Raw genomic sequence first — 57671 nt, 5'->3', positions numbered from 1 at the left:
CGATTAATTCTAATCGTCTTTTTTCTATTCTATGAATCCTATCTGCAATATCTGTGGGCATTCCACCATCGACATGACATGCTGAATAATCTGTGGCTCGTAATCCGTCTATTTGTGATTTCATTTGTTGCAGTTGTTTATAAACATAGTCGATGTCTCTGTTTAAATTTTTAATCTTTGTCATCATTTCCTGTATGGTCAACATATCCCCTCGCCCTCTTATTTACTCTCTAATGAAATTACCTTCCGCATCATATGTAGCTCCATGTAATCAATCCCATATAATTGCTTGGTCATAATAATCATAGAGTTCCCAATATTCGTATTCACTTATGAATGGTCTTAGCTTCACTAATAACTCCCATGCCTTATCCATAACCTCTTTGAATTTTTCATCATGTTCACCTTGCCAGTATGCCATGGTCACGGTTAAATCTAAGACTTCTTCTTTTAATTCGTGTATTTCATACTCTGTCATTTTTATACTCCAGTGTTGCCAAACCTGCTATTATCACTGTCAGTGTACAATAACTCTTCTACTTCTTCGAACTCTACTTCAGGAATTTTTACGATCATACCTTTTGCTATCCCTTTACCTTCCCCGATGTAATCAATTTGTGAATGGATATTCTCGCAAAGTATATATATCGTTCCTGTATAATCACTGTCAATTACATCAACGCCATTAACCATTCGGAATCCTGTGTGCTTCCCAAGTTCAGGCCCAGGAAATAGCAGCAAAACATGCCCTTTTGGTATTTCCATTTTAACCCCTAATTTGACGGCTTTTTGCTCATTATAATCAAACCTCACCGATTCTGCACTGTAAAGAACGAATGTCGTATATTTTGGAATCTTCCCATTTGGATGTGTCTTTTTAATTTTTACTTTCATTCATATCACCACCCTTTAATTTCTACTTCATATGCAGAAGAATTTAGCCAAATAGTTAGCCGGTGTGAATATCTTATTGCATCTTTGGCATTTTCTTTGCATTGTTATGCTCCTTTATTTTTTGTAAGATTTCTTCACTACTTTCATTTAGTATATTATCTACTATCCTTGCCTCATCTTCTGTCATGTCTACATCTTTCATTATTTCTTTGCAATTCTTGCCCCATATCAATCGGAACATCGCTATATTCATTGCTATTCCTATCTACGGTTCCATGCTTTAACCATTTGTAAGTATTGTGGACTATCTTGGAATGATACCGTTACTCCACACAAGTCACATACCACCATGTTATGCTTCGTTCCCGTGCCTACTCCTACCACTGTGCGAACTCCCTTATTGTTGCAGAATGGGCAAGGTTTCAATCCGACCTTATTTTTATCATTCATTGTGCCACCTACTGTACATCTTCAAATAACTGTTCTTGTGCCCTACGGCCTTTAATAAATAAAGCCGTTTCCTTTATCATTATTTCTACCAGTATAACTTCTGTTTCATTCAGCGCAATCCATCCCGTTTCAAATTTCAATGTTGTTTGTTTCGTTCCTACCAATCCATTAGCTTTAATGTAGGAAGGAATACGCATGATTTTACCCTGTACATTCGTTTCTAAATATTTGATACCAATTTGTTTTAAAATTACTGTTGTGCCATTAAATACTGGAATGTCTTTTGCATTTGTAGTATGACCATCAATGATTTTTTGAAGGTCGTTCCAGGCATTATAAAATGACTCACGTCCATCTTCCCGTACTGTCATCGAATATCCACATTTTCCGCCCGTATCAATTTCTTTCACGTATTCGAATTTCTGTACTCCATCAAATACTGAGATTTTACGAATAATCATCTCATTTCTCCTTCCGTTTTTGGTAACTTTTGCACGTGTCGCATTTATTGGCCAACACAACATGCATTCTGCCCACCATTACATTGTGAATGTGGTATGGGCATTCCATTGTAGTGCGTACGATTCCTTTTTCATTCATTCCATGGCTGTGGATGCACGTCTTGGCTTTCTTATGTTCCTTTTTTCGTCCCATACTTCCCCCTTAGAATGGTATTTCATCTCTACGTTCATCTGCGAATGAATCAAAGTTTCCGCTTCCATTTCCTTTATTATTGACAAATGGCGCCACCATGACATTCGATGCTTGCACATGCCAGGTATAAATGGTCCGTCCATTCTTTTCGTATGATCCTGTGCGCAACTCTCCAGTTACTAGCACCGCATCACCTTTTACTAATGCCCCTAACTCTTCTGCCTGATTCCATGCGTTTACTGGAATATATGATACGATTTGTTTTTCTTCTGAAATTCTTTTATTGGTGGCCACCACAAATGCCGCTACTGGTTTCCCCGTTGTTGTATATCGCAATTCAGCACTTTTTACCAAATGCCCCGCAATCGTTACTTGGTTTACGTTTTCCATCTGTTCCTCCTTGGGTCAAGTTTAATTAATCGATAGAACCTGTACGGGTATCCTTCTAGGTTTACCCCTTCCACTAGGCTATCCTTATCTAAGTAATATCCATCTGGTACGTGAATATCATCACTCCACCGATTCGATGCCAAAGTTCTTGTACTTTCTTTTGGTTTCTCTAAATTCGTACTTGCGTACCACCTTCTTTTAAATACTTCCAGCTTTTCAGGATTCTCTGTTTTCGTTTCCTTTAACAAATACGATGCTAAAGCTGTGGCATCTTCTGCCTTGCCATGGTACACTCTCATGTCTACATATCCATGTGACCATATGTTTTCTATCATCTCCGTTGTCATAGGAAATGCGTTGTTTATGAGCATGTGAAAGTGTACCCTGTTCACACCTTCCACTACGTAGATATATTTTAGATTGGCACCATTCTTCTTATACAACCTCTGCATGCGCTTTATCATATTCTGCATATAGTGCTTTGCATCTTCAAATGTCACCTTTTCTTTAAATGTAAATGTCAAATACCAGTCCATTGGTACGAAATTTGTATCTATCAAAGCGCATAATTTTACCTCTGCCCGTTTGGCATTATATTTTTTTATTGCCTCTGGGCTTACATTTTCTTTTTTTCTTCTACCCTTTCCCTTAACGTAGGATCTACCCGTAAGATAATCCCATGTGAACTGCATATTTCTTGTTTTGATTATCTTTCTTTTACGCATAGTATTCCTTCATGTCTGACTTAATAATATATACTATCAAGTTATAAATAACGGCTTAAGACCGCTATCTATAGCAATTTTTGCAAACATATTGTATACTATATGTGAGTTATTTTGTATGACCATATGTCTGCAAAACGATAGAGCACATTCGTGTGCTCTATTTTTTTATTTTAATTATCGCTTGCAAGATTTTTTGTATTTTTTTTGCATCGCTCCCATGTGCCCTGGTGTGATGACATTCCCAACATAGGCAGCATAAATTGTCTAAATCGTTTGTTCCACCAGCTGACCTTGGCACAATATGGTGAATCTCGTGGTATGGTTTCATGCATAATATACACCTATCATCATCTCTTTCACGCACTTGTTTTCGCATGCGATTTAATTCTTTTTCATACTCCGCCCCTTTCTTTCCTCGTTTGGCTAATGGTGTGTACCGCTTCAATGGTGTTCTCAGTTGTAAACCCTTACGTTGTCGCATTCCATTCCCTTCCTAGCTGTGCTTCTACTATACGTAGTTCCAATTTTCTTACATTGATTGCCTCTTGTGCGTTTATATACAGTACTTTGGCAATATCCCGTTCTTTCCGTAATGTACTAATAACAGGATCCCCCAGCACGATATCATTGATTACCGATACTGGCGTTTTATTTTCTCGTTCACATAATACTAATTTCCCTTTGGCCACCTTGTAGGTGGCTTCTTTTTCTGCCAAGTCCATTCCTCGTTCTTTGGCAATTCGTAGGGCTTGATTCATCCCTCTACGTAATTCATGTAATTCAATGAGTAAGTCGTTCATTGCTTTGGCATCCGAATTTTAATTACCTGCCCTGCATTAAGGGTGTCTTGGATTTTATTATCTTGTTTGATTTGATAGATTACCTGTTGTACATTCACAGATTCACCCATTAAATCTTTCACAATAGACCACAGTGTGTCGCCCTCTTCCACCTGGTACATAACGGTGATTGTTTTCTTTGTTGTAACTTCTTCCGTGTCTGCACTAAATACTTGTACAGCACCCATAATCAATGCCAATACGATAATAATGGCGCCGATGATTCTTCCCCATCGTGGCTTAAAATTATTGGTTTTCATGTGTATTGCCTCCTTCTTTATATGTGCAGTGTGTACTGCCCCTTGATGTGTATCTGTATCTGCAATGTTCACAGTGCTCCATGCAGATTGTTCCTTGATGCATAGCACATCGTACATATGCCCTTGTTCTTTTATTCTTTTCATCACAAATCTTACATGTCTTCTTCATTATTTCCACTCGATTTCCATCGGATATTACAGATATTGAAGACTTTGGTCGAGTTTTTTAACTTTTTCATCTACTCCCCACCATTCCTTGAACTTATGCCAGTAGATGTAATATGTGTACGTTTTGCCATGCATCTGCACGGCATCACCCCATTCCCATTTATTAGCACGTAAACCGCACCGAACAAATTGAGCTGAGACATTCATAATCTCAGCAATATGCGCTGGTGTTACCTTCATAAAATTCCCTCCCTAAACTATTTGTGCTATAATCACCGTGAAAGGTGGTGATTATATGATTCCTTACAATCAACTAACTACTATTGATGTGAATATTCTGAAATACTTACTAGCCAATCGACATCGTAAAATTCATTTTCACGAAGTATTAGAAGAGTTCAACTCTTTTAAATCTATTGAATATAGAATTACTTTATTTTCTACTCCTGAGCGTAAATCATTTCCGTATGAAGCTATTCCTAATACTTCTTATATTCGTTTTCACTATGAAACTATTCGAAGTGACGAAGGTATTTCCAAAACTCACCGAACTTCTTTTATTTCTATTACGGAGCTAGGAATCAAAGCTATTGAAGATTATGATTTTGATTATGCTAAACGCCGTAAAGTACGTATAGAAGATAGAATACTTAGAATTGTCCCTATTGTTATTTCTATAGTAGCTTTGTTCTTTTCTGCCTATGCTTTATTTCGTTGATAACATTACTAGAATGATTAAGCTGATAACTAAGCAGATAATACTTGCCCCAAAGGATATTCCTAATAAGATGTTATCTATCTTATCTGTAATATCTTGTATCAATGACTTTCTAAAATTTTTGTCATTTAAATACATCTAACCACCTCCTGATTACTGTGCCTCCATTCTAGTGGCTTTTTCTAGATTTATAGAATAAAGGCAAGGCTAATACTAAGTGCGAAAAAACAGCTAGTGATAATAATCCATAAAACACTATGTCACTATTGGGGGTATTAAAAAATGCTAAAGCATATCCCAATATTGTGACCACAATTTGGTTTGCTATCATGTATAAATCTTTTTTTGTAACGAGCCTCTCTTGTAGGGGCTCTTTTTCTGTAGCCATATTCCCACCTCCTTTTCCATTCTGTGCTATAATCACCATGAAAGGGGGTGATTATATGGGTACTATAAAAGATTATTTACAGCCATCGCCTATTGAAAAATATTTCGCACATCGCGACATGTGGGAAAAATATTTTTCAATAAATAACCGTTTTGTAAACCAAAATGTTATGACTGCTCTAGAACCTCTTCAAATTGCTATGCAACCATACTTGAATATGATGTCTATCGCACAATCTGCAAATAATGCGATGATTGCCAATATGTCTTCACTTGATCGTATAGCTACTGGGTTTGAGCAGTTACAACAGATACATAAAATTATGCAACCCATGGTTGAATACCAAGCAATTCTAAACAATATTAAACTTACACTTGCAGATACTTCTATTACTGATTTCATCGTTTTAAATAATGATGTCAAAGTCTTTGAGGACCTTTCAAGCTTTGAAAGTAACATCCAGCTTTCACCAGCTGAAGAAGAAGTTATTGATACAATTATTAAAGACGAAGCATATCTAAATTGGTTTAATAAATATGTGAAAATATGTGCCAACAAAATTCAAAATGTGAAAAAAGAAGATGTTGCTAAGTGGATTTTTCTTTGTTTATTGAATCGTATTTGCTCAAGGCTATTCGATTTTATGTTAGATAAAATAATTTAAATATAGTTATTTATTGAGTCTCTTACCAAGGGGCTCAATTTTTTTACACCGATTCAATACCTTTTATAAAGGATGTATAAAGTAATCAAGATATGTGCTATCCACAATTTCCAATACTCGGGCGATTCATACGGGACTATTACTAGTGACAATGTAAAAAGTATCATTTCTATCCCTTGTAATAATTTCCAATATCTAACGATTATAATCTGATGTGTTTGGTATCCATCTTTTTCTTTTATAATGATTGATTCCTCTTTTTCTTTGCTCATCTCATCACCTCACTTCCGTTGTTTTTAACTTGCACTAATACGTTTTAATTCGTATTTTTTACCTAAAAAAATATCATCCATTTTTACTTTATAAAAATCAGACAATTTTTTCAGTAAATCTAATGGAATCCTAGTGCTATCATTTTCATATTTTAATAATGTTTGATAGTGTATTCCTACCGCATTAGAAACGTCATGAGCGCTTAAGTTATAATTAACTCTAATTGCTCTTAGCGTAAACTTTGACATTACGCATTCCTCCTTTCCATATCTCCTGCACCAATTATAGTACGAATTAATTCGCATGTCAACGATTAGTTCTAAATATTTCGTATTTTTTACGCAATTTTTATTTACAAATACGATTTAATACGTTATTATATAACTATAAGATGCGTAAGGAGGAAATACAATGGCAAGAGGTCGAGGGGAACTAACCCCACATGAATTAGCTCAGATGAAAGTAATATCTGAAAATATAAATAATCTGCTACGCATTAACAAATGTAAGCAAGTAGATTTATCAAAAGCAACTGGTATCCCACCTAGTACTTTAACAGGATATATCAAAGGAAGATCATTGCCGATTCCTGGGAATATAGAAAAAATTGCTAATTTCTTTAATGTAAATAAGTCTGAAATCGACCCTCGATTTTCTGATTACTCTATAGAATCCAGCACTTCTACAGAGTATTATATCGACCCCGCAGTAAACGCCAAAGCAGAATATGCAAGAACGCAAGAGGGTATTTTGCTAGATGCTGCGAAGGATTTAAGCGATGAAGACTTAGATTATGTGGTTGATTTGGTGAAACGATTAAGGGGGAAATAATCATTTATAACATAACGATCATCTACCACGACTTGCCAAGCTCAATCAACGCTACACTATGCACGAGTGAGGATACAGATTGTTACACCATATTAGTTAATAAGAACAAGCCTATTGATGTATTAAGAGAGAGCATCGCCCACGAGGTGTGCCACATCATGGAAGGACATTTTACGCAAGACATGCATGCAGGGCTAATAGAATCCCTATTGCATGGAAATGAAACTGGATTCAACGAAGATGAAATAAACTTCTTCTATCAGTTTGTAGATTAAAAAACTCCCTTACTCCACGGTGATGAAGTAAGAGAGATCCCTATATAATGGGTATCCGCACGAATTTGTTGAGGTCAACAAAATGTACACCAATCAAGTAGCACAACTTATACTACTTTTAAATCATATTTTTTATTATTGACATTTTATGCCTTGTTCCATATAATAGAGACAAAGATAAGTGCAGATGTTTTCCCTCAGGGGGCCTGTATGGAAAATAACCTTCTCTATTATATTAAGTAATAGAGGGGGTTATTTTTTTTGAAACCATTCAAATCAATTGATGAGCAAGTAAATATATTGACTAGTCGTGGACTAATTGTTGATGATGAACAACGAGCCAAAGATTATCTGTTAACACAAAATTATTATAATATTATCAATGGATATGGTTGTTTTTTCCCACGTACTAATAATACTTTTTCTAATAATACTCATTTAAGCGAAATAACCGACTTATACACTATTGAGTTTGATCTAAAAAGAGCATTATTCCAAGCTATTATCCATGCAGAAACTCATTTAAAAGCTATCGTTTCTCATCGTTTTTCTGAGGCATACTCTAACATGCAGTATGCATATCTAGATATTAACTGTTATGCTCCTAATAGAAAAATAGAAGCTGTTTCAACAATTTCAAAGCTATCTCAAATTATTTTGAAACACTCGAAAAGAAAAGGGACCTCCATTTTTCATTATATCAATCAACATCAAGACGTCCCTTTATGGGTACTTATTAACTATCTTGACTTTGGAGATTTACGATATTTTATTTTAAACTTAGGTAAATCTCTTCAAAGTACAATTGCGAAAGATTTATATACTTTCATACATTGCTATGTAAACCCTATCACTGATCCCTTAACGCCAGAAGCATTAATTTCATTTATAGCTACTATTAACGATATACGTAATGTTTGCGCTCACACCAATCGCTTAATTGATTTTAAATGTAAAAATGCTTGTAAATTCTGGTCTCATTTACACCCTAGATATAATATTACTCCTTCTGACCGTCAAGATACGGTGTATTCTGTGTTTTTAATTTTACAATGCTTTATTAGTGAACGAGAGTATGCAGCTTTACATAATAAGGTTCTTAAATTATTTAGACGTTTAAACAATAAGTTAATTTCAATTTCTATAAATGATATTTATAAAAAACTAGGATTTCCTATAGATTGGCATATTAACACTCATAAAATTAAAACAAGGTAATAGTTTGTAAGGCGTGTAATTCTGTAAACATCTAAAATAAAAAAATACCTCCCCAGCGCCAACTGGAGAGGTAAATTCTGAACATACCTAAAGGGTGGTACATCCACATATATTCAACACATATATTGTACCACTTTTTAGGTGTATTTGCTACACATGAAAGGTGGTTATTTTTTATGGCATTAAAACGCTCAAACGGATCAGGCTCCGTTTACAAGATGAAACATAAAAAGCTGCGCAAGCCATTCCGTGCAGTCATCACGACTGGATGGACTGATGATGGCAAGCCAATCCGTAAAACCCTAGGCACCTATGCTAGCCAAAAGGAAGCCTACGAGGCATTGGCTCTATTCTCCAATGATCCTACCGCATTGGAGAAAAAACGAGTGATTACCGTTGAGCAGTGCTTTCAATGGTACTTTGAAGAAGCCGAGCGCGAGGGACTTTCAGCAGGGCGAATAGAGGTAATTCATGCTGTTAAAAAGATGATGAAGCCCATTCTACCAATGGATATCACAGTTCTAAGGACAGCTCATGTACAACCATTTTTTGATAAGTTTACATACAGCAAATCATATCAAGAGGTTATAAAATCAACATTGATTAAAACTTGCAATATAGCCATTAAAAATGAAGTGCTCGTTAAAAATTACATGAAAGATATTATTATCAGCAAGAATGCTACATCTATTAAGAAGGCAACTCCATTTCGTGAGGAAGATATTCACCAATTATGGTTACACCAGGATGAGCAAATTGTCCGTATCATTCTTATCTATATTTACACTGGAGTTCGATTAAACGAACTCTTACATATGAAGGTGGATGATATTCACTTGAAGGAACGGTACATGGTAGGCGGTTCAAAGACCGATGCAGGGCGTGACCGCATCATCCCTATTGCTGAATGCATCGCTCCATTCATCCAGGAGTTATACGCCACAGCAAAATTTAAGCGTTCAATATGCTTAATGGATGGCATTATTGGACAAGATGGATATAGAAGAAAATTGACCGAAATATGCGAGCGATTGGAGATGGATAGACGCAAGCCACATGATACTCGCCATACATTCATCACGTTATGTAGCGATTACAGTATCCCCGAAATTATCATCAAAAACATCGTAGGGCATTCTACACAGAATAATATCACTCAGGGAGTTTATACTCATAAAACAATTGATCAGTATATCGATGCCGTGAATAAACTTCCGTTCGGTGATAGTCTCCAAAAGGTTGAGCAACGGTTGAGCAACCGTCTAGAAAATGCGTAAAATTAGAGCAAATCAAAAATTAGAAACCCCCGTAGATACGCATAGCTACGGGGGTCTTAAATTTATGTAATTATAACCACTGTATAGCTTGAGAAGGGGTGTGTTACGGTCTTCCCTTTACATAATTCAAGTAAGAAAGCCACAGGCTACATAGCCGAAACAAGTTCGCTTTTCTTTTGGTTTGACAATAATATTTCTCTAACAAATTTATCATCTAATGTAAATAACAAATAGGTATGTTCTAGCACCGGATGACGATAGCCGTAGACTACGCCTTTAGTGCTATCATGATGATTAGCAGGTTCTTCAAAATCTGGCACTCCGTAGAGATAGAGCAGTAAGTATTTAGAATCTCCCAGTGAAATGCCGCGTTTCGTCGTACCAAGCGATGAGTTGATCATGACACGAGTGATTTCGTGTTCCTTGTTATATGCGATAACTACATCCTTATAACCTAAAAATTCCTGACCATACAGTTTTCCCCGCTCTTCCCAAGATCGGTTAGGATCATTGGTAAATGTGTCGCCTAATCGGTAACCCATCAACGAGAAATCTGATTCCGTCATTGTATTTGGCTTAAACGTTTCTAATGTAGTGGCTGGTATAGCAAAACGAGGCCAGTCTTGACCCGTAATCATTCCCAAATGTGTCACTTTCCCATCTTTCAATGAAAGCCACACATAACCCACAGAACTGTTAGAACCTGCTAAAGAGTCACTAGTATAAGTATTCTTCACTGAATGTGAAAACTCCTCTTTTTGCATAGAACTTTTTTTATTTTTCGTTATAGTTTTTTCTTCACCAAACATACCTCGATATAGCCACAGCAATGAACCATCTTTGTTATCCCGCCACATAGCCTGCGGTGCCCCCCAAGCAAAGAGCACTTCGCTACGTGTGGCTCCCACATGAACATCTTCATGCAAAAAAATGTTAGCCTTATCCGTCCATAATAGTTCAATAGGATACTTAGGAGCTTTCGATTGTTTTGCATCCTTACTATCCTTCTTATCTTCGATAGGTTTTTTAACCTTATCAGAAACCTTATGGTCTACTGTACTGTCAGCTTTACTATGGTTAGATTCCTTAGCTGTTTCGGAACTATCTTTTTCTGCTGTATTCTCCACTTCAGATGGCGCCTCTAGTGAATCATGCCCTACCAATGTGGAATCTTTCTTCCTTGTTGTGCCTACATCAGTAACATCATCTGCATCATCGGCACCATCCGCATCCAACATTTCACTAGCATGCGTATCAACTGGTTTCTTTTTACCAATAGCCTCTAGTTTTTCTTTCAACACATCCACATCTGGGAATGTCCATGGTTCACGTTGTTTCGCTTCCACTCGGGCTTTAGCTTCTTCTTTGAGAGCGTTCACAAATGTGTCCGTAATGACAAGTTCCGGTATGCGCTTCGCTGTGAAAGTAGTTCCTACCAATTCTAAATTTTCTTCATCATCTTCCACAAAGGAAGCTTTTTTCTCTTGCAAAAATTTTCGCACCGCCATATCTTCTGCCACATGGTTTGGCGTCAAATCAAGGGTCACTGTTCCTACTGTTACCTTCCGCTGCATAGCAGTACCCGCAGCTTTCATCTCTAATACAGTTTTTCCTTGCTCTGCTGTTTCTACGTTTTTTTCAACAGCGGAATTCCCAGCGGTATCTTGCTCAGAAACAACAGATTCTGCCTGTTTATGTATAGTACTGCTACTAGCATCTTCACCTAGTGCAAGCTGTGGTTGTAACCCCACCAAGCCTACGACTGCCATAGCCGCTATGGTAGCTTTCCAATTAGCTTTCATTGTTACGTCGCTCCTCTAATTTTTCTTTCACCCAAGTAATCCACGGTGAAAGCCCTTCTGCCTGCGTACAGCTCACTTGGAAAATAGGCACACCTGGTTGTAAGGATTGAATATCTCGAATGGCCTCGTCCATTTTGAATGGCACGTAGGGCAATAAGTCGACTTTATTTAATAGAACTGCAGAAGATTCTTTGAATATCAATGGATATTTCAACGGTTTATCTTCTCCTTCAGTGATAGAGAGGACCGTTACTTTCATATCTTCACCGATAAAAAATTCTGCTGGGCATACTAAGTTACCTACATTTTCAATGATGATGAGGTCCAAGGCGTCCAAATCTAGTTCGGCAATAGCCTCGCGAATCATATTCGCATCTAGATGGCAACCACCGACAGTATTAATTTGAATCACTGATACGCCTGTGGCATGAATACGCTCCGCATCTTTATCAGTGAACAAATCACCTTCAATAACAGCAATACGATAGTCCTTGGACAAGGTTTGCAACGTTGCCTCTAATAGGGAGGTTTTCCCCGCTCCTGGAGAGCCCAATAAATTCATTACCAAAATATGTTTATCTTTAAATTGTTCTTGTAGTGTTTCTGCAATGGCATCATTTTTAGCCAATACATTTGTCATTACTTGTACTTCCATAGTACTCCTTTAATCCATATCAATCGATGCCACACGCAATTCTCGACCTTGCAATTCTTCTACAGCAAAACTGTTACAGTGTGGGCATACATGGCGATACTGTTCCATTGAAAATTCTCGGTGACAATCTAAACAACGTCCTTTCATAGGGATCGTTTCTATCTCTAGCTTCGCTCCCTCTGCCGCTGTTCCTTGTGTGACCGCATCAAAACAAAAATGTAATGCCTCTGGCTCTACCCCAGACAAGGCACCGATCTGCACTTGTATGGCATGAATGATGGTGCCTTCATTGGCTTTCAATGTATCTAGCGCCACATCTACAATTCCCTCAGCAATGTCCATTTCGTGCATAATACGCCTCGTATAATCCTTCTAACATCATAGTGGTCGTCACAGAACCAACACCACCTGGTACTGGAGTGATAGCAGATGCTACTTCACGAGCAGAGGCAAAGTCCACATCACCTACGGTTTGTCCTTCTAACTCATTGATTCCCACATCGATCACAACACAGCCCTCTTTCAGCATGGTTCCGTGCACCATGTGCGCTTTACCAACCGCAGCAATGACCACGTCAGCTTGTGCTAATTCCGCTTCTAAGTTTTGGGTTCTAGAATGACAGATGGTCACTGTTGCATTTCGTTCTAACGCCAATAGTGCCACGGGTTTACCTACCACTTGGCTACGTCCTAAGACAACAACTTTTTTGCCAGATAGTTCAATGCCATAATGGTCTACGATAGCCATACACGCCTTCGGTGTACACGGCACATATCCACCTTTACCGGAACTAACTAGCCCAATGTTATAGGTGGTTAATCCATCAATATCCTTCGCTGGATCTAAGGCGCCAATCACCGCTTCACTGTCAATATGTTTTGGCATCGGCATTAACGGCAACACACCATAGATGCGTTCATCTGCGTTAAATTTGTGAATCACCGCTTCTACCTCTTCTTGCGTAGCTGTTTCCGGCAATTCTACCAATTCAGTATCGAAATTTGCACCTTTTGCTACCTTTTCCATGAAAGTAGCATACATCTTAGCAGCACTATCGTCACCAACTAACAAAATACCTAGGGTGATAGTCACGCCTTGATCGACTAACACTTGCATGTTCTCTTGTAGCACAGCCTTACGAGCTTGTGCCACTGGTTTTCCTAATAATTCTATCATGGTATCCTCGCATTCAGAATTTCTATTACATCAGTATCTCACACCTATCATAGTATGTATAAGCATTCTATCTACATTAACGACTAAAATGAACCGTTATGGATCCTCCTTGTTCTACCGTACTACCTACGGCTTCCTCTTGCGAAATCGCATAGCCTGTACCATTCGGCTTGAATGTTAATCCCGCTTCATGCACCCAATCGCGCACTTCCCCATAGGCATGTCCCGTAAAGTTTGGTACGATGACCGAACCATCTTGATTCCGATGAACCGTCAATACTTTTGCGTTCCCTTTGGCCTTATCTTTGTCGCTATGTTTACTACGTGTCGGTGAAAGCTTATAGTACCGCACTAATTGCGACATCACGTCTTGGAACACAGGTGCTGCAATTTGGCCGCCATAGAAAGTTCCTGCTGGATCATCAATCACAACTAATGCTACAAATTGGGCATCTTCTACCGGTCCATACCCAATAAAGGACGCAATATAACGGCCGTTCAAATAGCCACCGTGTTCAGCATCTAATTTTTCCGCCGTACCAGTTTTACCAGCAAATTGATAGCCTTCTACATACGCCTTATGTCCGCCCCCTTCAGAGACTTCTTTCTCTAAAATATCTGTAATCTGTTTCGCAATACTTTCAGGGATAGGTTGGCCTTGCTCTACATCTTGTGCCTCTTTATACGTCGTTCCATCTGGGTTGACAATGGATTTAATAATATGAGGTTTCATCATTTTACCGCCATTGGCCAGCGCTCCAAAGGCTTGCACCATTTGCAATGGGGTCACCGCAATCCCTTGTCCAATGGACATAGTCGCAGTATCTAGCTTACTCATTGTCTTCGGATCAAAGAGGATGCCATCCCCTTCGGCCGGAAGTTCAATACCCGTAGCTTTACCAAAGCCAAATCGTTTCACATAGTCTGTTAAAATATCTCCACCTGTGGTAGTACCCAAATAGGCCATACCTGTATTGATGGAATATTTCAAAATATCTAGCAATCGTACTTTACCACTGCCCTTGCCATCCCAGTTTTTCATAGGATGTCCATCAATCACAATGGTACCCGTATCATTGTACACCGTATCTAGCTGCCATTTTCCAGCTGCCAGTGCGGAGGCTGCAATAATCGGTTTGAAAGTAGATCCTGGTTCATAAATACTTACCACCGCATTATTGCGATAATCTTCAAACTTTAATTTATTCACATCCGATGCCATGCCTCGATTTTTATTGGCCATCGCAAGGATTTCCCCTGTTTTCGGGTCCATAATGATCATCGCTGCACTGCGTGCTTTCGTTTCCACCATCGCTTTATCTAAAGCCCGTTCAGCAATGAACTGCACAGTTGTATCAATGGTAAGATTCACAGACTTTTCTTGATCTGGTAAAAACTGAGATTGTACAGACTCAAAAACAGGACGACCTGCCGTATCATTATAAATACTAACTTTCACTTCATTACTGCGAATCACATCATCTAAGGCCGCCTCAAGTCCTGCTTTACCTTCTGCATCAGCCTGCCCATCTTCATTGAATCCTACAAATCCAAGGACCGGTGCTAACAAGGTATCATTAGGATAATACCGTCGGCTTTCTTTGTGCAAGGTAATAAAGTTGAACTTGGCTTCCTTAATGGCCGCTTCTATACCATTTGAATTCGGCACATCTAAGAGTCGATCAATCCACACAAAGGCTGTATCCTCATTCAGTCGTTTGATGATTTCCTCTCTGGAAATACGCACATAGGGAGCTAATACATCTGCTACTTCTTCTGGTGTTTTCTTAGCCACCACACGCATCATCGTTGGGTCCGCACTGACAGAGTTAACTGTGACGCTCAATGCCAAGGGATTGCCGTTACGATCGAAAATAGTGCCTCGTGGAGATTGCAATACTCGATCTGTAATAAATTGATTAGAAAAGCGTTTTGAATAGGTATCATTAGCCACAATTTGAATATATCCATAACGCAATACAATGAGCGACGCAATCACAAATATAATGGCAAACCCTCTTAACGCATATTCATCTAATTGTTTTCGTGCTTTTTGCACTGTCATGGTTACTACTCCTTTTCTTTCAGTCGACGATACTTCGCAAGTCCTGCTTCCTGTAACGCCTCTGGGGTGTTTAAAATGTCTCCACTTTGTACACGTTGCAATAACGTTTGCATCACTTCTTTTACATAGGGGCCTACCAAAGCTGGCAGTCCTTTATCATAGTGTAAATCTTTCGTATGCACTGGCATGGTCTGTGCCAATGACACCATACGACTGCCATACGTATCTGATGGTTGTGGATCCTTCGTGCCACCGCCGATCACATCTGCCACGCCCAATACTCTTAAATATTCCATAGCCATGACTAGATCCTTGGTTTCTCGAAATACCCCAACTCTTGCTTCTTTTTGCATCCATTTCCTCAAATCCGCAGAAGCATTAGCCACATAAAAGTGAAAGCGCATGTGTCGTTCCACAAGCCATACCACGAGATTGACAAATTCTTTCGCATAGCCTAAACGCGTCAGTATATCACGTGTCATTTGAGCACCCACTCGATCATGATTACGATCCGTAATACGCCCATTATGAAAGCCTCGAACACCTTCTACACCTTTTCCCACATCGTGGAGCAAGGCAGCCCAACGTAATACGAGGTTCTGTGGTACTCCTTTTACTACTGCTAACGTATGACGCCACCCATCATGTACATGATGTTCTGGCGCTTGTGGTAAATCTACTAAATGGGTTAACTCCGGCAATATAGGAATACGACGAGGCTTCGCCTCTATGGTTTGTTGGCAATATTGGTCACTCAAACGACTGCGCACCAACGCATCTAACGCCAGGTCCACGTGGTCACTGAGTAACATTTTTTCAATTTCTATACGCACTCGTTCTAGAGACAATCCTTCCACACGATACAAATTAGGCTCTATGCCTGCCCACGTACTAGGGTCAATAGAAAATCCTAATTGCCCTGCAAATCGGCATAATCGGAACATGCGCAATGCATCTTCTTGAAAGCGCTCTTTGCTAGAGCCAATCGTACACAAACGGCGATGTTCTATATCTTGTAACCCACCGACTTCATCTCGGATTTGCCCACTTTCAGTAAGAGCGAGACCATTTATTGTAAAATCTCGTCGCCGCACATCCTCTAAAAAGGTAGATGGATATTGTACAGCTACAGGTCGATGGCTGTCATCGCCATATTGTTCACTGCGATAGGTAGCCACCTCATAGGAATGTTCTTCATAAGATACGACCACCACGCCAAAAGAGGCGCCTACTACATTGGTCGTAGTAAAACCAGCCGTTCGCAATACATCGATGACCACCTCTGGCATAGCGGAGGTGACAATGTCGTAATCATGGGGCATGCGTCCCATCTGGATATCTCGTACCGCACCACCTACAATATACGCTTCCTGTTGTGCTTCTTGTAAAGTTTGCAAAATACGCAGAGCCCCTTGATACGCACTTGTTTCTCTATATGCTAAACGTCCCATACTAACCCTCTCTATTTCTGATGAGCCAAGCGATTGGTTATGTCCATTCCCGTTTTTGTTCGCGCCAAACCGCCTTCACTGGTTTCGCGAAGTGCTTCTGGTAACGCTCGTCCTATGGAATCCATAGCACCGATGACCTCGTCTGCTGGGATACGGCTACGTAAGCCTGCCATCGCCATTTCTGCAGCTGCTAAGGCGTGAACCGCATAGATGCCATTCCGCTTCACGCAAGGCACTTCTACTAAGCCTGCCACTGGGTCGCAGACCAAGCCAAGCACATTTTTCATGCACAATGTCATAGCCGTTACTACTTCTTCCGTAGTGCCACCCATCATAGCCACAGCACAAGCCGCTGCCATCGCCGCTGCTGTACCAACTTCGGCTTGACAGCCACCCACAGCACCTGCTACACAAGCTTGATTCGTCACTACATTACCGACCCCAGCCGCCGCTAAGAAGCCATTGATATACGCTTGGTCATCACAGTTGTACACTTCTCCCACTGCTTGCATGACTCCCGGCAAAATTCCGCAAGCCCCTGCCGTAGGACATGCGACAATACGGAACATCTTCGCATTCGCTTCATTCACAGAAATAGCATACCGTAATGCACGGTATGTAAGGTCGCTCAAAAAGACTGGCTTCCGTTCATCTAATTGTTTGGCTTGCCCACCAGACATGCCGCTCTTACTTTTTCTTGTATCTTCAATACCGTCACGAACAGATTCTTTGAAAATCTGAATACGACGCCGTATCTCATCTAGCACGTCCTCTTTCGTAGAACCTGTACTCTCTATTTCCGCCCGCAATACTACTTCGGAAAAGGAAATACTTTCACGGTCTGCAAGACGCACAATATCTTCAATTGTATCGTATAAATAACTCATAGTTTCCTCTATTCCAATGGCTCAAAATACATCACCGAAGAAATGCCCGCCACTTCCTTAATCTGTTGCAATGCCACTGCATCTACATCAGAGTCTGTGGAAATGAGCATGACCGCTTCCGATCCTTTTCGTTTGCGGAACACGCGCATACTGGAAATATTGATATCTTCCAAGCCTAAAATGTGGGTAACCCCTGCAATGACACCAGGTTGATCCGTATGGAACACAATAATTTGATGCTCTTCTCCGGTAATCTCCACATCGATGCCGTCAATATTGGTCACCGCCACTCGACCACCGCCTAGAGAGGAGCCTGTAACGGACATATGCTTGCCGTCTTTGCCGTACATATTGAACCGCACCGTATTAGGATGACCTGCATCCACTTCAGACTCGATAAAGGTATACTGAAAGTTCTCTTGCTCTGCAATTTCCAAAGAGTCACGAATGCGTGCATCATCTGCATCCATGCCAAGTAAACCTGCCACCAACGCACGATTAGTACCATGTCCTCGATAGGTTTTCGCAAATGATCCATATAATGTCATAGTCACACTTTCAGGGCGTTCATGAAACATCGACAACGCCATTTTTCCTAGTCGTGCCGCCCCTGCTGTATGTGAACTAGATGGACCAATCATAACCGGTCCAATGATATCAAAAATACTACTCAACGTAGGTCCCTCCTATTATCTATGTAGGAATATCTTATGTATTATCTGTATCTTATATCATACCATATTTGGGGCCTTCTCGTAAAAAAAGTGAAGTCAATAATAACCCTTTTCAAAAAAAACAAGCGCCCATCCCCCAGAGGAACGCCGTTATGCGTAGCAGCCTTTGTGGCAGGTCTTACTGACTAAATCAAACAAATGCAAGAAGCCCATGGCGTGCTCCTGAACAAACATTATGAAATACCGTTTGAGAAGGAGTATGCCATGGGCTTCCCTTTATCATATTCAGTTAACACCGCCACAAGGCTGCATAGCGTCACAAGAGACGAACTACATATCAAACAAATCACTATGTGTCCCTGTTCTGGATGCCACAAGAATAAGTTTATCATCATCTATCGCATAAATTAAAAGCCAATCCGGTTGAATATGGCATTCTCTAAACCCCTTATATGAACCAGTAAGTGCGTGATCTCTGTATTTAGGTGCAAGTGGCTCCTCAGCACATAGTTTGTCTAAAATATCTTGTAATAACGAAAGATTATACCCCCGTCTTTTAATTCTTTTAACATCCTTCCGAAACTTCGTCGATACCTGGATCTTTAACATAAAAGTTAGTCCTCCACCTCTAACTCATCAAAGAGTTCTTTCGTAGAACTATATGTTTTTGTTTGAATGTTACCAGAGATAATATCGCGTGCTTCATGTATAGCCGCTTCCGTTTCAGCGTTATATCTTGGTTGTTTAATAATGAAAGGAAAACCTCCCTCCATAATAGATTTGTGTAAAAAAATATTAATAGCATCAGTAACAGAAATTCCAAAACTATTGAATAGATTTTCTGCTCTCCGTTTAACCTCTGGTTCAATACGAACATTAATATTTGCAGTTTTAGCCACGATAAAACACCTCCTTATAGTTCATATTGTATTACAAATATAAAACAAATGCAACCAATCATGTCCTAGAGGAACGCCGTTACGAGTAGCAGCCTTTGTGGCGCCCCTTTACTACCTAATCCACGCAAACACAAAAAGAGCACGGTGTGCCCCCGAACAAACATTATGAAATACCGTTTGTGAGAGGAATACCGTGCTCTTCCCTTATGCTATTCTCGAACGCCACAAGGCTGCATAGCGAAACAAGAGACGTCTTAGCCTAGGATCGCTTTCATATCTTCTTCTGGTGTTGTAATTGGATGTAAGTTGAATTTTTCAACTAAGATGCCAAGTACTGTGTTGGACAAGAATTTTGGCAAGGATGGTCCGATGTAGATGTTGCGGATGCCTAAGGACAATAATGTTAATAGGATACATACCGCTTTTTGTTCGTACCAGGACAATACCAATGTCAATGGTAATTCGTTTACGTCACATTCGAAAGCGTCTGCTAATGCTACAGCCACTTGGATTGCGGAGTACGCATCGTTACATTGACCCATATCTAGGATACGAGGCAAGCCACCGATTTCACCGATGTTAAGGTCGTTGAAACGATATTTACCACATGCTAAAGTCAATACCATTGTATCTTCTGGAGTTTGTTTTACGAATTCAGTGTAGTAGTTACGGCCTACTTTAGCACCGTCGCAACCGCCTACCAAGAAGAAATGTTTAATCGCGCCAGCTTTCACTGCTTCGATTACTTTGTCAGCTACGCCAAGTACTGTACCATGACCGAAACCAGTTGTCACTTCTGTACCACCGTTGATACCTGTGAAGTGTTGTGGCTCTTTGTAACCGCCTAATTCAATAGCGCGTTCGATGACTGCTGAGAAATCTTTTGTGCCATCTTCGTTGTGTTCCACGTGACCGCAGCCATCGAAACCAACCATGTCAGTTGTGAAGATGTTTTTGATGTATGTTTGTTTTGGTGGCATAATGCAGTTTGTTGTGAACAAGAATGCACCTGGAACGCCATCAAACTCTTTTTGTTGGTTTTGCCATGCAGTACCGAAGTTTCCTTTCAATTGAGGATGTTTTTTCAATTCAGGGTACGCATGACATGGAAGCATTTCACCATGTGTATAGATGTTAACACCTTTGCCATCAGTTTGTTCCAATAACATTTTAAGGTCGTGTAAGTCATGACCTGTTACCACGATGAAAGGACCTGGTTCTACTGTCAAAGGTACAGTTGTTGGCACTGGAGTACCGTATGTAGTTGTGTTGGCTTTGTCTAACAACGCCATGCAAGCAAGGTTGATGCCACCGAATTCCATCAATAGGCCTAACCATTCTTCTGCACTGTGGTCTTTTGCCATTTCAACAAGGCCTTTTACGAACCAAGCGTCAACTTCTGGGTCATTGTAGCCCAATACTGCTGCATGCCATGCGTACGCAGCCATACCGCGCATACCTAATAACAATGTGGAACGTAAGGATACGATGTCTTCATGACCTTTCCACAATTCTTCCCAATCAAAGTTAGGAATGTTCGCATCTAATTTATTGTGTGCATTGTTAATCACATCGATGAACTCTTGTACACGATCTTCAGAGAAGTTTACGTTTGTTACGCACATGAATAAACCACGTTTTAACAATTGTACGTTTTCTAACGTTACTTCTGTGGCTTGCATTGCACGCGCTAAACCGATCAACGCTGCTGTTAATTCGTCTTGTAAATTGGCAACCGGTGCTGTTTTACCACATACACCTTGTACTGTACAACCATTTGGTTGCGCTGTTTGTTCACATTGGAAACAGAACATACTCATAATAACCTCCTTGGGAACTTTGCCCTTAACATGTATACTACAACATACTTTTTGTATTTCCTTAGATATCTCACTAGACAATCACTTTCATAGTGAAAGCCCCCGCAAGGGCCATCTAGCAGTGTCTTGTTATCTATACATGTAGTATAGTATACTGAAAGCAGAAAAAACGTATCCTTGGCTACACTTTAAAAACATTTTGAGAAATGAAGAAATTGGTCGTACCCATGGATTGATATAGTAACGTAAGTAAATACGTCCCTCCCCTTCCGGGGCGAAAGACTCGGAAACGATAGCGTCTTTTGTGTTGAAGATATAAGAAAGAGCAATATTATATATCTAAAATATATGGTATAATTTGGATAAGAGCCGGAGGTGATTCTATGCATATCAAACCCTTTGAAGAACTGACCATACAAGATAACTTTATGTTCCAAAAGGTAATGCGTAATAAGCGTATTTGTAAAGCAACAATAGAACGTCTGCTAGATATCCAGATTAAAGATATCACCTATCTCGAAGAAGAAAAGTCACTGCATATGAACCCAGACAGTAAGGGTATTCGACTTGATGTTTACGTCAATGATGAGAACGGCACTGTCTTTAATGTGGAAATGCAAACTAGTAAGAATATGGAAGAATTAGTAAAACGAGTTAGGTACTACCAAAGTATTATCGATTTACACAACATTGAAAAAGGTCAAGATTACACCGAGCTCAATGATACCTATATCATTTTTATATGTACGTTTCCACTATTTAGTAGTAATCTTCATAAGTATACTTTCAAAAATGTTTGTTTAGAAAATTATAATATCGAATTAAACGATGGAACCACAAAACTATTCTTGAGTACTAAAGGTACGGAAAACGATATTTCAAAACCGTTACAATGTCTTTTAGATTATGTAGATGGCAAAACATCTTCAGATGATTTAGTAACAGAAATGGACTCCGTCGTTGATAAAGTACGACATTCTAAAGAATGGAGGTTAGAATATATGACACTCGAAATGGAATTAAGACGTCAACGGAAAGAAGGTAAAGCTGAAGGTAGAGCTGAAGGTAAAGCCGAAGTAGTTCTTGGTATGTTAGAAGATAAATTATCCTTAGACATCATTTCAAAGTATACTAAGCTCACTATTGAGCAAATCAAGGAAATCGGTAAAGCACACTCTTTAATTTAATGTTTGCAATATAGCGATTTGTATGACAGTATATACTGTCTTGGTACGATACTAAAAGGGTCCCTTTGGACCCTTTTGCTATACATCATATATACATCCATATTATAATTTTCTATTCACGGAGGTTCCATGTCGACATTACATCCAACGTTAGAAACATACATGCATACGATTCAACAATCCCCATTATGTGCACATATTGCGCCAGAAAATTTGTCACTTTTCTTATCTCAAGCGAATGTGAAAGTACAAAGTTTCAAAAAAAATTCGTTCATTGCCATTGCTGGGGACCCTATGGAAGGCATTGGTATCTTGCTAGAAGGACGTGCCTTATTAACGCGAGAGAACATGTTGGGACAACGAACCATTGTAACAGAGTTACAGCCGTCCTCTATGTTCGGGGAAGCCTTACTCTTTAGTAACCATCCTCTATGGCCGGCTACCATTGAAGCCACAAAAGATGCGATTGTTTTATTTTTACCAATCGAGACTTTCACCAAAGCATTCCCGGACTGCCAATCCTGTCAAATCCAATTGCTCACAAACCTCATGCACGACCTGTCTGAAAAGGCAATGCAGCTGACCCGCAAAGTGCATTACCTATCCCTCAAAGGAATGCGCGAGAAAATCTTTGCCTACTTCATGGACATTCGACGGGTACAAAAAAAGAACATCCTCACCTTGCCACATAATCGGCAAGAAATGGCAGATGTCCTCAACGTAAGTCGCACCGCCCTCAGCCGTGAACTAGGCCGTTTACAAGACGAACGGATCATTCAATTCCACGGAAAAGAAGTTGAGTTGGTGGATATCGAAACCATCGAAGATTTTTCATTTTAATTAGTAAAAGGGACGCAGTACAACCTGTGTCCCTTTTACTATATCCCAAACATTACCACCGACTAGACATACTATACGGATCATACAACACAAAAGCCCCTACCGCTTCCGAGTCTTTCGACCCGGAAGGGTAGGGGCTTTTTGCATCTTCTAGGAAGTTACATCTTCAGGACTTATTTCATTCCCATAGCCTGCATCAACATTTTGATTTGTGCTTTCATTTCTTCATTGTCTTGAGCCATTTTGTTGTAAGATTCCTTCATTTCTTGGTTTTCTGCTCTCATATTTGCATTATCTACCAATACTTGTTCGTACGCTACTTTCGTGCGTTCGTTCTCTTGTTTCAATGCAGAGACTTCATCTTGCATTACATATACAGAGGAAATCGGGCCCGCTTTATAACGTTCAGGAATTGCTTTTTCTTCTGGGCTCCAGCCAAATTTATGAGTCACGCCAGCATTCACCATATTTTGATGTTGACCCAATGTAACACCTACGTGGAACATAGTCGCTTCTTGCGTGTAATGAGCAATGCCTACAGCTGCTGCAGTTTCACTACGATAATTACCCACACCAGCCATAATTTGTGTTGGTTCTAATGGGTCATATTGTAATGGTTTCAACGCTGCTAAAGCGGCTGCTCTCGCACCAGCTTTATGGGCTTCACCCGTAGCTTGGTTCAGAACGTTATTCGCTGTAGCTTTCAACTGATCTACGTTGACACCGTCAGTGCCATTGATACCAGGCGCCACATTAATAATGCGGTTACCGCCGTTATCTAAGCCATTCGCGGTCAACGTCACAGCAGGGTTCGCTTTGCCATTGGAATTGTTAGATTCAATCACCACACCCAATGGTGTCACATTCGTCGTAATCGCTGGTTCAGGTTTACCATCTTTGCCAGGACGATATACAGTGTATTCACTGGCTGCTCCGTCATGTTTTACCGTTGTAGGTAATTCCACAGGCTTACCTGTTTTCTCATCAGTCACAGGTTTTACCTTGCCATCTTTATCGATGAAAGTAGGTTTAAATACGCCTGTATAATCAGTAGAACCATCACCCATGTGAATATTTTTCGCCAACTTAACTGTCATGGACGCAGGTGTTTTAACCGTTCCATCTGCATTTTTAACAGCTTCCTTCGCAATAACGCCGATATTATTGTCAGTCAATTTAGTCGCATCTGCGCCACCATTGATATTTAATACATCGCCAAGACCAACCACAGCTGTCACATCTTTGTTATCGCCTGTGAACTTACGAGCCTCTGCTAGACGGTCGCTAACCACTTTCAATTGATCTTCCGTCGCTGCACGACCAGATACAACCGTTGGTTTTGCTACATTCCAGTCTTTGTTTTGCAAGCCTGTCACAAATCCTTGTTTTCCGTCAATGGACACAGCTTTGTCGTCAGCTTTGCCACCGCTGAAAGTAGTCACTCCCTTATCTTTGAACTCAACTTTGCCGTTGTTTTCTTTATTCGTAATGGAGTTGATGCTTGTTAAGTCGCTAGCTAATTGTACTTTTAACTTGCCATCCACATTGTTCACACCAATGTTGTTGTCCGTTAATTTTTCCTTAGCTGCACCACCAATAATATCTACCGTTTGGTTCAACTTCTTAGCGATAACTTTGGATTTGTCAGTACCTTGTGCGTCGTCACCAGCGTATTTCACGCCGTCGTCCATCGTAGCTACTTCATGTTTCACCACAATGTCTTTACCAGCATTATTAGGATCTGGATGCTTCGTTTCATATACGATACGAGTCATACCATCCTTACCATTAGCGCCATCTGTGCCGTCTACACCAACAACACCTTTGTCACCTTTGATAGAAAGACCGTTTTTGCCATCTTTACCGTTCAAGCCGATAGAGCCGTCCTTACCATTGATTACAACTGCAGAACCGTCTTTACCGTTCACGCCGATAACGCCGTCAGAGCCTGGTTTACCATCTTTGCCATTAGCACCTGGTTCACCTTTTTCACCAACACTTACAATTGCATCTGTACCCGGTTTACCGTCTTTACCTGATTCACCTTTTACAGTGATGGTATTTGTTGTTACAGATTTAGATGTTAAGTCTTTGTTTAACTTCACGGTTACTGTTGTGTTGCCTTGGTCATCTTGTTCGATGGAGGTCAATACGTTTTTACCGTCATAGTTTTTATCTGCATCCGTAGCGTTTGCTGGAATTTCCGCAGTACCTTGGATTTTCACAGTAGAGCCAAGTTTATTTGTTTTAGCTCCACCAGTGTTTGCATCAAAGACTAAGCCTTTATCAACTAAACCAGTCGTAGCAGATTTCAATTGATCTTCTGTAGCTGCTCTGCCAGATACAAAGCTTGGATTTGTTACATCCCAAGTTTTGTTATCCAAGCCAGTGATGAAGTTACCTTCTGTAGCCTTGTCTGTTGCTGCTGGAGTTTTGCCATCTGCACTTGGTGTTACAGATTGTTTACCTACAGTCACGCCAGAAGCTACCACTTGACCTTTAGAACCATCTACTTTCACAATGTTGTCACCAGTGCCTGCTGTCACAGTACCTGCTGTACCATCCATTGTCACTTGTTTAGCCGCATCAGTACCTAATGTTACTTTGTCAGCCAAACGAATATCGTAGTTAGTGTGTCCATCATCTGCCGTGGAAACAGTTAAGGAAAGATTTTTGTTTGCATCTTTATCTTCACCGTTTACAGTAACAGTTGTTTTCGCTTTACCAACTTCGTCATTCAATTGTGCTACGTTAACAGCGTCTGTATCGTTTTCACCTCTAGCCACGTTGATAATTTTATTGCCACCATTATCTAGGCCAGTATTTGTTAAGGATACAGTTTTGTCGCCATTTTCGATGGTGATGCCAGATGTATTAACAGTAGTTGCTTTGTCTCCATCACGATATACAGTTTCGCCTGCTGTCGTAGAAGTCGTCACGTCACCATCTTTTACAACGGTACCAGTTTTCGTCACAAATGTACCAGTCGTTTGGTCACCTACAGATAATCCAGTTGTGCTAAGAACTGTATCGCCAGTTGTCACTTTACCAGCTTCTACTTTTGTTGTTGTGCCATCAGCATTCGTAAATTCAGCGCTTGTTAAGCCTTTCAATTCTTTTGCCAATTTCACTTCCACAGTAGAACCATTTGCATTTACGCCGATATTGTTATCAGATAATTTATCTTTATCTGCGCCACCAGTGATATTGAAAGCGATACCACCTTGTTTGTTCAAGGCTTGTGTATCTGTTTTAGACGCATTGTCCGCACCGAATTGGATTGTGTTATTCGCTACTGCTTTCGCTGCATCGGATACAGTTTTCAACTGATCTTCTGTCGCTGCACGGCCAGATACAAATTTCGGATCTGTTACGTTCCAATCTTTGTTTTCAAGACCTGTGATGAAGTTGCCTTCTACCGCAGTATCTGTAGCTGTTGGAGTTTTGCCATCTGCACTTGGTGTAGCCGATTGTTTGCCAATTACAACACCACCTGTCACAGCGCCATTTGCATCTTTCACGCCATTCACATGAGCTACTGTCGGTGCCACTTCAGTCGTGTTTGTACCATCTGTGAAAGTCGCTCCTGTACTACCTACTTTAGATTCGTTAGCACCGTCTTTCACTGTCAAGCCCGCATTGTTCACCACGGAATTACCTACCGTCATGGAGCCAGTATTCGTCAAGTTCAGATGTTTGTTCAAGCGAAGTGTCAACGCATCTTTACCATCTGCATCTACTAAGATATTACCCTCAGCAGACTCAAATGTTTTAGCTGCTTCCTTAGAAACACCTTCACCAACGATGTTCACCAATGTGTTCAAGCGATGTTTGTTCACAGTGTCAGAGTTATTACCCGTGAATTGTAAGCCGTCGTCCATAGTAGCCACTTGACGTTCTACTACTTTTTCAACTTTCGTTACTGGGTCAACTTCTTTCGTAGTGTATACGATACGAGTGATGCCGTCTTTACCGTCAACACCTTTTTCACCACGAACGCCTGGAACTCCATCAGCACCATCTTGACCATTATAGCCATCTTTCATGCCGATATCTAAGGATTTACCTGGTGCACCATCTGCACCTTTCGGACCCGTTAAGCCGATTGTGCCGTCTTTACCGTTGATGACAACAGATTTACCATCTTCACCTTTGGCGCCGATTTTACCATCTTTACCATTGATGACAACGCTATTACCATTTTCACCTTTCGGTCCAGTCAAACCGATAGATCCGTCTTTGCCGTTGATCACAACTGCAGAGCCGTCTTTACCGTTTATGCCGATAGTACCGTTAGAGCCATCTTTACCTGGTTCACCTTTTTCACCTACAGTCACTACAGCATCTTTGCCATCTTGACCATTAGCACCTGGTTCACCTTTTACAGTTACTGTATTCGTGGTTACAGATTTAGATGTTAAATCTTTATTCAACTTCACAGTTACCGTTGTATTACCATCAGTACCTTTTTCAACAGTTGTCACTACGTTGTTGCCATCGTAGTTATCATCTGCCGTTACGTTAGCTGTACCCACAATATTTACAGTAGAACCTAACGCATTTTCAACAACATTTTTGCCACCAGTTTTCGCAGGAAGGTTAGCGCCGAAGGATAATTTACCAGTACCCAATTGACCTTGGATTAGTTTCAATTGCTCTTCTGTCGCCGCACGGCCTTTTGTACCGAAGTCAGCTGCATCTAACGTTTTGTTCGTTAAACCAGTGATATCTCCGATAGAACCATCAACAACTACAGGGTTTCCACCAGTTCCGACAGTCACTTTACCAGCTTTGCCGTCGATGCTTACTGTTTTATCGCCAGTTTCCGCACCGCTACTGAACGTAGTTGTTCCATTTTCTCCGAAGGCTACTTTACCGTTTCCTTCTTTGTTTGTAATGGAGTTGATGCTTGTTAAGTCGCTAGCTAATTGTACTTTCAACTTACCATCTTTAGCATTAACGCCGATATTGTTGTCAGTCAATTTGTCTTTCGCTGCACCACCAACGATTTCTAAACGTTCGTTTAGTTTTTTGTTGATCACATTCGCTTCTGCTTTAGTTGCAGTCGCTGCTTCGTAGTTGTCGCCGCTGTATTTTTGACCGTCGTCCATCGTAGCTACTTCATGTTTCACTGTGATTTCTTTACCAGCATTATTAGGATCTGTATGTTTCGTTTCATATACGATACGAGTCATGCCGTCTTTACCATTAGCGCCATCTGTGCCGTCTAAACCAACTGCACCTTTGTCGCCTTTCATAGTAAGACCATTAGCACCATCTTTACCGTTCATGCCGATAGATCCGTCTTTGCCGTTGATTACAACTGCAGAGCCGTCTTTACCATTCACGCCGATAGTACCGTTAGAACCATCTTTGCCAGCTACGCCTGGTTCACCTTTTTCACCGACAGTCACAACTGCATCTCTGCCGTCTTGACCGTTAGCGCCTGGTTCACCTTTCACAGTCACTGTATTAGTTGTTAAGGATTTAGATGTTAAATCTTTGTTCAGCTTCACAGTTACTGTTGTGTGGCCATCAGCATCTTGCTCGATAGATGTTAATACGTTTTTACCATCGTATTGTTTATCTGCTTCGCTAGCATTCGTTACATCGGCACTACCTACGATATTCACAGTGGATCCAAGTTTGTTAGTTACAACTTTATCTCCACCAGCTTTCGCAGGAAGGTTAGCACCGTATTTCATACCTTTATCTGTCGCATCAGTCACTGCTTTAGCAATACTTGCGTCAGACGCATTTTTAAGGTCAGATACGTTAACTGCAGATTTACCTGTTACAGGATCTTTCGCTGCGGCTTCTAATTTTTCAAGATACGTTGCATCTTGTTTTGGTTGATTTGCCGCATCTTTTACCACAGCAGTATCGATAGCAGAACCTACATTATCTACACGTTTTGCATCCGGTGTATTCACTTTCGTATGAACATCACCGTTATACGCATTTCCATCGGCATCTTTGAAAGTACCATCTGGTTGTTTGAATACTTGCTTACCAGTGTTATCTACGTAAATCAAGGCTTGGTCTTGAGCCACTTGTTTCGTGTTCAAGGATACCGTTACATTATCGCCATTAGCAGCTGTACTGATGTATTTGCCATCACCTTTGATATTGAACTTCACATTGCCATCTTTCAATGATTTAGCCGTTGTTGTACCAGAAGCCGTATCATCACCAAGAGCTATAGTGTTACCCACTTGGCCTTTCACAGTATCTAGTTCAGATTTTTTAGCCACATCTGTGATAGTTACCGTTTTCGTATTCGTTGCATCTGTAGGGTCTTCTACTGTTAAGTTAATATCACCATCAGCAGTCGGTTTATATTTACCTTCAGATCCAGCTTCCTTATTAGCTACCAAACGGTAGTCGCTGCCAGATTTAGCGGAAATCGCTTCGGAGATTTTTTTCAATTGATCTTCCGTTGCTGCTCTGCCAGAAACATAGCTAGGACTTGCCACATTCCAGTCTTTGTTATCTAAACCAGTAATGAAGTTGCCTTCTGTCAATGTTCCACCAGTTGCAGGCGCTACACCATTCTCACCTGGTGTTACAGATTGTTTACCAACTGTAATATCGTTAGCTTTCACAGTTCCTGCTTTACCGTCAAAGCCTACAGTTCCTGTTGTAACTTTACCATCTTTACCATTGATAACAACAGGTGTATCTGTACCATTAGCATCGTTGTTGCCGCTACTGAAAGTAGCCACGCCATTGTCTTTGAACTCAACTTTACCATTACCTGCTGCATTAGTAATGCTACTGATATTAGCAAGGTTTTTATTCATTTTTACAGTCAATGTTGTTTTACCATCAGCTGCGACTAAGATGTTGCCACTTGCAGATTTGAATCCATCTACTTGTTCTTTCGCAACGCCTTCGCCAACGATATTCACTAATGTATTCAAACGATGTTTGTTTTCTGTGTCAGAATTGTTACCAGTGAAACGTAAACCATCATCCATTGTAGCCACTTGATGCTCTTTACCGCCTTCTGTGTATACGATACGAGCGATGCCGTCTTGACCGTCAACACCTTTTTCGCCACGAACGCCTGGAACACCATCAGTTCCATCTTGACCATTGTAGCCATCTTTCATTCTGATATTGATGGATTTGCCTGGTTGTCCATCAGCACCTTTTGGACCATTCAATCCGATAGAGCCATCTTTGCCGTTGATCACAACTGCAGAACCGTCTTTACCGTTCACTCCGATTTTACCATCAGAACCATCTTTGCCTGGTTCACCTTTTTCACCTACAGTCACTACCGCATCTTTGCCGTCTTGACCATTGGCTCCTGGGTCACCTTTTACAGTGATAGTGTTTGTTGTTAAGGATTTAGATGTTAAATCTTTGTTCAACTTCACAGTTACTGTTGTGTTGCCATCAGCATCTTGCTCGATAGATGTTAATACGTTTTTACCATCGTATTGTTTATCTGCTTCTGTTGCATTTGTTACATCGGCGCTACCTACGATGTTTACTGTAGAACCAAGTTTGTTAGTGACAACCTTATCTCCACCAGTTTTCGCAGAAAGATTAGCACCGTATTTCATACCTTTATCTGTCGCATCAGTCACTGCTTTAGCAATGCTTGCGTCAGACGCATTTTTAAGGTCAGATACGTTAACCGCCGCATTTGGATGGTTACCCTCTTTCGCTGCTTCTGCTAAACGTTCTAAGAATGTTGGATTTTGTTTATTTCCTGCACCTTCTGGAACATTTGTATTGGCAATGGCAGAGCCTACGTTATTAAGGATAGTATCTCCTTTTGTAGTATCTTTCGCAGCCGATTGAACTCGTGTTTCTACATTTTCTGGTGCTACTTCTGCGCCATCCGCTGTATGGAATTTGCCATCTTTATCGATGGTTACTTTTTTACCATCTTTTGTTGTATATACAACCGGTAATTGAGCACCGTCGACAACAGCTTGTTTATTTACTTTCACATCGTAAGCATGTGCATCTGCTGTAGATGGAGTCACTGTAACAGTACCATCTGCATTGGACACAGTAGTAATCGTATCATTATCAGTACCTTTTTCAGCTCCGATTGTGATGACACCATTTTCTTGAGTTACTTTTACAGCACCGCTACCTTTAAGGGTGATTCGTTTATTTTCGCCTTCTGTACCAGTTGCTTGTGGATCTACTTTATCTGTAGATGTACCATTGTTAACCGCCAAGTCCCACAATGCAGTTTTATCTGCTTTGTTATTCACTTCATCGTTAACAGCTTTCAACTGATCTTCTGTGGCTGCACGACCAGATACAGCTGTTGGATTTTTTACATTCCATTCCGTATTTTGTAAACCAGTTACATAGCCTTGTTTGCCGTCGATGGATACTGCTTTATCTCCATCTACTTTTACAATGCCATTGTTATCGAACGTCACTTTACCAGATCCAGCTTCATTTGCAATGGATGTAATTTTGCTTAACGCACCTTCTACATTCACTTTATATGGTTCAGCTTCTGTGCCTTTACCTTCTACAGTTGTATTTGTACCAGTTGCTAATTTAGTTTTAGCTACAGATACTTTGTAGATTGTTTTACCTTCTGTATTTGTATCTTTATCTACAGTGACATTATCTGCATTATCTCCAGCTTTTACTTCTACTGCATCTTTAGCGATATTAGCCACAGCTTTTTTAGATACGCCTACACCATAACGAGCATTAGCTGTTTTATCTACAGTATTATCCATCATGGTCACAGTAGCAATGTTTTCATCATCTGCTAACGTTGCTGTTGTAACGGATTCTACTTGTTTATTGGCTGCAATTGTAAAGGATTGTTTGCCTGTATTAGCATCTAGTGTTCCAGGTGTAACTGTAATACCATCTCCTGCATTAATCGTTGGCCCTAAATCAGTGATTACTTTTTTGCCTGCATTTGTGATGTTAGACAAGTCATTTTTCGCTACCCCAGAGATGACTGCTTTTGTATCAGCTACAGTTGTTCCATCTCCATTGACGTAGGTTAATGTTACATTACCATCTGTATCTACAGTGTATTTTTCTGTATCTGTTGTTGGTTTGATGTGCAGTTCTTTATTTGCTACTGCATTCAATTGAGATACATTAACTGCATCCTTATCGCCTGTGCCATTGGCTACATCCGTGATTTTTGCATCACCAACAGAGATTGTGCTAGGTTTATCTCCTTCTGGTGCATTGATAGTCAATGTTGTGCCACCATTGGAAATTGTTAATGGTGTAGTACCACCTTTACCAGCAATGGAATTGATGCCTGTTAAGGATTCTGCTAAACCAATTTCTAATACTCCACCGTTATTTTTAGTACGAATATTATTGGCTGCTGTATTACCAGTAAGAGTTCCTTCACCTTTAACTTCTAAGGTTTGACCTAACTCTTTGCTAATCGCATCCCCTGTATTGCCTTGGAATTTCATACCTTTCGTGGTAGCTTCATTCACGGCTTTTTCAATACTTGCATCAGATGTTTTCTTAAGATCAGAAACATTAACTGCTGCTTTTCCTGTGACAGGATCTTTTGCTGCAACTTCTAATTTTTCTAAATACGTTGCATTTGGTTTTTCTAGACCAGCATCAGTAGTTACTTTTGCTCCGTCGATTGCAGAACCAACGTTGTCTACACGTTGTGATCCTGTTGTATTCACTTTCGTATGAACAGTACCGTTATACGGTTTTCCATCGCTATCTTTGAAAGTACCATCTGGTTGTTTGAATACTTGTTTACCTTTATCATCTACGAAGATTAACGCTTGTGCTTCTCCAAGTTTTTTCGCATCCACTTTCACATCGTATGCGTGAGCATTCGTTGTAGATGGAGTTACTGTAACTGTACCATCTTCATTCGATACCGTTGTGATTGTATCGTTGTCTATACCTTGTTCAGCGCCGATTGTGATGACACCACCGTCTTGTTTAACAGTAACGCCAGATTCACCTTTTAATACGATACGTTTATTGTCTTCTCCTGTTACTGTTTTTGGAGTTACTTTCGTACCATCAGTATCTGTACCAGATGCAACTGCCAAATCCCATTGGTTTGCTTTTACTGTATCTAGTGCTTGTTTAGATGCCACATCGCTTATGGTAATCGTATCAGGTGTACTATCAGGTTGTTTAGTATCTTTAACTTTTAAAGAAATAGTTCCATTATCTACTTTATAGGCACCATTACTACCGTCTACTGGATTTGCAATTAATCGATAATCTGTTGTAGACGCTGCATCAGCAATGTCTTTTACCGCTTTTAATTGTTCTTCCGTAGCTGCACGATTAGCCTTAGCAAAATCTGTAGCAGTTAGGGTTGTATTTTGTAATCCAGTTACATAGCCTTGTTTGCCGTCGATGGATACTGCTTTATCTCCATCTACTTTTACAATGCCATTGTTATCGAACGTCACTTTACCAGATCCAGCTTCATTTGCAATGGATGTAATTTTGCTTAACGCACCTTCTACATTCACTTTATATGGTTCAGCTTCTGTGCCTTTACCTTCTACAGTTGTATTTGTACCAGTTGCTAATTTAGTTTTAGCTACAGATACTTTGTAGATTGTTTTACCTTCTGTATTTGTATCTTTATCTACAGTGACATTATCTGCATTATCTCCAGCTTTTACTTCTACTGCATCTTTAGCGATATTAGCCACAGCTTTTTTAGATACGCCTACACCATAACGAGCATTAGCTGTTTTATCTACAGTATTATCCATCATGGTCACAGTAGCAATGTTTTCATCATCTGCTAACGTTGCTGTTGTAACGGATTCTACTTGGTCATTCGCCGCTACTGTATAGGTCTTTTTACCTGTCATAACATCTGTTGTTGGAGTTACAGTAATGTTTTTGCCCGCTTTAACCTCAGTTAAACCAGTGATGGTAGACTTACCTACATTATCAATATTAGATAAATCTGTTTTTGCCAGTCCTGTGGCAGCAATAGTTACATTACCATTCGCATCTTTTGAAATGCTGATATTATCGCCATTTTTCAGGTTCACTTTGTTATTCTTAGGTGTTACATCTTCACCATTAACAGATAAGCTCCAAAGGTCGGATTTTTTCGCTACTCCTTTAATCTTTGCAGTAGTATTAGGTACAACACTTCCATTACCATCGGAATATGTTAATGTAACATCCCCATCTCCATTAGGAGTATATTCCATTGGTGTAATATGCAGTTCATTATTTTTCACAGTAGTGACTGCACTATGTAAGTCTTTCACATTTACCGCTGCACTTGGGTTAGTGCCCTCTGCGGCATTCAAACGATCTGCGAAAGTTGGTGCATTATTACCCGCAACAGGGTGTGTTTGAATCACAGACTTCACATTATTTAACACCGTTGGAGCCGTAGTGCTATTACCATTTGCATTAACTAAACGAGATTGTACATTAGCTGCTGCAACTTTTGACTCCCCTGCTACAGGGTCTTTTGATTTATAGAAATATCCATCTTCACGTTTATATACACGATTCCCATTTGCATCAGTATAGACAACAATTGCATCTTGTGTTTCACCTTTAATGGTGATAGTGCTACCATCTGCTGTGACAGTCACATTACCTTCACCTTTTAGGTTGATACGTTTATTATCATTTGCCACTGTTGTAGGAACTACTTTCGCCGAATTGCCATTGGTCATAACTCCTAAATCCCATGTTACGGCATCCAATTGCGATTTATTCACTGCATCATTAGGATTCGTTCCTGCTTGAAGGTTCGTAATTGGCTTGTTGTTCATATTGATGCCATCGTAGGAAATGGATGGACCGGCATCATTCGTTTGATGATTACCATCATATCTATAGGTAGTAAAGCTTTTGGATTTTAAATCTGGTCGTAATCCAATACCAATTGTATTTCCCGTAGTATAGGTGCCCACGTTCCCCGTCTCGTAGCGTACGTTTCCATCTGCCCAAATTGAATTAGGCTCTGATGCTTTATCTAGGTTTGAAAACTTTTTACCTGTCACGTTCACTGTGTTACTAGTTGCTGTTGGTGTTACCTTAGAACCTTGATCACCAGTAAAACTAGTAACAAACAAAGATGCTTTCGCTTTATCAGTCAAAGTAACAGTAATTTCATTGTTATCGGCATTCGTAGTGATGTATCCATCAGTACCTTTCACCGTCAATGATTGTTCAGACAAACGTACATCGGCGCCTGCTGTTGCAGTTGTATTGCCTGCAAGTTTCAAGTTCATGGCTTTCAACTGCGCTACGTTTACCGCATCTGTATCATTGGTACCACCGGCTAGATTCGTAATTTGTCGTGTTGCTGTATCACTGCCCACGGATACGGCACCAGCACCAGAGGTCGCCGCTACACCACTTCGAATGGCTGCATAATTATTCCTTCTTGCATCAGCTGGATCCCATGCATTGACTCCCGCTGCTATACCTGCTACAGAACCAGCACCTAAAGCAACGCCCTTATCAACTGTTACAGAGGCACCCGTACCTAAGGCTGTACCTTGTGCATTAGCAGCGTTAGCACCTTTACCTAATGCCGTGCCCTCAGTCGACTGTACTCTAGCTCCTTGACCAATGGCCGTAGCATATGTTGCATTTGGATCAATCTGAGCCCCTTGACCAATTGCGATACCATAGGTGGCCCCTGTATTAATGGTAGCGCCTTGACCAATCGCCGTACCGTACTCAGCATTTGCTTTTATGGTAGCTTCTTTTCCTAAGGCAATACTATCAATCGCACCCGCTTCAATTTTAGCTGTTTGCCCAATGGCAACACTTTCTTTCGCATTAACACTAGCCTTAGTGCCCATAACAATCGTTTCTTTTTGATTCGTATAGGCATAGCGACCAATCGCAATACTATTGGCTGGTGTCCGCTCATCTGTTGTTTTATTGTTAGCATCTTTTACAACTGTGGTTGCATCTTCTACCTGTGCATGTGAACCAATAGCAATGGAGTTTTCCCCCAATGTGTTAGAGCTGGAACCAATCGCTACCGCATCTCCACCTTTGACTGTTGCACTGGCACCAATCGCTACATCTTGATCGCGTTTCGCTGTTGCATTGGCACCAATCGCCACCGCATTATTACCTTGCCATGTGCCATTCCATGAACCAGCTTTGTCATTAGCATCGGCATTTACAGCGGCACTATCACCAATAGCAACGGTACTATTACCTTTGCCAGTGGCACTAGTACCAATTGCAACAGCATTCGTCGAATAGCTTGTAGCACGTTTACCAATGGCAATCGTGCTATTTTCTCTAGCACTTGCTAAATCACCGATAGCAATGGAACTATCCTTCCATGTAGCAGCTTTAAAACCTACTGCAACGGTACCAGCTCCTGCACTACGGGCGTAAGAGCCTAAGGCAACTGACTGATTGCCCACAGCACCTGTATTGTTATAGTTAGATTCCGTAGCGATACCGTTAACATCTATGTTTCCATCTGTAGCACTTCCACCCTTAGTGGATAAATAGTGCACAGGTGTTCCTGCTGCATTAATTTTATTAATCGCATCCTGTGTTAAACCTACAGTGATTGTATTATTATCCGCATTTGTGGTTATATAATTACCATCACCTTTCACAGTTAACGTTTGATCGTGTAAACGTACATCAGCTTTCGCATTACTAGTTGTGTTACCTGCGATTTTTAGATTTAATGCTTTTACTTGCGCTACGTTTACTGCATCGGTGTTTTCTGTACCTGCCGCAAGATGATGAATTTGTCGCGTATTTCTTTCACTACCAATAGAAATACCAGCATTCGTAGATGTTAATGTAATGCCTGTTAGTTTATTATCATAATGGTTACGACGGCCATTAGCAGGATTCCACCCTGTTACTCCTTTGTCTATAGTCGCCACAGAATAAGCGCCTAGAGCCACAGAATCTGCTACCTTAGTCTCTGCATTAACGCCTAATGCAATAGAATGATTTGCTCTTGCTTTGGCTTGAGACCCAACGGCAACGGCATCTTCTCCACCTGTATAGGCTTTCGTACCGATGCCTACGCTATCTTTGCCGTAGGTACCAGCACCGTAACCGACAGCAGTTGCTCTTTCACCAGTAGATTTTGTATATACACCTAGTGCCATAGCACCTGCACCTGTCGCTTCATCATTATTATAGTTAGAACGGCGAGTTTCAAATGCATCACCAGCTGCATTATACCCCACATTAGCTGTGCTATTTTCACCAATGGTGGCTGTGGACCCCGCCACTGTATGATTGACAGATAAGAAATGACCCGCTTTACCTCTCCAGTCACGAAGCTGTGCTACTGTTACTACGTCATTATCCAACGCCCCTGGAGCTACGTTGGTAATACGACGAAGGCCCGGTACTCGCTCTTTCGTACCTGATTCATTAGTGATCTCAACGAGTCCACCACCGACGGATACGACACCTAACCCTTGTTTATCAAGTTGTTCTAAGGTATGTCCTAATTTAGAGTCACGTGGCAAATATGACGGAATTGTCATAGCATCCCGTTTTTCTAATATCACATCACCATTCGAGTCAAATTCATACTTTTGCTTTGGATCCAAATTAGCGTAGGCACTGACACCTGGCTTTAACTTCCACGTTAGTGCTTCATAAGTATCGTTAGAATTATGGCCTAAAACAATAGAATTATTACGGAGTGCACTAGCTCCTTGACCGATAACAACAACATTATCTGCTCCTGATTGTTTCGTTGGGTTTGTATTGTATACACCAGCACTCGCCTTATTACCAATCACGATAGATGTTGTGCCCACAGCACGTACACCTGTACCTAAGCCCACTGTATCAACGCCGTTAACTTTAGAGTCTTGACCTATTGCAATACCACGTGTAGCCCCTGTTGCTACTGAAGAGGAACCGCCTAATGCCACAGCATTTTCTGCATTTGTAGTTGCAAAGTTACCGATAGTCACACTGTTTATAGAAGCTTTACCAGATTCTGTATTGCTACCAAAGGATAGACTATTTCTACCCAATGATTTCGCTTGTGTACCAATTGCTACTGAATTTAGAGCATTATCACCAACATTGGAGTCAAAACCAATAGCAATACTATTGGCTGCGCCTCCCCCTACATTAGCCCTTTCACCTAAAGCAACTGACCGAATAGATCCACCATTAATACGGCTACTCTTACCGATAGCAGTACCACTATTGGATAATACCGCCGAATTAAAGCCGATACCAACAGAGCTATCTCCTAGTACTGTAGTTCTATTACCAATTGCCACATCACCAGCACCATAGGTAGCTGTCCGCACACCCATTGCCACAGAGTTTTCATCATGGGCTTGTGCACCTGTACCAATCGCAATCGATTGTGCCGCTTTATCTCCTACATGAGCTAAAGAGCCTAAGGCGATACTAGCATCTGCTTTCGTATAGGCTCCAACCCCTTGAGCAATGCTTGCATTTCCTGTAGCTAACGTATAGTTACCAATAGCGATTGCATTATCACCTTGCTTTTCAGTGACCTCTCTAAACACACCATTAGTATCTCCCAAAATCTTTTTCTTAACTGATAGGTTTAACGCATTCGAGGCAGCTGGAGAATTATAATCAAAGCCTTTATTTAGATTATCATCAATAAGTTTTGACACTCCGCCTGTTTTATTCAGTGCATTTTGCAAATCTGTGTTATTACTTGTAGTTCCCGCATTGTCCACCAAAGCATTGTAATCAGGAAGAGCTTCCAACTCAGTTCGTTTTGCCTCAATGTCTCTAGATTGAGATGCCAACCATTCTCGTTCAGCTTGCGCTTCCGACGTATTGCCCATAGCAACCAATTGATTCAATCTTGTCTCGTGAGTTGTATAATCAGACACCAAGTCCGCATATTCTTTCATTTTGGTTCTTGTATTATCGCTTACTGCATTCGTCATTCCATCGATTTTGCTAGCAAGATTGTTTGTGTCCGAAACAGCTACATTGGCATAGGTGTTGTAACCAATCGCTAACGATGATTTACCTGCTGCTTGGGTATTAAAACCGATGGCATTACTACCTGCTGCATTTGCGTTAGCACGAGCCCCTAATGCCACTGTATAGTCGTCATGAGATTCCGACTTAAAGCCTATGGCGATATTATCATGCAGACTCGGTCCATATGTGATATTACCATTATTTACTGCTGTTGGACTGGCTGATGCATCAGAATACAAACCGAGGGCAATCGTACCTTCTCCAGACGCTTTAGAGTTACCGCCTAAGGCAATTGCTCCTGTACCATTTACGTGTGTACTTTCACCACCAGTAATAGTAGCACCTTGGTATGTGACATACCCTTGATTTACCTTAAGGGCGGTTCCCGTTTTAGAATCTTGCAACCCATAGAAATCGGTAGTTTTTGTAGCTAATGGATTATGATACAACATAGCATACAACTGACGAAGTGTTAAAAACTGCCCCAGATTGTTTACTTTTTCATCTAAGATCGCTTCGTTTTTCTCTGCTGTTGTCATTCCGCCAAAATCAACATGTTTAGGTTTGATAATCAACTTTCCTTTAGGTCCATCAGCACCACCCTCAGATGTCACAATATCATAGCGATTGTATCCAGATATCCCTGCTTGGTCAAATGCCAACCCCAACAAATTCGTTGGAATCACCGCTTGTACTACACTAGGTACAGCAATGCCACCTGTAATCAAGAAGGCAATAACCGCCCCTTTGCTATATCGCCCTTTGTCTTTCAAAGCTCGTTTTAGAAAGCGTTCACATTCCAAAAATATTTGACTCGATTTCATAGAACCTCCATACACATAACTATTTTTCAACTCCATCACTTGTGTTTACAGTTTTGTAAACTCACTCGATCAGAGAATCACATCCATTGTTTCCTTCTATGCTACCGGCTACGAATCGTAAGTATACGATACATAACTGTATCGTTACATTCACGAGATGATCATTCACTATTTATAAGCAAATACATCCTCATGCATTCACGTAACGTTGCATAATCTAGTAAAAATATTTTAATCATTAATTTTTATTATACACTAAAACACTAGAGTTTAACAGCCTTTTTAGAACAAAAAATAGTATAAAACTTCAAATTGTTGAATTGTAATTCCGTTATTTACTAGATTTCATGAAGAGAAGATGAAGAAATATAAAGCTCTTCATCTTCTCTTCATGTTACTTCGTTTTACCCCCCCCATTTATTAATAAAACTTATGATAATTATAAGAAAAACAGTTGAATAAGTCGACAATTGTAAACAAGACTATAACAAAAAAGTTCACCCAACCAGACCTCATATCTGTATTGGGTGAACTTCTTTCACTCACTATTATAATATCTTTACACCTTGCATCTCATCGACGATTTCATCCACCAAATACAAGTCAGACCTACAATGCATATCTGCGACTCCTTCTCGCATCAATTCATAGATATCCGAATGATAAAACAGTTCCAAAGCCCGTATAGTTGTAATCGATAACCTTTCAGCCAACAAAGCTATAATTCTAGCATACTTTTTCTGCAGCAATACTGGATGCGCTCTCATACTTCCACACTTCTTTCAAATACCAACTTCGACAACGCTGCTTCCGTCCTAAACGTAATTTGTAAATTGGTCTCTTCATACATCAATCGTTTGATCGCTTCTGCTTTATCAATCAATCCATCAAAATAGAGTTCCACCGTATTAAACACTCGATCATTGGCAACGCCACCTATCACTATATCGTAATCTGTTGCATCTTTGCAGGTACGACATTGCAAAATAAAATCTAACCACTCTTCTGAATAGCTTTCAAATATTAACGCCTTTACATCTGAAAGGGAACTATCATCAAAGGAATATTCAGACACAATCCCAGTCTTATTCTGTTTACGAAAACGCTTCGCCCATTGTTCAGCTTGCTCATAGATAGGCGTTGTGTAAAAGCCCTTTCCAAAATCTACATTCTCTCGAGAATGTGTTAAGTCAGGTTGAGGCACCGCTACATAGGATCCATGATATACCTTCATAGACTAACCCCCTTCGCTTTCAGCATGTCTATCAAATCATTTACAATGTATTCCTTTCCCTGCGTATGCAGCACGTCATAGCAAGGGATGATATATTGTTGCAGTATATCTGTTTGTACGGCTAGCATGTCATAAGCCATGGTTCCATCTACGGATAGTTCTTTTGCTACATTCTCTATGCAGAACACAGCAAACTCCAGTTCTTTAAACTCTCGGGTGTTTGTATCAACACCCGTGTCTATATATCGATTCATCTTCATGCCCTTATTAAAAATGGTCAGCCTACTCTTGCGTACTGACCTCGTCCTATACTGTCATTATAGGGTTCCCCCTAGGGAGTGTCAAGACGAAAAAAATTCACCCAACCAGACCTTATATCTGTATTGGGTGAACCTGTTTTACTGTATTATTTTGTTATTAGCTAAACCACGGAGAGATGTCAAAGTCCTCGTGAATAGTTGCTTTCACCATACTGCGTCCTAGGTATAATCCTAACAAGGTTAGGTTCAAGCGGCACAATGGGATGCGATTGTATGTTTGGCATAAGTCTAGCAAGACTGGAGAGATATGTTCTAGCACGTCTTCAAAGGATGTGTTGTCCCAATCGAAGGCGCGGCTGAAGGCTAGCCCTGTCAACGCCTGTTGTGTGTCTTGATCAGTGACACCTGCTCGTTGGAATAAGCTTGGCAACATGTATTCATCTACAGCCGATAATTTTAGCAAATTCGAGTTAAGGCTCGGTACGGTAATGGATGTGCGTACTGGCGCATTTTGCATGACATATTCTAATTCTTCCATGGTAAAGCCACGGTAATCGAACACCAACGGATAGGAGTTGCGCAAAATTTGTTCAAACCGCACTTCCCCTGTGGACGAAGTACAACGCAAGTATTCTAATTGTTGGTACATGTCTTCACGAGTTGGCAATTCACTGAGTAGTGGTTCTAAATATTTCTCCACATAATGTTGAAAATTCTCTAATGAATAGTTATTGGAATTTTTAGAATATTGCACGATCAAAGCTAATGCCAAGGCTTGTAAATGACCTTTTTGCATATTCACCAAGCATTTCAATGCATCCACTGCCACCAAGTACCAAGTACTGGATTGCGGCCGTTTCACCACATCTCGGAAGGCATCTGCTAGCACGTCTCGTAACCACTCTGTTGGGTTCGTTACGTACGCTTTTTGCACTTGTAATAACGCTTCTTGAACAGCAATATTTTCCAATAATGTAGTGATTTCTTCTTCCGATTCAGTTCCTAATTGCGAGAATACATATTCTGTGATGTACTTCGCCGCCGCTTCTGATTTTGGATTTAAGATGCCAAAAGCTGCCACGTATTGTGCTACCGCTTTGTCTACAATCGTAGATGGTTCTGTTGTGGCAAATGTTTCTACCGTTGGTTCTTCTAGAGTTTGTTCTTCTCTGACTAACTCTTCTGTAATCTTCGGCATAATCCGTGTGGCATCGTCCGCTTCCTCTAGTGGTTGCTCACTAACGGCACTCACTAATTCTTTGGATACAATACCTTGGGATTCGTTCCAATCCGTCGCATCCACTGCTGGCAACGGCATGGTGTAATCGCTAGGGTTCATTTCTTCCCAAATAGTATCATCTGTCTCAGATTCTTCTTTCACAGCGTAAGGATTCTGAAAGTTCCGTCTCCGCTCTTCGTAATACTCTTCATAATTCGGCATCTGTTGTTCTATGTGTTTCTGGTTACTTTTACCATCTCGGAATAAGAAATAGCAACATAGTAAAAATAACAATACCACGCCTACCACGACCACGTAAGGTCCATATTGTAATGAAAGTTGTATCAATCCGTCCATGGGAATCCTCCAATTCATAAAAGTATGTGTACTTCTTTTATTATACCTATTTACGTTGAGATTTGAAAGTGTTCTAATCTATTAAAAAAAGGAACTATCCGAAGATAGTTCCTAGTGTGGTGGACGATGACAGGATCGAACTGCCGACATCCTGCTTGTAAGGCAGGCGCTCTCCCAGCTGAGCTAATCGTCCATATGGTGACCCGTGGGGGAATCGAACCCCCGATACCGCCGTGAAAGGGCGGTGTCTTAACCGCTTGACCAACGGGCCATGTTGTGTAAGTGGTGACCCACCCGCGACTCGAACGCGGGACACCCTGATTAAAAGTCAGGTGCTCTGCCAACTGAGCTAGTGGGTCATGATAGTGTACTAACCGAAAGTAAGTTGGCTCCTCGAGTAGGACTCGAACCTACGACCGATCGGTTAACAGCCGATTGCTCTACCTGCTGAGCTATCGAGGAATGAACAAACTGGAGCGGAAAACGAGATTCGAACTCGCGACCCCCGCCTTGGCAAGGCGGTGCTCTACCGCTGAGCTATTTCCGCATGTATGCAATCCATGTTTTTCTTTCTTGCGACTGCTCACTTATAATACCAAAAAATTCAGATAGTTGTCAACAAGTTTTTAAAAATATTTTTCTCTAGGCACGACCTACGATAGTTCCCATTGTAATAAGACAAAATACCTATCTATGGTCGTGATTCCCCATTACAAACATAAGAAATATCTATGTATCATCCGTCGTACAAAAAAAGTTGTAGCAAAATATGGCCTGTATATTTCGCTACAACCTTTGGTATTGTTTGTTACAAATACACTACGAGTGTAGATATCCATATTCTTCTTTCAATATAGATATCAATTGATTCCTTAATTCTGGCAGCTTTTCCTTATAAGTAACCCAAATAAGTCTATAATTATTTTGCCCATAATTATGAGATAGCTGATTTCGCATCCCTTTTATGTTCTTCCATGGAATTTCAGTATGTCTATCTTTAAAGTCGTCAGAGACCTTCCCTAAAGTCTCTGCAATGGCTTGAATCTTATAAGCTAAACCATCTTGCTCTAATTCATCTCTAAACAAAAAGTCTTCCATATCATGGATTTTATATAATCTGACAGACGTGTCTAACCTATCCATTAGATCTAATGTATCAACTAATATATCTTTGTTCTTCATAGATATCACCATAGATATGAATCATATCTCTAAAAAGATTTTTTTGAAAGCGTTTAGTTAATTTATTCCCATCAGTGAGTAAGTCTACATTCATTTGTAACACTTCTTTCAACGTTTCTAAAAGACCGCCGACTTCAAATAAACTAATCTCATCATTATCAAAAACTACAAACAAATCTACATCACTAGTTTCATTAGCTTCACCACGAGCATACGAACCAAATACATAGGCCGATTTCACGTGATATAGTTCTAGAACTGGAGTAATTAAGTTACGAATCTCATTGAATGTTTTCATACTATACCCTCCTTTTCTATATTATACCACATAATTAATACGTATTACCGTCCGTCTTGTCGTTCAGATCCTGGTCCATCGACGGCTACGTTTACGCTAGCTTCACCGAATGTTTTCATATCATTCAACATATGCATACCCGCATCCAGAACCGATAGCCCCATAGTAGAACCTAAGGCTTCATCCATTTCAAAGCCGTAGAATAGATGTGGCTGAATACCTAAGTATTTCATTTGCGCTTTTTGCACCGGTTCTCCCATATGAACAGATGGGAACACGTAATCCATGACCGCTTCGTTGATACATTTCGCAGCGAGTACGGCTGCGCCTGTTTCCGCTGTATCGAAGACCACCGCCATTCGATGGCTTGCCGCCCCTAGGATCAGCCCTGTTAAGACCACCACGTCTGGAGATCCTACGGTGGCTAACACATGGGCTCCATCTTTGCTAGGCAATTGATGTTCTGCTAAACTAGCGGTCAACTGTTTTGCTTTTTCTTGGATACTCAAGGTGCAATTATTCTCTGTCAATAATTCTGCCATTGGATAGCCTGTGATTCCTGCTGTGACCGCCAATGCTGAAAGTAAGCTTCTTTCACCAACAGTACCGATACCGATGGTTTGGTAACCCTTTTCACTCAATTCATCAGCTAAAGCAAAACCCACTTCTAAGCCTTGTTCTACGATGTCAGGAGTCAAAGCCGCATGCATGCGGAAGAACTTAGACCCTTTCGCTAATTTATGTTGTCGTACACCTTCGATATGGCTCGTATCTAATTCTAAGCCTGCGTCCACTAAGAATACATCTGCACCAATTTTCTTAGCTGCCCCATGTGTCGCTGAATGACCAGAAGCTAATCGCTCCATAGCTTTCAAACTTTCCACACCATGAGTTTGATTTTGTGGACCATCCACAGCGATGTCGGCGCCTACGATAACAACAGCATGACGAAGATTGTTAGGTTTTTCTTCTTTCAGAATCCCTGCCATACGCTCCGTAATCCCTTCTAAGCGCGCCAAGGAATACAATGGTTTTGTTAGGTTATCGATGCGCAAACGGCATTCCTCCATGGATGGTTTGTGCAATGGTTCGATGACAAAATTACGCATGGTGCTCACCTCCTGCAACTTCGTGGAACATGTCTACGGCTAAGTTCAACATTTGCATTTGCATAGATCCCCCTGTGGCCTCACCCAAGCAGAATCCAAGGTCTACATAGGCCTCTAAGCCCAATGTTTTCAACGCATCTTTATGAGCTTTTTCAGCCGACAAATGAGATGCCATCACATAATCCATGGTGTGCGGATTCATAGCATGAGCAATCAAAGCACAGGCGGTAGTATTGAATCCATCGATAACTACCAACGCATGATTCGCCGCTGCCCCTAAGATGACCCCTACTAGGCAAGCGAATTCCAATCCCCCTACAGCAGACAAAATACCCAATCCGTCCGTGGCTGGAATGTCTGCATATTTTACCAAGGCATCGTAAACGACCTTCTGTTTCACTTTCAATCGTTCGTCAGAAATATTCGTTCCTCGTCCCGTTGCTTGTTCCGCTGAAAGTCCCGAGAATTTCGCTGTGATAATCGCACTAGACGTAGTATTACCGATACCCATTTCTCCTACAAGGAAGGTGTTGAATCCTTCTTTCACCTTTTCTTCTACAAAAGCAATACCTACCTCTACCGCTTCAATAGCTTTGTCCATAGGCATAGCGGGCTCTTCTAACATATTATTCGTACCGCCTGCCATCACCTTGCGATGGTGTAAGCCTGGCACGTTGGACATATCTGCGGCAACCCCTACATCGATGACCTCAATTTGAGCGCCACAATAATTGGCCAACGCATTGGCAGCTGCTCCTTTCGGAATCAAGTAGTTCGTGGTCATATGCACCGTTACCTCTTGAGGATAGGCACTGACACCAATCTTCGCCACCCCATGATCTCCACAGGCGATAATCATACATGGTTTAGGAGAAGTTGGATTTACTTGATTTGTAGCTGCCGCATAATGCTCTACCATCGTCGCTAACTTACCATACGAACCATATGGAGTCCCCTTACTCCATTGTTCCCCAATTGCTCGTTCAATCTCTTTATTCCGTGGCACAATCCGTGCCAATGTACTTTCATATAAACTCATACGTCCTCCTATGTGAAACCCATCATAAGAATACAAAAAAGCATAGCCCTAGACTATGCCAAGTTGATTCCATTATAAAGTATTTTTTGATCAGTTTCAATTTTTATATTTTCTATCTTGTACTTTAATCGCCAACATATGCCCCATAAAAACTGCCCTTCGCGAAAGTTTTTATGGGGCATATGTTGGCTCAGGAGTATACGCTTGATATGAAGATATAAAAATTGAAACAGACCGTAGGAAAATAAGCGGGGAAAAGATGTTATTTGTTTTTGTAAACCTCACGTCTATGTACTACCCCCCATGTTTTATCATCCTTGCTATGGATGGGTCTAATTTTTTAATTTACTTTTGAAAACTTAACCGCAAACACTAGATACCTAGCTCTTTCCAAACTTCTTCATGATCGTATATCGGCTCTTGGTGTAATGCATGTCTTGCCTTAAGAATACGTTGTTCGTCTATTATCAACTCTTCTTCTGAAGGATATAGCATCTCATTAACTATGTCACAATAATTGATATCTTTAAACATAAAAACACCTCCATACTGTCAACTTTGTCCTTAGCGTTATTCACTTATCTATGAGAATAAACCTACCAGAGAACCCTCAGCCGCAATTCTCATTTATACCTACAGTATATCACACTTTTATAGAGCACCAATCTCCCTTAGGGCGACCATCACATTCCTTCCCCCTGGGGAGCCCCCACTCAGAGCGATTTAAATTCCCTCCTCTAATAAGCGCAAAGAAGCCCCCGTGTGTTTCGTCAAAAACTTTCACGTAGGGCAGTTTTCGGGGCCTGCATGGGGGCTAAAAATCGCATTCTTTCCCTCTAGGGAGCCCCCGCCCAGAGCGCTTTAAATTCCTCTTTCGATAAACGCAAAGGAGCCCCCATGTGTTCTATCAAAAACTTTCGCGTAGGGCAGTTTTTGCGGAATACATGGGGGCTCCTCCCCACACTTTCACGATATGGAATTTAAACCGATATGAGCGAACGACCTCTCCATTTTCCTGACTGCCACCGCCACACGAATATGATTGCTCGTATGATCTCATCGACAGCCATAGCGATCCACACACCTACAAGTCCCCATCCCAAGACGATACCAAAGTAATAGGATAAGGTCACAGCGAACATCCACATGCCAAAGACACCTACAAACACGGGAATGCGAATGTCTCCCGCCGCTTGCAAGCATTGCACCAACACAATGTTAGCGCCACGTCCAATTTCCAAGAATATCTCGATGAACAAAACGGCTTTCGCCAAATCTATAATCTCCTGATTATCCGTCACAAGGCGCATCACCGGTTCACAAGCAAAGTAAAAGAAGGTACTTAATCCCACACCAATGGAAACGCCTACTGCCGTTGTAAGCCACACACGACGAGATACCTCTTCTTCTCGTTTAGCTCCCATGAGGAATCCTACCACGATTTGTGCTGCATTAGCCAAGGCAATGGTGTACATATAGCAGAAGGTAGCGATGATATACACGTATACTTTCGTTGTAATTACCACGAGACCCATGAGGTTCACCATTTTCATAATCACTGTCTGTGACAGTTGGTACGACAAAGTTTCCCCACCTGATGGAACCGAGATAAACAGCAATTGTCGTAATGTGTCCCAACGGAATGGGCGCAAATAGTCCACTTTCAGACGAGCACTCAATAAGGATTGATGGCACCAGATGATAAGACCTAGTCCCAACGCCTTGCTAATGACCGTCGACAAGGATACCCCTAGTACGCCCATGCTTGGGATTGGCCCCCAACCGTAAATAAGTGCATAGTTCAAGATAATATGGACCACATTCATGACGAGAGCAATCCACATGGCAATACGTGGCATGGAATGTCCCCGGAACATCGCTACATAGGTCGTATAAATCCCTGTAATAGGAATGCTGGCTGCCACGATGTTCATGTACAAGCTAGTTTCTTCCAAAATTTCAGGCGGCACACCAAGCAACTGGCACAGGGTTTCATGAAACACGATGACCCCAGCTCCTGCTACGATACTAAATAAAGTATGAAATACAATGCTAATTGTATATACTTCATCAATTTTATCAGGACGCTTAGCTCCTAAATATTGAGCAATTAAAATCGTAGTGGCCGTGCTCATCACAATCAGCAAAAAGAGTATCATATTGATGATCTGATTCGCATTCGCTACGGCTGCCACTGCTGTTTCTGCATATTGACTAAGCATGAATTGGTCTACATTACCCAATAACATCTGTAAAAATAATTCTATAAAGATAGGGACACTGAGTGCCCCTACAGATAAGGATATGCTTTTTGTTACTTTCATAGGGATTCGTTCTTTTCTAACGCACCATTCGCTACTAAGGATTCCCAAGCTGCCACTAGACGATACCGGGCTTCCACTTCTGCCTCTTTCCAGTGGTCTCCGTCAGGAAACCATTCGCTTGGCACCTTACCACATTTCGTAAAATTTAAGGTATACCCCATGGAGCGCACTTCTTTGGAGGCCCACCAAGCCCCTACACGGTCACGGCTATCTAAATACACCGAGTCTAAGCCAGTTTCCGCTACCCAAGACATAATTTCTGACCAATATTCCTCTGGAACTACACTAGCAACCAATGTTTCTTGTAAGGCTTGATTCGCCACTTCTAAAGGGTTTTCCACCCCTACACCTAGTGTATTTTGCACTTCTTCTAGCACTTGATCTACAATATTTTGTGCTGTGTCTGTCATACTATCGCCCCTTTCTATCCTTGCCTTTTATATCTACTACTTACTATTCCATATTTGTAATACAGTGTTGAAAGCTCTCCCATGGATATACCATGCCTATTTCTTTCAAATATCTATTGTTATTATATCACAGGCTCTGCCTATATCCTATGTTGAAAGCCTCACCTATTATTATATACATATAGTTACATATCATATTTCCCTACTGTACATACAGTATAGGGACAAAGCTATCTTTCAAATCTATTATTTTTTATCTATGGTCAAGCTTGGTAGTCGATCACGAATTTCTTTCCCTCGTGTTAAATACTGCCCCAATCCATCACCATTGTCATCGGCTTGAAGTAAAGCTTTCACCGTTTCTAGTTCCTGCTCCACCTTATGAATAGCCTCTAACACATTATGGCGATTACCATAGATAATCTCCTGCCACATGCTCGGCAAACCACTGGCAGTACGGGTGCTATCTCGTAAACCTCCGGCAGACAAGCTCATGCGTTTATCTCCTAGTTCATCGCCACCTACAGCAGTAATCATGACGGATGCCAGCATATGTGGCATATGGCTCACCATGGCCAAGCACCCATCGTGGCGTTTCATATCCACGTATTCAATACGGGATCCCACAGCACGGCCCATGTCAGCTAGTTCCTGTGCCACTGTGGCATCGTAGGCTGGCTGCTTCTCATCTTCTAGGACAATCCATCCCATTTTTTGAAATAAGTCTTTATGAGATTCTTCATAACCGCCTTTTTCAGAACCCGCCATAGGATGTACAGATACGAAGTGCACACCTTCAGGAATATGCGCATACACAGTATTAGCAAATTCATCTTTTGCACTGGACACATCCGTCACCACTTGTCCTGTTCGGAAATGATGAGCTACTTTCACAAAAAGTTCGCTATTCGTCTGCGGTGGCAACGCAAATACAACAATATCTGCGCCCTCGATCACTGGTTTCACCTCTGTGAAAGCCTGCGATACACAGCCATCAGCCAACGCTATATCACAAATTTCCTGACGTCGGGCATAGCCAATGACATCGTATGTTGTATATGCTCGCAATGCTTTTGCCAAGGACGCCCCTAGCAATCCTAATCCAATCATGCCAACCGTTCGTGCCATCTATTCCTCCTACACGTAACCTCGAGAAATGTATCTATCTACCCTATACAGGTCCTAAGATGCTCTTAACATCCACACTTACTAATAAGGTACAGCTACTTTTACAAGCATCTGTACCCTTCATTCTGTATTTATTAGTTCTACCACGAATTATAAATTCGGTCAACTTTTAATTATGCCGAAATATCACTTTATGCGATCATATTTACAACAATATTAACCTCTATAATTGTCCTTACCAACTGAATCACACAAGAAAAAGAATCTCGTGCCTTTCTTTTTATATTCCATCTATTCTATGCGCTTGTAGCACGGCCTTTATCCCATGCCAAGATAAATATTGTAACAATGATAAGAGTCATGCCGATCATATCCCACTGAGAAAACTCATTGCCCAATAGCAACCACGCCAACACCGCTGCCGAGATAGGTTCTATGGATGAAAGTATAGACCCCGTTACAGCCCCCACACGTCGCACCCCTTCTAGGTACGCATTAAAGGACACTACTGTACCGAAGATGATAATACTCCAGAACCCACCGTGCGCCCATAGATCCCATACAATCCCTTCAGAACTTGGTTGTGTAGCAATCCATGCAAAAGCTCCACCAATGAGCATCCCAAAGCCCACGATAGGAGCTGTACCATACTTTTTCAATAAAGGCACTGGCTGCAATGTATATATACCAACTGCCACCGCTGACAACATACCCCACAATAAAAGGGTATCATCTAAGGCAGAAATATCCCACACGCCTTGTAGTGCGATGATGCCTGTACCTAACGTAGCCAATACAACACTACATACCTCCGCCACTCGTGGTAACTGCAACCGTGTGATCGAGATATACAAAATGATGAGCGCTGGCCCTACGTATTGCAAGACCGTCGCAATCCCTGCCCCTGCATAGGCGATGGCTTTAAAGTAAGTATATTGGCACATCCACATACCAAGGACCCCAAATATCACCAACCGTAATGTATCTTTCCAGTCAGAAAAGACCTTAAAAATAGAGGCTCTTCCTTGGTAAAAGGCGGCTGCTATCGTAATGACACCGGCAATAGTCAATCGCATAGCCACCACCCATTCTGCAGACATCATGCGCTGTTGTTGCACAAATTGTGAGCACATCCCCGAAAAGCCCCACAAAACAGCACCTAATGCAATGAGCAACATGCCTTTCATGACATATGCGTTCATAATTCCTCCCTTAGTCATTAGTGAAATTCACCTTACAATCATTATGTCAACTGTAACTATACGATCTAATCCTAAACTTTCTCCAGCACTTCTATCCGTGTCTGTGTCTGTGTCTGTGTCTGTGTCTGTGTCTGTGTCTGTAAAGAATTATATGGTACAAACATAAACTATCCAAGCTTATGTTTACTTACTTAATAAACTCTTATGGATTTTCACAACAACCTTGCGAATCTGTTGTACCTCATGAGGGGCAATCAAAGTGCGATGTAACTCACCAGGATAAAAAATACAATAATCCCCAGGGCGCACATCGATTGTGACAGTACCACCTTGCGTAGGATCATAAAAGTAACAATCCTTGTCATCATAAGCCTCGACCACATCAGGCAAAGTTTGACGAATAAGAATCTCCATTTGCTCTTCCCCTGCCGCCAAAAATTGCACATCCATGTAATCCTTATGCCCTTCAATCTTCGTCTCCTCATAGATCCGTGTATTCACAATATCCACATTGGCATACATCAAATCACCTTCAATGGGATATCGACCACCTGCAAAGGTCGTGAAATCATGAGCTTTCAAAAACTCAAGAGCCCGTTCCACCGCCTGCGGATAGTGAAATTGTTTATAATCTATAGCAATATTTTGATAAATCATGGGGTACTCCTTTATTATTATATCCTGCGAACCGTGCATCCTCATAGCACCCTCACATGAATCGTATCTATCTACTGTTACTATACTAGCATAGCCATATAAGGTCAAACACAATTTTGAGGATAACATGGATATATTAGACTGTATCATTATCTATTTTAATTAATTCACTGTCATATAATATCTTCATCTGTTCAATAGTAATTTAATTTTTCCAATCACTCAGCCTGACTCATGCCTTCATTTTTAATTATCTCGAATCCGAGGGAATTAAAATTGATTTATTGCATATCCCTCAAGAAACTATGCTTTAATTATTTAATAAACTATGCTATACTAAAAGCAAGAAAAGAAGAGCCACCAACGTGTTCGAGGCGTTAGGCTCATCTCGAAATTAGCAAATTTGATGGCCTAACGTGTGTAAGTACTGCCAATACTTACGTTTTACGTTAGGCTTTCTCATTAATTATTTGAACAAATCAATGAGTTGTACTATTAACTTTAGAATTAAAATCAATCTATAGATTTTTCTAAATTTTTTCATAGTACCACCCCCTCCCATACAAGGAAGAGATGAGCCCAACAACACGTCGATGACTCTTCAATTAGTATTATACTATAAAACTACTCGTATTGTTAATATTTCTCAAATAAACTTCTTTGAGGAACGCAATGATGCGTAGAATGTTGGTGACGTCCTTTTCTTTATGTCATTACATCAACGCAGACAAGCGTGGCATACTCCGGAGCAAACCTACTGTAGGATCAGTTTGTGGAGGAGTGTGCCGTGCTCTTCCCTACCCCTGAGGAGCGCAATGATGCGTAGTAGCCTTGTGACGTTTCTTTACTGACTAAATTATAAAAACGCAAGAAGAGCACGGTGTCCCAAAAAAAATTAAGCCTATGTCACGTTCGTATGTATCATAATTCTATATACCCTAGAAGAGCACGACATGTTCCTGAACAAACATTATGAAATACCGTTTGTGAAGGAATGTGTCGTGCTCTTCATTTTATCTATATACAACTAAATCGAACGTGACTGTCATCAATCGGGGTATACCGTGCTCTTCCCTTTCACTATTTAGTTAAGAACGCCACAGGCTACATAACATCACAAGTTACGACTCTTCGTGATCGTTAAATTGTGCAATGATTGTTTCCGCCTGTTTATGTGGCACTTCTTCGTATCCATTGAATTCCATATTAAACACACCTTGTCCTTGGGTCATGGAGCGCAATACTGTTACATAATCCAACATTTCTACCAATGGAACTTGGGCTTTCACCACAGTGATCCCTTCACGCACGCCTTGGTCCATGCCGAGTACGCGACCACGACGGCTATTCAAATCTCCCATAATATCGCCCATAAATTCTTCTGGACCGATGACATTCACATTATACACTGGCTCTAACAAAATCGGTTTTGCATCAGGCACACCTTTTTTCAATGCTTGAGCTGCTGCCATTTTGAAAGCTAACTCAGAGGAGTCCACTGTATGATAGGAACCATCTAATAACGTCACTTGGATGCCAATCATCGGATATCCTGCCAAAAGCCCTTTTTCCAATGTTTCACGAACACCTTTTTCTACAGCTGGAATGTATTGACGCGGCACAGCACCACCAAAGATTTTATCGATAAACTCGAACTCTCCTTCATATAGCGGAGCAATACCAAGTTTCACATGTCCATATTGACCATGACCGCCACTTTGTTTTTTATGTTTACCTTCTACTTCCACTGTACCACGAATGGTTTCACGATACGGAATGTATGGCTCTTCTAATTTTGCCCGAACCCCATATTTACGTTCCATTTTTTGTAAAATATGTTCTAAATGCACATCTCCCATACACCGCACTTGCATTTGACGACCTTCTACATCTTTCACTACTTCACAAGTAGGATCCTCTTCGGAAATACGTGCCAAAGCGTTAGCTAATTTTTCCTCTTCCCCTTTTTTCTCAGGTACCATAGCCACGCGATATAGTGGTTGTGGGAATCGAATTGGTGCATATTGTACTTTAAATTCCGCTGTACCAAAGGTATCTCCTGTTTTTGTTTCTGCTAATTTAGGAATGACCACGATATCCCCAGCTTTTGCAACCTCTACTGGCACTTGTTGCTTACCAATTAAGGTTACCATTTTTCCCCATTTTTCTTCTACATCACGGGTCACATTGTAAAGTTTATCTCCTACTTTCAATTCCCCAGAGAAGACACGAACAAAACTTTGTTTTCCCGCAAATGGGTCAAGAATTGTTTTAAATACAAAACCCGTAAACGGTTTATCTGCCACCACGATATGCTCTTCCTTAGAGTCCACACCGATAGCGGTCATCACTTTTTTCGTGGCATCTGGCATATAGCGAATCATACGGTCTAAGACTTGGTCCATACCAATACGACTCAACGCTGTACCACACATAACAGGACATACACGGCCCGTCAACATGCCTTCACGCAAACCTTGACGAATTTCTTCCAAGGTCAATTCTTGTCCGTCTAAATATTTTTCTAGTAATGTATCATTACCTTCTGCAGCTGCTTCCACAGTCATTTCACGAATTTCTTCTACTTTATCGGATAGTTCCGCTGGCACTTTCACTTCTGTCATCTTACCGTTTTCATAGACATAAGCAGTCCGTTTTGCCACGTCTACCACACCTTTGAAAGTAGGCCCTTCACCGATTGGAATTTGCAATGGCATGATGGCTTTGCCAAATAATTCCCGCATTTTTTCCAAAGTACCAAAAAAATCTGCTTTTTCAACGTCCATTTTATTGATGAAAGCCATACGAGGCATTTGCAATTCTACCCCATACTCCCACGCACGAATAGTATCAATTTCTACGCCTGTACCAGCAGATAATACCATAAGCATACCGTCTGCCGCACGCAAAGCAGACCGCACTTCCCCATGGAACTCGGAGTAGCCTGGTGTGTCGATAAAGTTAATTTTATGACCTTTCCATTCACAAGGAGCCATACCTAGTTGGATCGTAACATTCCGTTTGATTTCTTCTGGCTCAAAGTCCATGATATGTTTATTATCTTGACCTTTGCCAACAAAGTCTACAGCACCACAAGACAATAACAATGCCTCTACTAATGCTGTTTTACCCGCCCCGTCATGGGAGACCACCGCCACGTTTCTGATCAAATCACTAGTATATTCTTTCATGAACATCGTCCTCCTTTACAGCCGAAAACAGTCTATTGTTTTAAATAATTCTACATATTTTTTTAAACTCCTTTGAATAGACTGAAATTTATATATGCAAATTACGCATAGTATAGACCTATATATGATAAAAACTATTGTTACGAATACTTTCTCAAATGTTCAAGCCTACTCCGTTACTTCTCTACTACACTAAAATTTTACTAGGTAAATTCTATAGTTTATGGTATTCTAATAGATATATGTCATTTCAGAGTATACATGGAAAGGGAGTTATATAGTATGAAAGACAATGAATCAAAGACGTCATTGCATCGAGGGCTGAAAAGTCGTCATATGCAAATGATCGCATTAGGAGCCTCTGTGGGGACAGGCCTCTTCTACGGATCCGCTCCCACAATTCAACTGGTAGGACCAGGTGTTATTTTCTCTTATTTATTAACCGGTATCTTTATTTTCTTTTTAATGCGTATGTTAGGAGAAATGTCAGTTCGTGAACCTGTGTCCGGCTCTTTCACTTATTTTGCTAGTAAATATTGGTCTTCTTTTGCAGGCTATTTATCTGGTTGGAATTATTGGATCGTATACATGCTTGCCAGCATGGCAGAACTGGCTGCTATTTCAGTATACTTAGATTTCTGGTTACCAGGCATTCCCCATTGGATTACCACCCTCGCTTGTATTACATTGGTTACTGTAATTAATCTCATCAATGTACGTGCTTATGGAGAAGTAGAGTTCTTTGCATCACTCATTAAAGTGGTGGCTATCATCGCTATGATTGCTTTCGGTATCTTCCTGATTTTCTTCGGAGATATGGGTACATTCCCGCAAAACTTCTCTAATTTATGGGTTCACGGAGGATTGTTCCCGAATGGTGCTTATGGTTTCATCGCCTCTATCGCTGTAGTGATGTTCTCTTTTGGTGGAGTGGAACTCATTGGTATCACTGCTGGGGAAGCTGAAAATCCTGAAAAAACATTACCAAAAGCGATTAACGAATTATTAGCTCGTATCTTGATCTTCTATGTAGGTACAATGACTGTGATCATGGCATTATCTCCATGGAACGAACTAGGTACCCATGCGAGTCCATTTGTTCAAATCTTTACAAACATCGGCATTCCAGCAGCAGCGCATATCTTAAACTTCGTCGTTGTTGTGGCTGCCTTATCTGTATACAATAGCTTGCTCTACAGTAATTCTCGTATTTTGCACAGCATGGCATTATCTGGTGATGCGCCAAAAATCTTCAAGAACTTAACTGCTACAGGGGTACCTTTAATTGCTACCTTATTCTGTGCAGCCTTAGCCTTGATTGTTGTATTCTTAACATACATCTTCCCAAGTGCTAGTGATGTATTCTTGCAATTGTTGGCAATCATCGTCGCAGGCTTGATTATTGCATGGTTCATCATTCCAGTAACACACCTTAAATTCCGCAAGCGCTTTGCCCGTGAAGGTCGTCTAGATGAATTGAAGTTCAAATCCATTTTATATCCGTTCACAAACTACTTCTGCTTTGCTTTCATCGCTATGGCAGTAGGTGTTATGTTGACGATGGATTCCATGCGCACATCCATCTACATCATTCCAGTGTGGATTGGCGCTCTGTACATTGCGTATCGACTTAAGAAAAAAGGCTCTATGTCAAATTTTGGGGACAGCAATTAATCTGTTCAGTTTCTTTCATATAAGAGCTATATAAAAATATAAATATAATGAAATACTAAGAAACATAAGTGAAATACAATGGATGTAGCTAATTTTAGGTACCACAAAGTAGCCCCACTTATGTTTCTTTTTTGTGGGGAGACTACTTTCAT

49 protein-coding genes and 5 tRNA genes (1 of these 54 running past the window's edge) are annotated in these 57671 nt (G+C 40.8%); 8 read left to right on the top strand and 46 right to left on the bottom strand.

The features are described from left to right. From EO118_RS05140 to EO118_RS05085, 12 genes are all read right to left on the bottom strand, one after another. Nucleotides 1-205, bottom strand: partial view of a hypothetical protein gene (locus tag EO118_RS05140; protein WP_127068947.1) — the 5' portion only. 239 nt of this gene lie to the left of the window's left edge; only the first 205 of its 444 coding nucleotides appear in the window; its start codon is at nucleotides 203-205; its stop codon lies off the left edge, out of view. 66 nt (nucleotides 206-271) lie between these two features. Next, nucleotides 272-478, bottom strand: coding sequence for a hypothetical protein (locus tag EO118_RS05135; RefSeq protein WP_127068946.1), 207 nt, complete (start codon nucleotides 476-478; stop codon nucleotides 272-274). Between the two features lie 2 nt (nucleotides 479-480). Beyond that, a complete protein-coding gene (locus tag EO118_RS05130) occupies nucleotides 481-894 on the bottom strand; it encodes a hypothetical protein (protein WP_127068945.1) in 414 nt (137 codons plus the stop codon). Nucleotides 895-1155: 261 nt separating this feature from the next. After that, entirely contained in the window at nucleotides 1156-1344 is a 189-nt protein-coding gene (locus EO118_RS05125; RefSeq protein WP_127068944.1) for a Lar family restriction alleviation protein, read from the bottom strand. A gap of 8 nt (nucleotides 1345-1352) precedes the next feature. Beyond that, nucleotides 1353-1805, bottom strand: a complete 453-nt coding sequence (locus tag EO118_RS05120; RefSeq protein ID WP_127068943.1) for a hypothetical protein — start codon at nucleotides 1803-1805, stop codon at nucleotides 1353-1355. A gap of 1 nt (nucleotide 1806) precedes the next feature. After that, complete coding sequence (locus tag EO118_RS05115) at nucleotides 1807-1998, bottom strand: hypothetical protein (protein WP_127068942.1); 192 nt, start codon at nucleotides 1996-1998, stop codon at nucleotides 1807-1809. A 9-nt stretch (nucleotides 1999-2007) separates the two neighbouring features. Next, nucleotides 2008-2388: a single-stranded DNA-binding protein gene (locus tag EO118_RS05110; RefSeq protein WP_127068941.1), complete on the bottom strand. Its 381-nt coding sequence runs from the start codon at nucleotides 2386-2388 to the stop codon at nucleotides 2008-2010. After that, complete coding sequence (locus EO118_RS05105) at nucleotides 2376-3113, bottom strand: hypothetical protein (protein ID WP_127068940.1); 738 nt, start codon at nucleotides 3111-3113, stop codon at nucleotides 2376-2378. The genes EO118_RS05110 and EO118_RS05105 overlap by 13 nt, the downstream gene beginning before the upstream one ends. 160 nt (nucleotides 3114-3273) lie before the next feature. Next, a complete protein-coding gene (locus tag EO118_RS05100; protein WP_127068939.1) occupies nucleotides 3274-3597 on the bottom strand; it encodes an HNH endonuclease in 324 nt (107 codons plus the stop codon). Further along, a complete protein-coding gene (locus EO118_RS05095) occupies nucleotides 3584-3916 on the bottom strand; it encodes a hypothetical protein (RefSeq protein WP_127068938.1) in 333 nt (110 codons plus the stop codon). The genes EO118_RS05100 and EO118_RS05095 overlap by 14 nt, the downstream gene beginning before the upstream one ends. Then, nucleotides 3913-4215: a LysM peptidoglycan-binding domain-containing protein gene (locus tag EO118_RS05090; protein WP_164726250.1), complete on the bottom strand. Its 303-nt coding sequence runs from the start codon at nucleotides 4213-4215 to the stop codon at nucleotides 3913-3915. The genes EO118_RS05095 and EO118_RS05090 overlap by 4 nt, the downstream gene beginning before the upstream one ends. 195 nt (nucleotides 4216-4410) lie before the next feature. After that, a complete protein-coding gene (locus EO118_RS05085; RefSeq protein ID WP_127068936.1) occupies nucleotides 4411-4623 on the bottom strand; it encodes a hypothetical protein in 213 nt (70 codons plus the stop codon). Between the two features lie 55 nt (nucleotides 4624-4678). Here EO118_RS05085 and EO118_RS05080 point away from each other — a divergent pair, with 55 nt between their 5' ends. Beyond that, complete coding sequence (locus EO118_RS05080; protein WP_164726249.1) at nucleotides 4679-5101, top strand: hypothetical protein; 423 nt, start codon at nucleotides 4679-4681, stop codon at nucleotides 5099-5101. A 169-nt stretch (nucleotides 5102-5270) separates the two neighbouring features. Here EO118_RS05080 and EO118_RS05075 read toward each other — a convergent pair whose 3' ends face one another. After that, nucleotides 5271-5489 (bottom strand): hypothetical protein, encoded by a 219-nt coding sequence (locus EO118_RS05075; protein WP_127068934.1) that lies wholly within the window; start codon nucleotides 5487-5489, stop codon nucleotides 5271-5273. A 55-nt stretch (nucleotides 5490-5544) separates the two neighbouring features. On the opposite strand from EO118_RS05075, the gene EO118_RS05070 reads away from it, so the two are divergent. Then, on the top strand, nucleotides 5545-6153 hold the full coding sequence (locus EO118_RS05070) for a hypothetical protein (RefSeq protein ID WP_127068933.1): 609 nt from the start codon (nucleotides 5545-5547) through the stop codon (nucleotides 6151-6153). A gap of 296 nt (nucleotides 6154-6449) precedes the next feature. On the opposite strand, the gene EO118_RS05065 is transcribed toward EO118_RS05070, so the two are convergent. Then, nucleotides 6450-6674 (bottom strand): helix-turn-helix transcriptional regulator, encoded by a 225-nt coding sequence (locus EO118_RS05065; protein ID WP_127068932.1) that lies wholly within the window; start codon nucleotides 6672-6674, stop codon nucleotides 6450-6452. Nucleotides 6675-6837: 163 nt separating this feature from the next. Between EO118_RS05065 and EO118_RS05060 the strand changes: the two genes are divergently transcribed. From EO118_RS05060 to EO118_RS05050, 3 genes are all read left to right on the top strand, one after another. Then, complete coding sequence (locus EO118_RS05060) at nucleotides 6838-7257, top strand: helix-turn-helix transcriptional regulator (protein WP_127068931.1); 420 nt, start codon at nucleotides 6838-6840, stop codon at nucleotides 7255-7257. A 536-nt stretch (nucleotides 7258-7793) separates the two neighbouring features. Continuing rightward, on the top strand, nucleotides 7794-8750 hold the full coding sequence (locus EO118_RS05055) for an Abi family protein (RefSeq protein WP_127068930.1): 957 nt from the start codon (nucleotides 7794-7796) through the stop codon (nucleotides 8748-8750). Nucleotides 8751-8926: 176 nt separating this feature from the next. Further along, nucleotides 8927-10027: a tyrosine-type recombinase/integrase gene (locus EO118_RS05050; RefSeq protein WP_127068929.1), complete on the top strand. Its 1101-nt coding sequence runs from the start codon at nucleotides 8927-8929 to the stop codon at nucleotides 10025-10027. Nucleotides 10028-10173: 146 nt separating this feature from the next. Here the strand turns inward: EO118_RS05050 and EO118_RS05045 are convergent, their stop codons facing one another. The 11 genes from EO118_RS05045 to hcp all read right to left on the bottom strand — a co-directional run bounded on the left by EO118_RS05045 (nucleotide 10174) and on the right by hcp (nucleotide 21457). Further along, complete coding sequence (locus EO118_RS05045; protein WP_127068928.1) at nucleotides 10174-11829, bottom strand: hypothetical protein; 1656 nt, start codon at nucleotides 11827-11829, stop codon at nucleotides 10174-10176. Beyond that, on the bottom strand, nucleotides 11819-12484 hold the full coding sequence (gene hypB / locus EO118_RS05040) for a hydrogenase nickel incorporation protein HypB (RefSeq protein WP_127068927.1): 666 nt from the start codon (nucleotides 12482-12484) through the stop codon (nucleotides 11819-11821). Before hypB ends, EO118_RS05045 begins: the two co-directional genes overlap by 11 nt. A 9-nt stretch (nucleotides 12485-12493) precedes the next feature. Further along, nucleotides 12494-12835, bottom strand: coding sequence for a hydrogenase maturation nickel metallochaperone HypA (gene hypA, locus EO118_RS05035; protein WP_127068926.1), 342 nt, complete (start codon nucleotides 12833-12835; stop codon nucleotides 12494-12496). After that, nucleotides 12813-13661 carry a bifunctional 5,10-methylenetetrahydrofolate dehydrogenase/5,10-methenyltetrahydrofolate cyclohydrolase gene (locus tag EO118_RS05030; protein ID WP_127068925.1) on the bottom strand — a complete coding sequence of 283 codons (849 nt, stop codon included), beginning with the start codon at nucleotides 13659-13661 and terminating at the stop codon, nucleotides 12813-12815. Before EO118_RS05030 ends, hypA begins: the two co-directional genes overlap by 23 nt. A gap of 76 nt (nucleotides 13662-13737) precedes the next feature. Further along, nucleotides 13738-15726 carry a penicillin-binding transpeptidase domain-containing protein gene (locus tag EO118_RS05025; RefSeq protein WP_127068924.1) on the bottom strand — a complete coding sequence of 663 codons (1989 nt, stop codon included), beginning with the start codon at nucleotides 15724-15726 and terminating at the stop codon, nucleotides 13738-13740. Nucleotides 15727-15731: 5 nt separating this feature from the next. Continuing rightward, on the bottom strand, nucleotides 15732-17177 hold the full coding sequence (locus EO118_RS05020) for a CCA tRNA nucleotidyltransferase (RefSeq protein ID WP_127068923.1): 1446 nt from the start codon (nucleotides 17175-17177) through the stop codon (nucleotides 15732-15734). A gap of 11 nt (nucleotides 17178-17188) precedes the next feature. Continuing rightward, nucleotides 17189-18064, bottom strand: coding sequence for an L-serine ammonia-lyase, iron-sulfur-dependent, subunit alpha (sdaAA, locus tag EO118_RS05015; protein ID WP_127068922.1), 876 nt, complete (start codon nucleotides 18062-18064; stop codon nucleotides 17189-17191). Nucleotides 18065-18072: 8 nt separating this feature from the next. Next, nucleotides 18073-18738 carry an L-serine ammonia-lyase, iron-sulfur-dependent subunit beta gene (gene sdaAB, locus EO118_RS05010; RefSeq protein ID WP_127068921.1) on the bottom strand — a complete coding sequence of 222 codons (666 nt, stop codon included), beginning with the start codon at nucleotides 18736-18738 and terminating at the stop codon, nucleotides 18073-18075. A 330-nt stretch (nucleotides 18739-19068) separates the two neighbouring features. Further along, complete coding sequence (locus EO118_RS05005) at nucleotides 19069-19347, bottom strand: type II toxin-antitoxin system YafQ family toxin (RefSeq protein WP_127068920.1); 279 nt, start codon at nucleotides 19345-19347, stop codon at nucleotides 19069-19071. Between the two features lie 5 nt (nucleotides 19348-19352). Continuing rightward, nucleotides 19353-19637 (bottom strand): type II toxin-antitoxin system RelB/DinJ family antitoxin, encoded by a 285-nt coding sequence (locus tag EO118_RS05000; RefSeq protein WP_127068919.1) that lies wholly within the window; start codon nucleotides 19635-19637, stop codon nucleotides 19353-19355. Nucleotides 19638-19891: 254 nt separating this feature from the next. Continuing rightward, entirely contained in the window at nucleotides 19892-21457 is a 1566-nt protein-coding gene (gene hcp, locus EO118_RS04995; RefSeq protein ID WP_127068918.1) for a hydroxylamine reductase, read from the bottom strand. 383 nt (nucleotides 21458-21840) lie between these two features. Here hcp and EO118_RS04990 point away from each other — a divergent pair, with 383 nt between their 5' ends. Continuing rightward, nucleotides 21841-22644 (top strand): Rpn family recombination-promoting nuclease/putative transposase, encoded by an 804-nt coding sequence (locus EO118_RS04990; RefSeq protein ID WP_127068917.1) that lies wholly within the window; start codon nucleotides 21841-21843, stop codon nucleotides 22642-22644. A gap of 129 nt (nucleotides 22645-22773) precedes the next feature. Further along, entirely contained in the window at nucleotides 22774-23484 is a 711-nt protein-coding gene (locus EO118_RS04985; RefSeq protein WP_127068916.1) for a Crp/Fnr family transcriptional regulator, read from the top strand. A gap of 173 nt (nucleotides 23485-23657) precedes the next feature. Here the strand turns inward: EO118_RS04985 and EO118_RS04980 are convergent, their stop codons facing one another. From EO118_RS04980 to fusA, 21 genes are all read right to left on the bottom strand, one after another. After that, nucleotides 23658-40235 carry a YadA-like family protein gene (locus tag EO118_RS04980; RefSeq protein ID WP_164726248.1) on the bottom strand — a complete coding sequence of 5526 codons (16578 nt, stop codon included), beginning with the start codon at nucleotides 40233-40235 and terminating at the stop codon, nucleotides 23658-23660. A 548-nt stretch (nucleotides 40236-40783) separates the two neighbouring features. Further along, entirely contained in the window at nucleotides 40784-41002 is a 219-nt protein-coding gene (locus tag EO118_RS04975) for a DUF3791 domain-containing protein (RefSeq protein WP_127068914.1), read from the bottom strand. Beyond that, nucleotides 40999-41469, bottom strand: a complete 471-nt coding sequence (locus tag EO118_RS04970; protein WP_127068913.1) for a DUF3990 domain-containing protein — start codon at nucleotides 41467-41469, stop codon at nucleotides 40999-41001. Before EO118_RS04970 ends, EO118_RS04975 begins: the two co-directional genes overlap by 4 nt. Then, the gene (locus EO118_RS04965) at nucleotides 41466-41723 is read right to left on the bottom strand and encodes a DUF3791 domain-containing protein (RefSeq protein WP_127068912.1); all 258 of its coding nucleotides are present in this window, start codon (nucleotides 41721-41723) and stop codon (nucleotides 41466-41468) included. The genes EO118_RS04970 and EO118_RS04965 overlap by 4 nt, the downstream gene beginning before the upstream one ends. Nucleotides 41724-41886: 163 nt before the next feature. Next, entirely contained in the window at nucleotides 41887-43305 is a 1419-nt protein-coding gene (locus tag EO118_RS04960; RefSeq protein WP_127068911.1) for an LPO_1073/Vpar_1526 family protein, read from the bottom strand. Between the two features lie 117 nt (nucleotides 43306-43422). Continuing rightward, a tRNA-Val gene (locus EO118_RS04955) sits at nucleotides 43423-43498 on the bottom strand. A 3-nt stretch (nucleotides 43499-43501) separates the two neighbouring features. Further along, a tRNA-Glu gene (locus EO118_RS04950) sits at nucleotides 43502-43576 on the bottom strand. Nucleotides 43577-43588: 12 nt separating this feature from the next. Next, nucleotides 43589-43664, bottom strand: a tRNA-Lys gene (locus tag EO118_RS04945). Between the two features lie 27 nt (nucleotides 43665-43691). After that, a tRNA-Asn gene (locus EO118_RS04940) sits at nucleotides 43692-43767 on the bottom strand. A gap of 10 nt (nucleotides 43768-43777) precedes the next feature. After that, nucleotides 43778-43852, bottom strand: a tRNA-Gly gene (locus EO118_RS04935). A gap of 272 nt (nucleotides 43853-44124) precedes the next feature. Then, nucleotides 44125-44487, bottom strand: coding sequence for a DUF86 domain-containing protein (locus EO118_RS04930; RefSeq protein WP_164723871.1), 363 nt, complete (start codon nucleotides 44485-44487; stop codon nucleotides 44125-44127). Then, nucleotides 44462-44785, bottom strand: a complete 324-nt coding sequence (locus tag EO118_RS04925; protein ID WP_127068909.1) for a nucleotidyltransferase family protein — start codon at nucleotides 44783-44785, stop codon at nucleotides 44462-44464. The genes EO118_RS04930 and EO118_RS04925 overlap by 26 nt, the downstream gene beginning before the upstream one ends. Before the next feature lie 44 nt (nucleotides 44786-44829). Beyond that, nucleotides 44830-45894 (bottom strand): nicotinate-nucleotide--dimethylbenzimidazole phosphoribosyltransferase, encoded by a 1065-nt coding sequence (locus EO118_RS04920; protein ID WP_127068908.1) that lies wholly within the window; start codon nucleotides 45892-45894, stop codon nucleotides 44830-44832. Then, nucleotides 45887-46933, bottom strand: coding sequence for a nicotinate-nucleotide--dimethylbenzimidazole phosphoribosyltransferase (gene cobT, locus EO118_RS04915; RefSeq protein ID WP_127068907.1), 1047 nt, complete (start codon nucleotides 46931-46933; stop codon nucleotides 45887-45889). The genes EO118_RS04920 and cobT overlap by 8 nt, the downstream gene beginning before the upstream one ends. A 372-nt stretch (nucleotides 46934-47305) precedes the next feature. After that, entirely contained in the window at nucleotides 47306-47467 is a 162-nt protein-coding gene (locus EO118_RS08620) for a hypothetical protein (protein WP_164723870.1), read from the bottom strand. A 446-nt stretch (nucleotides 47468-47913) separates the two neighbouring features. Then, nucleotides 47914-49257 carry an MATE family efflux transporter gene (locus EO118_RS04910; RefSeq protein ID WP_127068906.1) on the bottom strand — a complete coding sequence of 448 codons (1344 nt, stop codon included), beginning with the start codon at nucleotides 49255-49257 and terminating at the stop codon, nucleotides 47914-47916. Beyond that, nucleotides 49254-49667, bottom strand: coding sequence for a hypothetical protein (locus tag EO118_RS04905; protein ID WP_127068905.1), 414 nt, complete (start codon nucleotides 49665-49667; stop codon nucleotides 49254-49256). The genes EO118_RS04910 and EO118_RS04905 overlap by 4 nt, the downstream gene beginning before the upstream one ends. Before the next feature lie 246 nt (nucleotides 49668-49913). Further along, entirely contained in the window at nucleotides 49914-50795 is an 882-nt protein-coding gene (locus EO118_RS04900; RefSeq protein WP_127068904.1) for a prephenate dehydrogenase/arogenate dehydrogenase family protein, read from the bottom strand. A gap of 296 nt (nucleotides 50796-51091) precedes the next feature. Continuing rightward, nucleotides 51092-51997, bottom strand: coding sequence for a DMT family transporter (locus EO118_RS04895; RefSeq protein WP_127068903.1), 906 nt, complete (start codon nucleotides 51995-51997; stop codon nucleotides 51092-51094). A gap of 183 nt (nucleotides 51998-52180) precedes the next feature. Then, nucleotides 52181-52654: a YhcH/YjgK/YiaL family protein gene (locus EO118_RS04890; RefSeq protein WP_164723869.1), complete on the bottom strand. Its 474-nt coding sequence runs from the start codon at nucleotides 52652-52654 to the stop codon at nucleotides 52181-52183. A 1121-nt stretch (nucleotides 52655-53775) separates the two neighbouring features. Then, entirely contained in the window at nucleotides 53776-55845 is a 2070-nt protein-coding gene (gene fusA, locus EO118_RS04885; protein WP_127068901.1) for an elongation factor G, read from the bottom strand. A 282-nt stretch (nucleotides 55846-56127) separates the two neighbouring features. Between fusA and EO118_RS04880 the strand changes: the two genes are divergently transcribed. Beyond that, the gene (locus EO118_RS04880; protein ID WP_127068900.1) at nucleotides 56128-57519 is read left to right on the top strand and encodes an amino acid permease; all 1392 of its coding nucleotides are present in this window, start codon (nucleotides 56128-56130) and stop codon (nucleotides 57517-57519) included. Nucleotides 57520-57671 lie beyond the last annotated feature (152 nt).

Origin of the sequence: Veillonella sp. 3891 (assembly GCF_003992315.1) — a bacterium.
In the GTDB taxonomy this organism is placed as follows: Bacteria; Bacillota; Negativicutes; order Veillonellales; family Veillonellaceae; genus F0422.
This window is presented reverse-complemented; position numbering and strand designations above follow the sequence as displayed.

What these genes read in the sequence shown, in the direction of transcription:
- EO118_RS05135 (WP_127068946.1), bottom strand. Translation starts at nt 478, where the DNA reads ATGACAGAGTATGAAATACACGAATTAAAAGAAGAAGTCTTAGATTTA.
- EO118_RS05130 (WP_127068945.1), bottom strand. Translation starts at nt 894, where the DNA reads ATGAAAGTAAAAATTAAAAAGACACATCCAAATGGGAAGATTCCAAAA.
- EO118_RS05125 (WP_127068944.1), bottom strand. Translation starts at nt 1,344, where the DNA reads ATGAATGATAAAAATAAGGTCGGATTGAAACCTTGCCCATTCTGCAAC.
- EO118_RS05120 (WP_127068943.1), bottom strand. Translation starts at nt 1,805, where the DNA reads ATGATTATTCGTAAAATCTCAGTATTTGATGGAGTACAGAAATTCGAA.
- EO118_RS05115 (WP_127068942.1), bottom strand. Translation starts at nt 1,998, where the DNA reads ATGGGACGAAAAAAGGAACATAAGAAAGCCAAGACGTGCATCCACAGC.
- EO118_RS05110 (WP_127068941.1), bottom strand. Translation starts at nt 2,388, where the DNA reads ATGGAAAACGTAAACCAAGTAACGATTGCGGGGCATTTGGTAAAAAGT.
- EO118_RS05105 (WP_127068940.1), bottom strand. Translation starts at nt 3,113, where the DNA reads ATGCGTAAAAGAAAGATAATCAAAACAAGAAATATGCAGTTCACATGG.
- EO118_RS05100 (WP_127068939.1), bottom strand. Translation starts at nt 3,597, where the DNA reads ATGCGACAACGTAAGGGTTTACAACTGAGAACACCATTGAAGCGGTAC.
- EO118_RS05095 (WP_127068938.1), bottom strand. Translation starts at nt 3,916, where the DNA reads ATGAACGACTTACTCATTGAATTACATGAATTACGTAGAGGGATGAAT.
- EO118_RS05090 (WP_164726250.1), bottom strand. Translation starts at nt 4,215, where the DNA reads ATGAAAACCAATAATTTTAAGCCACGATGGGGAAGAATCATCGGCGCC.
- EO118_RS05085 (WP_127068936.1), bottom strand. Translation starts at nt 4,623, where the DNA reads ATGAAGGTAACACCAGCGCATATTGCTGAGATTATGAATGTCTCAGCT.
- EO118_RS05080 (WP_164726249.1), top strand. Translation starts at nt 4,679, where the DNA reads ATGATTCCTTACAATCAACTAACTACTATTGATGTGAATATTCTGAAA.
- EO118_RS05075 (WP_127068934.1), bottom strand. Translation starts at nt 5,489, where the DNA reads ATGGCTACAGAAAAAGAGCCCCTACAAGAGAGGCTCGTTACAAAAAAA.
- EO118_RS05070 (WP_127068933.1), top strand. Translation starts at nt 5,545, where the DNA reads ATGGGTACTATAAAAGATTATTTACAGCCATCGCCTATTGAAAAATAT.
- EO118_RS05065 (WP_127068932.1), bottom strand. Translation starts at nt 6,674, where the DNA reads ATGTCAAAGTTTACGCTAAGAGCAATTAGAGTTAATTATAACTTAAGC.
- EO118_RS05060 (WP_127068931.1), top strand. Translation starts at nt 6,838, where the DNA reads ATGGCAAGAGGTCGAGGGGAACTAACCCCACATGAATTAGCTCAGATG.
- EO118_RS05050 (WP_127068929.1), top strand. Translation starts at nt 8,927, where the DNA reads ATGGCATTAAAACGCTCAAACGGATCAGGCTCCGTTTACAAGATGAAA.
- EO118_RS05045 (WP_127068928.1), bottom strand. Translation starts at nt 11,829, where the DNA reads ATGAAAGCTAATTGGAAAGCTACCATAGCGGCTATGGCAGTCGTAGGC.
- hypB (WP_127068927.1), bottom strand. Translation starts at nt 12,484, where the DNA reads ATGGAAGTACAAGTAATGACAAATGTATTGGCTAAAAATGATGCCATT.
- hypA (WP_127068926.1), bottom strand. Translation starts at nt 12,835, where the DNA reads ATGCACGAAATGGACATTGCTGAGGGAATTGTAGATGTGGCGCTAGAT.
- EO118_RS05030 (WP_127068925.1), bottom strand. Translation starts at nt 13,661, where the DNA reads ATGATAGAATTATTAGGAAAACCAGTGGCACAAGCTCGTAAGGCTGTG.
- EO118_RS05025 (WP_127068924.1), bottom strand. Translation starts at nt 15,726, where the DNA reads ATGACAGTGCAAAAAGCACGAAAACAATTAGATGAATATGCGTTAAGA.
- EO118_RS05020 (WP_127068923.1), bottom strand. Translation starts at nt 17,177, where the DNA reads ATGGGACGTTTAGCATATAGAGAAACAAGTGCGTATCAAGGGGCTCTG.
- sdaAA (WP_127068922.1), bottom strand. Translation starts at nt 18,064, where the DNA reads ATGAGTTATTTATACGATACAATTGAAGATATTGTGCGTCTTGCAGAC.
- EO118_RS05005 (WP_127068920.1), bottom strand. Translation starts at nt 19,347, where the DNA reads ATGTTAAAGATCCAGGTATCGACGAAGTTTCGGAAGGATGTTAAAAGA.
- hcp (WP_127068918.1), bottom strand. Translation starts at nt 21,457, where the DNA reads ATGAGTATGTTCTGTTTCCAATGTGAACAAACAGCGCAACCAAATGGT.
- EO118_RS04990 (WP_127068917.1), top strand. Translation starts at nt 21,841, where the DNA reads ATGCATATCAAACCCTTTGAAGAACTGACCATACAAGATAACTTTATG.
- EO118_RS04985 (WP_127068916.1), top strand. Translation starts at nt 22,774, where the DNA reads ATGTCGACATTACATCCAACGTTAGAAACATACATGCATACGATTCAA.
- EO118_RS04980 (WP_164726248.1), bottom strand. Translation starts at nt 40,235, where the DNA reads ATGAAATCGAGTCAAATATTTTTGGAATGTGAACGCTTTCTAAAACGA.
- EO118_RS04975 (WP_127068914.1), bottom strand. Translation starts at nt 41,002, where the DNA reads ATGAGAGCGCATCCAGTATTGCTGCAGAAAAAGTATGCTAGAATTATA.
- EO118_RS04970 (WP_127068913.1), bottom strand. Translation starts at nt 41,469, where the DNA reads ATGAAGGTATATCATGGATCCTATGTAGCGGTGCCTCAACCTGACTTA.
- EO118_RS04965 (WP_127068912.1), bottom strand. Translation starts at nt 41,723, where the DNA reads ATGAATCGATATATAGACACGGGTGTTGATACAAACACCCGAGAGTTT.
- EO118_RS04960 (WP_127068911.1), bottom strand. Translation starts at nt 43,305, where the DNA reads ATGGACGGATTGATACAACTTTCATTACAATATGGACCTTACGTGGTC.
- EO118_RS04930 (WP_164723871.1), bottom strand. Translation starts at nt 44,487, where the DNA reads ATGAAGAACAAAGATATATTAGTTGATACATTAGATCTAATGGATAGG.
- EO118_RS04925 (WP_127068909.1), bottom strand. Translation starts at nt 44,785, where the DNA reads ATGAAAACATTCAATGAGATTCGTAACTTAATTACTCCAGTTCTAGAA.
- EO118_RS04920 (WP_127068908.1), bottom strand. Translation starts at nt 45,894, where the DNA reads ATGCGTAATTTTGTCATCGAACCATTGCACAAACCATCCATGGAGGAA.
- cobT (WP_127068907.1), bottom strand. Translation starts at nt 46,933, where the DNA reads ATGAGTTTATATGAAAGTACATTGGCACGGATTGTGCCACGGAATAAA.
- EO118_RS08620 (WP_164723870.1), bottom strand. Translation starts at nt 47,467, where the DNA reads ATGTTTAAAGATATCAATTATTGTGACATAGTTAATGAGATGCTATAT.
- EO118_RS04910 (WP_127068906.1), bottom strand. Translation starts at nt 49,257, where the DNA reads ATGAAAGTAACAAAAAGCATATCCTTATCTGTAGGGGCACTCAGTGTC.
- EO118_RS04905 (WP_127068905.1), bottom strand. Translation starts at nt 49,667, where the DNA reads ATGACAGACACAGCACAAAATATTGTAGATCAAGTGCTAGAAGAAGTG.
- EO118_RS04900 (WP_127068904.1), bottom strand. Translation starts at nt 50,795, where the DNA reads ATGGCACGAACGGTTGGCATGATTGGATTAGGATTGCTAGGGGCGTCC.
- EO118_RS04895 (WP_127068903.1), bottom strand. Translation starts at nt 51,997, where the DNA reads ATGAACGCATATGTCATGAAAGGCATGTTGCTCATTGCATTAGGTGCT.
- EO118_RS04890 (WP_164723869.1), bottom strand. Translation starts at nt 52,654, where the DNA reads ATGATTTATCAAAATATTGCTATAGATTATAAACAATTTCACTATCCG.
- fusA (WP_127068901.1), bottom strand. Translation starts at nt 55,845, where the DNA reads ATGAAAGAATATACTAGTGATTTGATCAGAAACGTGGCGGTGGTCTCC.
- EO118_RS04880 (WP_127068900.1), top strand. Translation starts at nt 56,128, where the DNA reads ATGAAAGACAATGAATCAAAGACGTCATTGCATCGAGGGCTGAAAAGT.